This is a genomic window from Desulfofundulus thermosubterraneus DSM 16057, from assembly GCF_900142025.1.
GTDB lineage: Bacteria > Bacillota > Desulfotomaculia > Desulfotomaculales > Desulfovirgulaceae > Desulfofundulus > Desulfofundulus thermosubterraneus.
In genome coordinates this window covers 1-48,665 of sequence record NZ_FQZM01000026.1, presented here as the reverse complement: position 1 = coordinate 48,665, position 48,665 = coordinate 1, and the positions used below count along the sequence as shown (strand labels likewise).

Sequence of the window (48,665 nt, the reverse complement as noted above, 5' to 3'; positions counted from 1 at the left end):
TGCCTGGCTTATCCGGCAGGCCTCCCCGGGTAAGAGCGTTAACCTTCACCCCGTGCCCGCCCCATATACTCCGCCGTCCCTTGGCAGCCTGGGATTTCGCTGTGTCACGCCAGCTCATCCGAACGGCTTAGCCTCTTATGGGGTTCTTGTTCATCGGGCCGTGGTTTTGCCTCCGGCTTCCTTCGGATTCCACCTCGCGATGGACACCCTTGCCTTTGGCTAGCAGACTCGTGCTGCCTCGCCTGCAGTGGACTTTCACCACCAAGTTAACGCCCATGCCGGGCGCACGTGAACCTCCCCCGGGACAAGCCCGGGGGCTTCGTCCCCCCAGCACTCAACACCCAAATTAAGTTCTCACTTAGAAGTCAAGTGTTGCGATGGGTGTTGAGTGCTGGGTCATGTCATCGGAATGCTGCCTGCTAAAGCGCAGGTCTTACGCTTTCCTCGTGAGCTACATCCCGGCATTTGCCGGGAAGGCCCGGTCCATGGGCGTCTACTACTCATCGTAGATACGTCAGGCTGCTTTTTGCGGCGCCAGCACTTGCGGCCGCAGGTATTCCACTTTCCCGGGCAGCCTGCGGCCCCTGGTGAAACTCCCGTCCAAAGCTTTGTCAAGGATGCCGCTGGCTCCCAGCACGTCCCGGTGAATCCCGGTAAACCCGCAGGAAGCATTGCCGCACCGGTATACGCGCCCGGTCTGTCTGGTGTACTCCCCGCATACCGGGCAGGTACCGGAGGTGCCACGCTCATCCACCGGAATCAGCTCTATGCCGTGACGCTTGAGCTTGTATGCCAGCAAATCGCGCAGCTTGCCGAAGGCCCATTGGCCCATGCGCTGGTTGTGGTGTCTGCCGCAGTCCTTTTCGCGCACACCTTCCGGGTTGCCGATGTAAACCGTTTTAACGCTCCTTTCCAGGCACCAGCGGACAGCCCGGGCGGAAACGGTATGCAGAATATGTTCTATCCGCCGCTCGATCCAGTTGAGAAACCGGTATTTTTTAGCTAGGAGTTTCCTGCGCTTCCTGGAGCCTTTCTTCGTTTTGGAAATGGCCCGTTGCAACTGCCGCAGCACCTTGTTTCTCAAACGGTTGAGCGAACGGAGCAGCCTGCCGCTGATCACCAACGCTTCTTCGCCGTCGGTGATGGTCAGGGCATGCACTTCGCCCGGGTCGATGGCCGCACAAACGTTGCCCTGAACTTTTAACAGAACCGGTTTCTCCACCGTTACGTGCAGCCAGTATTGATTACGGTGCCAGACCAGTTGCGCTTGCAGGATTGCGGTATTGGCAAGCCTTTGCGGGAGTTTAACAATCAACGGTTCTCTGCCCCAACCGTTGGAAAGTTTCAATATACGCCCTTTATGCGTAATAGCTGCTTCCTTCCAGGTAACAGTGAAAAACCTTTTCCGGCGGTAGGGGTACCTCCAGCCGGTATTGCCTCGCTCGTGCAATTCCCTGGTACGCTCGCAGCACTCGAAATAGGTTTCCACCACGGCCTGCACCGATTGGGAGTGAAGGCAGTATTTGCCTTTGAGCAGCGCTTTAATTGCACCTTCGCTCAGCCAGTAACCATACCTGCCGTATATGGTGCGGTGGATGTTACAGGCGGCGTTCCAGACTTTGGCCGCTTCCATTTGCAGGCTGCGGGCTAAAGCAGTTTGCTCCGGGTTAAGGTGCAGGGGAAACTTTTCCACCAGGATGTCTACGGCTTGCTCCGGGGAATGAGCTTTCAGTTTCTTGACCGCATTGTTTTTACAGCGGCTCACCTGGTTTCACCTCCTTCCGGAATGATTTTTGAGCTTCGATGTATTTGCGGATAGTTTCGGCGCTTACATTACCGGCTGTACCGATGTAGTAGCCTCTGCTCCACATCCCGCTGCCCCAGAAGTATTTTTTCTTAAGGCCGGGAAAGGCAGAGAATATTTTGTTGGCGGTAATGTTTTTGAGTTTCCGGACAATACCGGTAGGGGCCACCGTAAGCGGAGCCGATAGGGAAATGTGCAGGTGATCCGGCATGGTTTCCATAATCCTTATTTTGGACGAAGTTGCGGCGGTAGACCGCCAAACCAGGCCCGCGTCCACGTTTCCCGTTTCTACGTATGTTTTTACCTGCTGCACGTCTTTAGCCAGAACCAGTTTCGCGTTCACCTTATCCCACAACCCCAGGTTAACCAGCGTTTCCTTCGCCCACTCTCCTGCCGGTACGATGTCCGGATCACCAATGCTTACCTTGCCGACGCCAGGAGAAGCGAGGTCGGCAAAATCTTTCACCTTTCCACTTTCTTTCGGCGTAATGATCACCAGTTTATCGGCCAGGATCTTTCTGCGGGTGGCTTTGTCGATTAAACTTTCCTTTTCCAGGGTATCCATCTGCTTTTTGCCGGGGAAAATAACGATGTCGGCCGGCGCCCCCTGTTCAATTTGCTTCTGTAACGTCCCGGACCCGGCAAAGTTAAAGGAGATTTTGATTCCTGGGTGGCTCTGAAGGTAGAGGTTCGCCACCTCCGGAAGGGCATCCTTTAGACCCGCGCCGGCAAAAACCATGAGTTCCGGGGCAGGTGAAGTCTTTTGCTCAGCCCCGGGGGTACCACACCCGGAAACCACGCCGATCAACAAACCAGCCACTAACAGCAATATGCCACCTGGCTTCTTCACTTTCTCCGCCCTCCATTCATTTTTTAACCACAGGATACGGTAAACCAAAAAGGCGCTTTTTCGAAAAGACCGCTCTTTTCGAAAAGCGCCTTTGCCTGCTTTCCACCTTTGGATGACCTGTTGTGCATGACAAAACGGCTTTTAACGGGATCCCGTCAAAAGCGCCCCTGCCCGGTAGATACCCCCTGTACCCTTAGTTGATCACAGTATATTCGGGACGGAACCGGGCGTCAATACCCTTTTAAAGAAACCCGGGAAGAATATCACTTTTGTACAGCCGCCCTGCTCACCACTTCCGGAGCACAGGTGGTGTCGGGTGTAAACTCATCTACCCCCACTTCACCCAGGGAACCGGCCACCAGACCGGCATAAGCGGGAATACCGTGTTCGTTAATATCCAGCCCCTCCAATTCCTCGCTGGCCGATACCCGGATGCCCACGGTCTTTCTCAGAAGATAAAACACCAGCCCGGTAGCCGTAAAGGCCCACAGGGAAACTGCCAGCACTCCCAGAGCCTGCACGCCTAAAAGATGCAATCCTCCACCGTAAAAAAGGCCGCCTTTTTCCGCAAACAGGCCCACCGCCAGCGCACCCCAGGTACCGTTCACACCGTGTACGGCAATGGCCCCCACCGGATCGTCCGCCCGCACCCGGTCAAAGAAGCCCACCGCCAGTACAACCAGCACACCGGCCACACTGCCGATAATCACCGCGCTTGCCGGCGTCACGTAAGCCGTCCCAGCGGTAATGGCGGCCAAACCGGCCAGGGCACCGTTCATGGCCATACTGGGATCGGCCTTGCCGTATTTCCACATGGTAAATAACATGCCCGTCGTCCCGCCGGCTGCTGCGGCCAGGTTGGTGGTGACAGCAATACGGGCAATGTTCAAATCCAGACCGGACAGGGAACTGCCCGGGTTAAAACCAAACCAGCCAAACCAGAGGATAAAGGTGCCCAGAAAGGCCAGGTGCATGTTATGGGCCGGCAACACATTCACCGTCCCGTCGGGGTTATATTTCCCTTCGCGGGGCCCCAGGAGCAAAACCGCCGCCAGGGCACTCCAGCCACCCAGGGCATGCACCACGGCCGACCCGGCAAAATCCAGCATACCCAGCTCGCTCAACCAGCCGCCGCCCCACACCCAGTGCCCGGCCACCGGGTAAATCAACCCCGCAGCCAGGGCGGTAAAAATCAGGTAAGGACCAAACTTCATCCGTTCGGCCACCGCCCCCGAAACAATGGAGGCCATGGCTACGGCAAAGGCCGCCTGGAATAGCCAGTAGGCATACAGGGGTATACGTAACTGCAGGTGTTCAAATCCTCCACTCAACAAAAATCCGCTGCCACCGAAAAGGCCGCCTTTATCCAGTCCGTACATGACTGCAAAGCCCAGAACCCAGTAACTGAGCATGCCGATGGTGCAGTCGGTGAAAACCTTCATCACAATGTTCATGGAGTTTTTCGCCCGGATGAAGCCGGCCTCCAAAAAAGCAAATCCTGCCTCCATGAAAAAAACCAGCGCAGCGCACAAAAGTACCCAAACCGTATCCAGGCCTGTAGCCAGGATGGAAAGATTGACCTCCATAAAAACCCTCCCCCGGAACGGGCACCCTCGCTCCGGCCCGTTCCCTTTTAAAACAAAAGTGCCCCGGGGGATGACCCATCCCCACAGAGCACCATCGCTCATAAAATGTCCTTCTGCGGACATATGCAATTTTTGTTTGACCCAAATAAACGCATCAATAAAACAGGAGTGGAAAGCCCTGCTGTTTTTAACGACGGGCTTATAATGCTTCTTCCCCCTCCTCGCCGGTCCTTATGCGCAGGGCATTTTCCAGCGGGTAGATAAAAATCTTGCCGTCTCCTATTTCGCCCGTCCGGGCGGCATCAGAAATAATCCGGACCACCTCATCCACCCACCGGTCGGGAACGGCAATTTCTATTTTTACCTTGGGCAACAAGTTAATGCTATACTCATGGCCCCGGTAAATGCTCACCCGCCCCCGCTGCAGCCCGCAACCCAGCACCTGGCTGACCGTCATACCGTGAATACCAAAACGCCCCAGGGCTTCCTTGACCGCTTCCAGTTTGGCCGGTCGAATGATGGCTTCAATTTTTTTCACCAGCACAATCCCCCTCGATTGGCGCTGCATCACGGAAAAAAGAAAGCCCCAAGACGTAAAAATATACTGTCCTGGGACTTCATCGGCCCGGTTGATACAGCATTGTACCATAATTCCACCATATATTTTAAACCATTAAGGGACATATTACAAGGTGGGACAGCACGATATACAAATACTGCGCACGGACAACACCCCGCACCGTCCAACCCGGATCGGCATGTCGAATAATACCTGTGGAAAAGTCTCCTGTGGACGAAAAAGCTGTGGATAATGTGGATAAGCCTGTTAATAACCCACCGGACAACCCCTTCGGATTTGGATAACCTGTTGGTAAGCGAAAATTTTGTCGCATTGGGTTGTATTTATGCATCCTCCGGTAGACCCGCTGTCGAATTCCGCGAACAAAAAGGGGCGGCCACTGTGACCACGTAGACCGCTGCCGCACCTGATGCAAGAAGAGCTCTGGTGCATTCCCGGGCGGTTGAGCCGGTGGTGAATACGTCATCCACCAGGAGAACCACCCGCCCCGGCGGCAGAACATCAGGAACAACAGCAAAGGTACCGGATAAATTGCTCAAGCGGTCCGCGCGGGACAGGCCGGTCTGGGGAGGAGTTTCCCGCACCTTACGCAGCACCGGCACCAGAGGCCAGCCCAGTGTCAGCGAGAGCTCCCGGGCCAGGCATTCGGCCTGATTGAACCCCCGGGCGGCAAGGCGCTTCCTGGAAAGGGGCACCGGGACCACCAGGGGAAGCGTTCCAGGGGGGACCAGTTCCCGAGCTACCGCGGCCAGAAAAAGCCCCAGGGGACGGGCCAGTCCCCGCTCCCGGCGAAACTTCAGGCGCAGGATAGCTTCCTTCAACACGCCTTCGTAGGGACCGGCGGCCCGGGCTGCGTTAAAGGGAGGGCGCCCGGACTCACACCGGGGGCAAAGCAGGTGCGGGGAAGGAGCACCGCCCCGGCCGTTGGCCCGGGAAGTTGTAACAAGATCCCCACCGCGAGACCCCCCGGGCTCCTCACCAGGGGTGCCGGTTCTTTTTCCCGACGGTCTTTGAAAGCAGCCGCAAATAGTACAGCCAACCGGCATTCTATTGTCTAAAAACATCTTCCGGCACCTGGAGCAAAGCTCTCCATCTTCCGCCGCGGCACCACAGAGGGGACACCCCCGGGACGGGGGAAATAACAGGTCCAGAAAATCGCTCCACAGTTCCCGCAAGGGGATTAAAAGACGGTGCACCCCGATCAGCTCCCACTTCTCACTTCTCACTTCTCACTTCCCACTTCTCACCTCCCACTTCTCACTACCGCGGCAGTTCGGCCAACTGCTCGTACAACACCACACGATCTTTGCCTGCTTTTTTGGCCCCGTAAAGGGCCTGGTCGGCCCGCTGTACCAGAGTGCCTACATCCACCGCGTCCCGGGGACAAACGGCCACCCCCAGGCTGATCCGTACCTGCCGTGGCATGCCCTCCACCGGAAAATGGTGTTCCCGCACCAGCCGCCTCAGTTCTTCGGCCAGGGTGCCAGCCTGGGCGGGATCAAAGCCAGGCAGGAGGACGGCAAATTCTTCGCCACCGTACCGGCAAACCACCCCCGCCTCACCCACGGCATCCCGCAGGAGCCCGGCCAGTTCCACCAGCACCGCATCCCCGGCCACGTGCCCGAAGCGGTCGTTGATCAGCTTAAAATTATCCACATCCAGCATGATCAGCGCCAGGGGCAGCCCGGCATCCCGGGTGCGCCGGTACTCGACATCGGCCCGGTAAGTGAAGTAACGGTGATTGTAAATGCCCGTCAGACCGTCGGTATTGGCACTTTCCTCCAGGCGCTTCATTAAAATGGTGTTGGCAATGGCCACCGCCGCCTGGCCGCAAATGACGGAGATGGTGTGCAGGTGGTTTTCATTAAAGGCAAAGGGGCGTTTATCCCCGATAACCAGAACACCCACCCTCCTTGTGTCGGCTGAAATGGGAACAACCATTAAGGAGCGCAGTACCTGGAACAATCCCGGTTCGTGCCGGACCCGGGGATCTTCCCGCACATCGCAAATAATTTCCGGCTCACCGTTTTCTACGACCCAGCCGGTAAAACCCTCCCCGGAAAAAACCACGCTCTTGTGTAATTTATCCCTGAAAGGACCGACAGCCGCCCGGGCCTCTAAATACCGCTTTTCCTCAGACCACAAGTAAATCACCCCGCTGTGATAAGATACCACCCGGCGGGTTTCCTTAAGCACCAGATCCAATATTTCCTGCACATCAAGCCTCTGGTTCAATCCCCGGGCCACGTAGTAGAGGGCTAGCAATTCCCTGTTGGCCAGCTCCATATGCACGTACAACCGCAGAACAAACTGTATCACCAGAACGGGCAGGAATAGGAGAATCACGCCGGACAACCCTGCTTCGCGGTACATAAAGGCCATGAGCAGCCCGGTGGGAATGCTGAACAGGCAGGTAAAACCGTCCCAGCGCAGGGCATCCCACCAAGAATGCAGGGGGTGAAGGGATCTCCTGGGGGCAACATACAAAGAGACCAGCAGGTGATTCACCAGAAAGTAGGCCCCCGAAAAGGCAAGGAGGCCGGCAGCCAATTCCACCGTAAACCGGTCGCCGGCCGGGCCGGCCAACCGGTGAAAAACGTAATTTCCGGCCATCACCGCCAGCACATGCTGGGCGGCATTGAAAAAAACGGTCCGCAGGGGGTTGCCCCGGGGCAAAATGCCCTGGCTGATCAAGGTGGCCAGGGCCCCGGTCCAGGCAGCCGCCGGCGCGTCAAAAAGGATAAAGGTAGCCAGAACCAGAGCAAAACCCCCCGACATCTGGCCGTGGGGAAAGTTCACTGCCAACCACTCGGCAGCTACCCCCAGGACGATGAAAACAAGGAAATGCCTGCCGTAATCCAGGTCCAGAAAAGAAAAAAGGCGCGCCAGGACCCACGCACCCAGGCCGATGACCAGCCAGGTGTAGGCAACGTGGGTAATGCGACGCATCCCCTTCAAACTCCTCACCTCAAGAGTCTATTTCGACAAAAAGAAACGATTACCTCCTTATCGTTCTTCAGGCCGCCAGGCCCACCTGCCGCAGAACGGACGTGCGCAAAAGGCTCCGGCCCTGTAATCCCCGAGCGTCATAATACCAGAGCGGCCTTTTCCCACCAACCAGGCCGTTCCGGGGTTCCCCCGGCAGGCGAGCAAGCATGGCCGAAAGGCTGGCTTTTTCCTCACCGGCGGCCTCATCAGACCGCAGGGTACGGAAGCCCAGGTTGCGGCCAAGGATGCGGGCAATACCCAGGGTGTCGTCGCAACTGTGTTCATCCACCACCACGGCCATTTCCACCCGGGGCAACAAAAGTGCGCACCCAAAGGCCAGCCGGCGCAAAAACCCCTCGCACGCCCGCTCCTGGTTGCTCAAGAACAACACCAGCTTTCCCCGGCTCTGCCCGGCATAACGGCGGTTAACCAGAACCAGGCGGCACACCTTCACCACTACCAGCACAAGCCACAGCAGCCAGAGCGCCAGGAGAAACTGCACCAGCATGTCAATCACCCCACGTATTCGCTCCTGCTCCACCATATGCAGGACCGCGAACGGGGGTGAAAGGGGGTGAAAGGGGAAACACAATGTTCAGATACTTGCCTGCCGTTTGCACGCGCTCGCTCCGTGCAAACGGCAGGCTATTTTGAAGCATATTGCTACGCTCCCGCTTCTTTGCGCAGGATCTCGGCCTTGTCGGTGCGCTCCCAGGGGAGGTCGATGTCAGTGCGGCCGAAATGGCCGTAAGCGGCGGTGCGGCGGTAGATGGGCCGGCGCAAATCCAGGGCTTTGATGATTCCGGCCGGGCGCAGGTCAAAATGTTCCCGGATCAGCTTGACCAGAAGCTCATCACTGACCCTGCCGGTACCGAAGGTATCCACCATTATGGACACCGGACGGGCCACGCCGATGGCGTAGGCCAGCTGCACCTCGCACTTATCGGCCAGCCCGGCGGCCACGATGTTCTTGGCCACGTAGCGGGCGGCATAGCTGGCGGAACGGTCCACCTTGGTGGGGTCCTTTCCGGAAAAGCATCCGCCGCCGTGCCGGGCCATACCGCCGTAGGTATCCACAATAATTTTGCGCCCGGTCAGACCCGTATCCCCCTGGGGACCGCCGATGACAAAACGGCCGGTGGGGTTAATGAAGTAACGGGTGGTGGAATTGAGCAGTTCCGGCGGTATAATGGGCCGGACAACCTTTTCGATCAGGTCTTCCCGGATCTGGTCCAGGGGAACACGAGGGTGATGCTGGGCCGAAATGACCACCGTATCAATGCGCACCGGCCGGTCGCCTTCATATTCCACTGTCACCTGCACCTTGCCATCGGGGCGCAGGTAGGGCAGTTCCCGGGTCTTCCTGACCGTGGCCAGCCGGCGGGCCAGCCGGTGGGCCAGGGCAATGGGAAGGGGCATGAACTCTTTCGTTTCATTGGTGGCAAAACCAAACATCATGCCCTGGTCCCCGGCACCAATGGCTTCAATTTCCGAATCGCTCATCTCCCCGGAGCGGGCCTCCAGGGCCTTGTTCACACCCATGGCAATATCCGGCGATTGCTCGTCAATGGAAGTGACCACCGCACAGGTGTCGCAGTCAAAGCCGTATTTGGCCCGGGTATAGCCAATCTCCCGCACCGTTTCCCGGGCCACCCTGGGGATGTCCACATAGCATTTGGTGGTAATCTCTCCCGCGACTAGAATCAAGCCGGTGGTGACCAGCGTTTCACAGGCCACCCGGGCGTCCGGGTCCCGGGCAATAATTTCATCAAGAATGGCATCGGAAATCTGATCGGCCACCTTATCCGGGTGGCCTTCGGTAACTGATTCTGAAGTAAACAGCCTCCTGGCCATGACAACCCACCTCCATGTCCTGAGGGCAAAAACTGCCACGACTATTCTAGCAAATAGCCCTAATAGTGTCAAATTAAATCGATATTTAATCTTGAAAAACCGGCAACAGAGCAGCCCAACCATATTCTGGCATACAGGAAATGCCCCGAATAAAACTGCTCCAAAATTAGACACATGTTGACAATTTCTGGCCTTGACGGTACCCCCTGCCCGGGATATAATAAAGCCAACGCTCGAACACGTGTTCGATTAAAGCTTAAGGAGGTGTTTTACTATATGGCAGTGAGCAAGGTTCCCGGCACCACGGTCCTGCGGCTGGTGCTGCAAACCGGGGTTGACGGGGAGGGCAACCCGGTCTACCGCAACAAAAACCTGAACAACGTGCGCCCCGATGCCGCCGACCAGGATCTCTTTGATGTGGCCCAGGCCCTGGCCGGGCTCCAGGAATACCCCCTGGCCGGCGTGAACCGAATTGACAGCGCCCGCCTGGTACAGGTGTAACCGTTAGCGCATAGGGAGGCGGGGCCGGTTTGGATACAGGCCCCGCCCGTTGATCCCCCTGTCGATTTCAGAAGGCAGGTTCCCCTGGTACGGCTAAAAGCCGGCCAGAACAACAAGGAGGTGCATTTTCGTGGCCGTCACCACCACCCAGACCCTGCGCATGGTCTTTAAAAACGAAAGCGGCTCCAACTTCACCATCAGCCTGGACAACCCCCGGGACAACGTTACCGCCGCTGAAATCGAAGCCGTAATGGACCTGATCATCAGCAGGAACGTCTTTCTCACCGGCGGCGGTGCCCTGGTATCCAAGCAGGATGTGCAGATCATCGACCGCACCACCAACGACCTGTACGACCCGGCCTAAACCATCCCCTTCAACATCCCGGCCCCCGGCAACACTGCCGGGGGCCGGCCTCCCCGAGCCACAAACTTTGGAAGACGTAAGAAGGGATTCTAAGGTTGGTATTCGGCTTTAGCCGAATACCTTCTTAATCCCACTTCTCACCTCTCACTTCTCACTTTTCATATCCGGAGGTGCTGCCTTGTGGAAACCATTTTGCAGGCAGTAGGCAACCTGGGTTTTCCCATTGTGGTCACCGCCTACCTGCTGGTGCGCATTGAAACCAAGCTGGAGAACCTGGCCGCCAGCATCGCCGGGCTTGCCCAGGCGGTGAACGCCCTGCGGAAGTAGCAAGCCCGGCCAGAAAATACAGAGCCACTCACTTTTACCGTCAGCACTTCGCCATTAAGATTCCATCCCGTACAGATCAAAGCCAAACTGAATGAAATGGCGATCAAAAGCAAAAGCATTGCTTATTACCAGGCGTTCCATGACTGCAAAGGTGGTAGCGTCGGTTCGTGCCGGAATTGAGCAAAGCCGGGCTAAAGATTGCCCGGTTTGCCTTCCATAATGCTTATATTAGCAGCCCTCCTACAGCCCCAGCATGCTCCGCGCGGCCTGCTGGAGCCGGCGCAGCTCCTCTTCAGTGCTGGCCTCCACGTAAATACGGAAAAGGGGCTCGGTGCCCGAAGCCCGCACCAGCACCCAGGCGCCGTTTTCCAGCACCAGTTTGGTCCCATCCACGGCAATGCGCCGCTCCACCTTCAAACCGCCAATTTCCGGAGGATAGAAATCCTCCAACAACCCCAGGACCCTTTCCTTTTCTTCCGCTGAAGTATGTACGTCCAGACGCTCGCTGTACAGGCGGCCAAAGCGGGACCAAACCTCGGAAGCCAGGTCGCCCAGGCTTTTGCCGTGGGCGGCCACCATTTCCGCAGCCAGAAGCCCGGCCAGGATGCCGTCCTTTTCGGGAATGTGCCCGCGAATGGACAAACCTCCGCTTTCTTCGCCCCCTAAAAGGCAGTTCTTCTCCAGCAGGTGCTGGCCGATGTACTTAAAGCCTACGGGCGTCTCGTAAACTTCTTGATTAAAAGCACGGGCCAGGCGGTCCAGCAAATGAGTGGTGGCTACGGTGCGCGCTACCGGCCCCCGTTCACCCCGGGTCTGGAGCAAGTGATAGTACAGCAGGGGCAGGAACAGGTTGGGTGCGATATAGGTGCCGTCCCGGTCAATAATGCCGAAACGGTCGGCATCACCGTCCAGAGCCAGGCCCAGATGGGCATTACGCTCCAGGACCAGGGAGCGCAGCTCCCCCAGGGATTTTCCGGTTGGCTCGGGGAGGCTGCCGCCGAAAAGGGGATCCCGCCGGTTATGGATTGCTTCAACCTGGACGCTCTCATCAGCCAGAAAATCTTCTAGGTAACCGATCCCCGCCCCGTACATGGGATCCACGATAACCCTTAATCGGGCCTTTCTGATGGCGTCAAGATCAATGAGCTTTATGATATGCTGGAAGTAAGCAGGCCGGGGGTCGATCTTTTGAGCAGCGTCCCTGGAAGGTTCAGCCTGCCCGCCTTCGTGTTCCCCGGTTGCCTGCAGGCGGTGAATATTATCTTCTATCTCCCGGGTAATATGGGGAAGGGCCGGCCCGGCATATTCGGGGATAAACTTAAAACCGTTATATTCGGGCGGGTTATGGCTGGCCGTCAGCATTACGGCCCCCCCGGCCCGGTGCTCCTTAATGGCAAAGGCGGTAACCGGGGTGGGAGTGGCCCTTCCGGTAAGATAGACGGGAATACCCCGCCCGGTGAAAACACCGGCCACGGTGGCGGCCAGTTGTTCCGACAGGAAACGGTTGTCGTAACCAACCACCACACCTTGTCCGGCCAGATGGTGGGCTTCAAGGTAATCGGCCACCGCCCGGGTCACCAGGGCCACATTATCAAAGGTGAAATCCCGGGCCAAAATACCCCGCCAGCCGTCGGTACCGAAGGAAATTTTGGTTGCCAAGTTAAGTCCCCCCTCTAATTCGGACGTCGGAAGTCAGATGTCAGAGGCCGGAACTGCTGTAGGAATTCGCTGCGCGAATTCCTACCTCTTTTCCGACTTCCGACTTCCGACCTCTAACCTCCATTCCCGGCATCCATGCCCTCAGCTCCGCCTCCGCCCTCGGTCTCGCTAAGTTTGCCCAGCACTCAGCAGATTTCAAATGACGAGCGGCTAAACATAATGTCTTTCAGGTCTGTTGATTGCTGGGTTGAGTGCTGGCTCGATGTCGCTCGCTCCGTACAAAACGGCGGCCATTTTCACCCTCAGTTTGTGGCGCTGAATGCGTCATGGGTGTCTACTGGGGCATTTTGCCGGGAAGCTTGTCGGTAATATCGGTTACATGCTGCATGGTGTCCTCTTTTCTGTCCACATACAATTTGCCTTCCGAGTCCAGGCTGGCATACATGACATCCTTGACCGATTTGACGCCCTGCTTTTCCAGTTCCCGGTAGAGCCAGTCCTCGGTCAGATTGTTTTGCTTCAGGTTTTGCTGGATTACTACACCGTCCACAATCAACTCCGAGGGAATGCCCTGATACTTAGTGGGGATCTGCATATCTCCGGGGGTAAGGGGCTGCTTCTGAGTCTTCAACAGCACGCTTAGCCCTCCGTTTGGCTCGGCCACGGCAAACTCCACATCGGCAATATTGAATACATTTTTTTCCCTCAGCTGCATCATGAGGTCATCCACATTGTAAATTAACTTTTTCATGTTATTTTCCAGGATCTTGCCGTTATGGATGACTACAGTAGGTTCGCCTTCAATCAACTTGCGCAGGGGGCGGTATTTTAAAGAGGCATACTCCGAAATAACCGTTAAAAGGCCAAAAAGCAGCAGGCCGAAGGCATAATACCAGCCGTTTTCCTTTAAATCCGTAACCATGGCCGCAGCAATGGAGCCGATCACAATAGCATTGACAAAGTCTGCTACCGTAAGCTGGCCCACCTGGGTTTTACCCACCACCCGGGTGATCACCAGCACCCCCAGAAAGGCCCCGATACCCCGGATGAGAATTTGTAAATAAGGATTCATCTTCCCTTCCCTCCGTCTGTATTAATTTACAGGCCTTAGTTTACCGGGGGTCAGGGAATTTATACCTCTGTTCTAACTTCCGACTTCCGACCTCCAACTTCCATTTGAAGGCCGGGACATCCGGGAACACTTTGCAAACGGGGTATAATTCAACCATATTATGGTAACAATACCCCCTGGGAGGGTGTAATGCATGAACAGCCAAAAACTGCTTAAACAGCTTGAAAAGAGACAAAAGATGTTTGAAGAATATCTCCGGCAGGTTAGACAAAGCCGGAAAAGCAAGGCCCCGCTCAGCCACAGGAGCTCAAGAACCGCTCATAAATAGGCGCCTTTCTTTTTTATGCCACTCCACGGTTAAGTTCAAACCGGCAGCCAGGTCCGTGAGGGCCTGCCAGCCCAGGGTTTTCCGCGCCAGGTCGCAGGATAAATAGCTGTGGCGGATGTCCCCCGGGCGGGGCGGGCAGTAGCGGGCTTTTATTTTGCTCCCGGTAATTTGTTGCAGCAGCTGGAATAGATCGTTCACCGACGTGGCCCGGCCGGTGCTCACATTAAGCACCCGGCCGCTGCCTTTTTTGACGGCGGCCAGGTTGGCCGCGGCCACATCCCCCACGTAAACGAAATCCCGGGTCTGCTCGCCGTCCCCAAAGATGCAGGGAGCTTCACCCCGCAGCAGGCGGTGGACAAAAACGGCCACCACACCCCCCTCACCGGTGGCGTCCTGCCGGGGGCCGTAAACGTTGGCGTAGCGCAGCACGGTGTAATCCAGCCCATAAAGCCCCCGGTAAACTTCCAGGTAGTGTTCCACCGTATGCTTGGAAATGCCATACCCTGCCAGGGGGCGAACGGGATGTTCCTCGTCCACAGGCAGGTAGAGGGGATCCCCGTAAACAGCCGCCGAGGAGGCATAGATCACCTTTTCCACCCCGGTGCGCCGGCACGCCTCCAGCAGGTGGATGGTGCCGCCAATGTTTACTGCGGCGTCCCGGGCGGGATCGTCCAGGGAGGCCTGAACGTCCACCTGGGCCGCCTGGTGAATGACCACCCGGGGCCGGAACTGCTCCAGGGTTTCCCGCACAAACTCTTCGTCCCGGATATCTCCATGATAGAGGCTGGCCGCAGGGTGCAGGTTGGAAAGGCTCCCCCGGGAGAGATCATCCAGCACCGCAACGTCTGCTCCGCAAGCCGCCAGCTGTTCCACCACATGAGAACCAATAAAACCGGCACCGCCGGTAACCAGAACCCGCATGATTAACTCCTTTCGTCTTCAGTGAACCAAACAGGAGCCGGCCTTTGCAACTGGCTCCCGTACCTGCCGGGCCCTTAGAGGGTCCGGGCAATCTCCTTGAGATAGGCCGCAAACTCTTCACCGAGATCCGAGCGTTCCAGGGCAAATTCCACCATGGCTTTCAGGTAGCCCAGCTTATCTCCCACATCGAAGCGCCGCCCTTTGAAGGCCAGGCCGTACACAGGCTGCTCCCGGCAGAGCACCCTTAAGGCGTCGGTAAGCTGGATTTCCCCGCCCGCCCCGGGGGGTGTTTCGGCCAGTATATCAAAGATACGCGGGTCAATTATGTAACGGCCCATGATGGCCAGGCGGGAGGGGGCCTCTTCGGGGGCCGGTTTTTCCACCAGATCCCGCACCCGGTAAACGCCTTCCCTGATGGGCTCGGCGTCCAGGATCCCGTACTTGCCGACATCTTCCGGGGGCACCTCCTGCACCGCCAGGATCATGCCGGGCATTTCTTCGTAGAGGTTTAAAAGCTGTTTCAAGCACGGCGTCCTGCTGCGCACGATATCGTCGCCCAGAAGTACGGCAAAAGGCTCGTTGCCGATGAACTTCCGGGCGCAGTATACGGCATGGCCCAGGCCCCTGGGTTCCTTTTGCCGCACGTAATATATATCAACCATTTCGCTGATATCCTGAACCAGTTCTAGCAGCCCCAGCTTCTCCCTGGCCCTTAACTGCTCCTCCAGGTCTGGAGACTTGTCGAAATGATCCTCTATGGCCCGCTTATGGCGGCCGGTAATGATCAGAATATCTTCAATGCCTGAATGCACTGCCTCTTCAATGATGTACTGGATGGTGGGCTTGTCGACTATGGGCAGCATCTCCTTGGGCTGGGCCTTGGTGGCCGGCAAAAAACGTACACCCAAACCGGCCGCCGGAATGATAGCCTTGCGGATACGCATAGAGCAACACCCCCATCTGTGTAAAATAAGCGGTCCTCCAACCCGGCAGGACCGCTACTATGACACAAACTATAACCTGCTCGACATCTGTCGATCCTTCTCAGGAGCTCTACCAATCACGCCCACTTTGTTTGCCGCGGCAATGATCACAACGGCCAGGATGACCAGCAGGGCCAGGGCCTGGTCGGTAGCCACCAGGTTCAATATCACCGCGCTGGCCCCTAGCAGGGCGCTGATGCCGTAAATCACCAGGACGGCCTGCCGGTGGGAAAGTCCCAGGGCCAGCAGTTGATGATGCAGGTGCTCCTTATCCGGCTGGAAAATGGGCCGGTGCCTGTGGTAGCGGCGCAATACGGCAAAGAAGGTATCCAACAGGGGGATGCCCAGAATAACCAGGGGCACCAGCACCGAAACGGCAGTTACACTCTTGGTCAAGCCCATGATGGCCATTACGGCCAGGGTATAACCCAAAAGCATGGAGCCGGAGTCACCAAGGAAGATTTTAGCCGGATGAAAATTGTAGCGCAGGAAACCCAGCAATGCCGCAGCAAGCAGTAAGGCCAGCATGATTATTTCCCGCTGCCCCGCGGCACCAAAAACCTGCCACTGTGTCCAGCCCACCACCGCCATAGTTAAAGCGGCAATGCAGGAAACGCCGCCGGCCAAACCATCCAACCCGTCAACTAAATTGACCGCGTTGGTAACGGCCACCACCCAGAAAACGGTAACAGGAATGCTCAGCCACCCAAGGTCGATAATATGGCCGTTGAATGGGTTGGTGACAAAATATACCTGCACGCCCAGGGGCAGGAGAACCAAGGCCGCAGCCACCTGCCCGGCCAGCTTCACCCGGGGGGACAGCCCCCGGATATCATCCAGGGCACCGAGGAGCAAGGTCAACGTCATCCCCAGCAGCAGCCCGTAAAGGCTGGGGGTGGGCTGCATGGTGACCAGAACGGCCGTAACGAAACCGGCGTATACCGCCAGACCACCTAAACGTGGCATGATCCCCCTGTGCACCTTGCGGGCATTGGGCCGGTCCACCGCTCCCCAGCGAAAGGCCTGCCGCCGCACCCAGGGAGTTGTCACCAGGGTGATCCCGCCCGCCAGCAACAGGCCCAGCCACACTTTAACCAACTTCTATCCCTCCGCAACCGACAATAACCCGTAGTACCAGAGGTATTGTACCATTATGAACTATATAACTACAAACTGCGCTATATGATGCCGGAGGGTGATAAATAGGGAACGGAGGAATTTGGACAAGCTTTTTTAACTTATTGCCTGCTCAAGGAAAATTTGATTATCTTCCCTATTCTACGGCAAAAATGAGTTCCGCCTCTGCGGCCAGCTGGTCTCCCACCATGACCCGCCCCGCGGCCTTACCGATGCCCCCCCGCATTTTGAGAATCTGAACTTCAATGTACAGCTGATCGCCGGGCACAACCTGCCGGCGAAACCGGGCCTTGTCGATACCGGCAAAAAGAGCCAGCTTTCCGGCAAACTCCGGCATTTTCAGGAGAGCCACCGCCCCAACCTGGGCCATGGCTTCAATAATCAACACCCCGGGCATCACCGGGTGACCGGGGAAGTGCCCGGCAAAAAAGGGCTCGTTGATGGTTACATTTTTAATACCCACGGCCCGCTTTCCCTCTTCCACCTCCAGAATCCTGTCCACCAGCAGGAAGGGGTAGCGGTGGGGGAGAATTTTTTGTATCGACCGTACGTCTAGCATGCGCTTTCCCGGCTGTAGCCGGTGTGACACTCCTTTCCGTAAATATTTCAGTAAAATCGCTTTGACACGGATGCGGCCCAGCACTCACCAGAATACGACTCAGCTCTTGGTATTTCAGGCTTAATTGATACACGAGGTTTTTGAAGACCTGATATGCTAGTGAGTGCTGGGTCCGGAGCGAACGACTGCAAGCGGACTACGCTAAAGCTTCGAGCTTAAAACAGGAATATTATACCATAGGAGTCTTTCTCCCGACCAACCCTTTTGCCGGAAAAAATTTACGACAAGGTGGCAATGGTATGAACAACAAAACCTGGCTCTTGCATGAAAACGGTTACCGGCTGTGGCATTTTGCCGGCGACCGCTTTTTTGCATTCCTTTTGCCAATCCTTTTTCTCCTATCCCTCTTCTTGCTTGCCGCCCGGCATGACACAGGCGTAACCGGCAGGGTAGAACAATACGACATCGTGATCTACGGCGGCAGTTTTGCCGGCTGCGCCGCAGCCCGCATCGCCGCTCTGGCCGCCCCGCACAAGTCCATCCTGCTGGTGGTGCCGGACCCCGTACCGGCCCTGGGCAGTACCGGCACCACGGGCGGGCAGAACTTTTTTGACATCTGGCACTGCCGGGGGCAACTGGTGGCTGAAGGTTCTTTTGCCCGCTGGTACGGCCAGAGCGGGCAGTTTTACCACCCGGGAACCATGGCTACCCTCCTGCGGGCGGACCTGGCGGCACACGATAATATCTCTATTCTCTGGTGCCACGATATAGAAGCGGTAGATTATACCGGATACCCCCGGCGCATTGCCCGGCTAGTTCTGCGGGAAGTTTTCCCGGACCGGAACGGGGTAACCCGCTGGGGCAGCGGTGTGCGCCGGGTAAGGGGGCGGGTGTTTGTGGACGCCTCGGACGACGGCCGTCTGACGCGCCTGGCAGGGGTAACCGTCACCAGCGGGCGCTTCGACTGGCCGGCAGAATACCTCGACGAGTCGGAACGGGGCTTGCCGGGCACCGCCACCGCAGGACCGGCCCGCCAGCAGGCGGCCACCCTGATGTTCAAGGTCAGGGGCGTGAAAGTACCCCCCCCGGAAGCAGGAAGGGTGCTCAGGGTGGGGGACCTGACCTTTATCCGCGACCCCCGGGGCGGCCTGGGTATTGCCGGCGGAAGCCGCACCTTCAGGGAAAACCCGGTGGTAAGGGCCTTTAATGAACGCCACGCCCCCCGAGGCTTTGCCCTGAAGCCGTTAAATGCCGCCTCTGACGGCCGGGACAGCTCCCAGTGGTGGGTGAACGCCCTGGTGGTTTTCAACGTGGACGGCCGGGCCTGCCTGCGGGACCGGGGCACGGCGCGCTATCCCGCCGTGCGTGAAGATTACCTGGATGTGGACACCGCCCGGCTAAAAGCAAGGGAGATGCTGAAAAGCCCGGACTTTATGGAAGCGCTGCGGCAGTTTTCCGCAGTCAACCCTATCACGGGGCAACGTTATGGTTTTGCCGGAGCGGAACTGGTGCGGGACAGCCGGGGAGAGCCAGTGGTGGGGGATATTCTCTACCTGCGGGAAACCATCCACCTGCCCCTGGATGCGGAAAGGGTGGGCCATGGGACGGAGAACACAAACTATGCCCTGACGGCCAGGGCCTGCCAGGGGGCGGGGAACGGGTCCGGCCGGGCGGACACCCGGAATCGGACCGGTAAAACCGGTGCTGGAAAAATATCCACAAACCATTCCCGGATGCCCTCGCCAGCAGCAGATGCGGCCAACTACCCCACCCGCATCGGCCTGGGTTATTACGCCATGGATATCAACGCCTACACCTACCGCGATTTAAAACAAAACGGCGCGTACACCTGGCCGGTTACGGGAACCGTACGCCCCGACTGGAAGCAGCAGGGCGGAGAGCCGCAGAACCCCGTTTACCTCCCCTACCGCATGCTGGTCACCCCCCAGGTTGAGAACCTGCTGGTGCCGGGGTATGCCACCGGGGCTTCCTCCCTGGCCTGGGCGGAAATCCGGGTTATTCCCAATTTATGCGTGCTCGGGGATGCGGCGGGGGCGGCAGCGGCCCGGGCCGTCCTGTACGGCGAGGCGCCGGCCCGCTTCGGCCCCGCCCAGATTAGTTGGGTACAGCAAACTCTGCGCCGTCTGGGAGCAAGGCTGGAGAAGTGACCACCAGCACGCGGGATTTGGAGCTGGTCAGCGTCAGGGGTACGATCACCCTGGATTGGTCCACGGGAGTGACCAGCCACTGGTTCATCACGGGCAGGCCGGCCAGCGCACCCCTCCAGGACCAGGAGTTGACAACCCGGCGGTCCGGAGCCACTTCCAGCAGAGTGGAAGTGCCGGCATCGGCAATGAGCGTGTTCCCGTTGGCAAGACGCAGCACACCCGTGGGGCGCTTGAGCCTGACTGCCCGGGGAACGGTATCGACCGCCGGGGTAGTACCGGCACCTGACCCGGCCAAACCCGGAACTTCCGGTTGGCTGCTTTGCTCTTCATTACTCCCCGCTGTTCCCTGCACGGTTCCTTGTGAGGCGGGCGACGGGTTGTACGTGCCGTCCCCCACCTGCCAGATCACTTGTTTCCTGGCGTCGATTTCCAGCACCCGCCCCCCCGTAAAGCCCTGGTCCACAATCAGGGTGTGCCCGTTGGGCAGCCGGACGGCCTGCACCGGGTTGGCCAGATGACCCGGCGTGCCGGGCGGCACCGGCCTGCCCCAGCCGTAGGACCAGACCACCCTTTTATCCGGGGTCACTTCGATGATCCGGTAGGAGAGGGTGATCAGGGTGTTGCCGCCGGGCAGGCGCTGAGCATAGCGGGGTGCGGCGGCCAGTGAAGGCAACCGGTACTCCCAGACTACCTTGCCGGCAGGAGTCACTTCCACCACGCGGGGCACAAAGGGGTAGCCCGGAGCACCGGAATCGGCAATGAGGGTATTGCCGCTGGTCAGGCGCCGGGCCACAGCGGCCTGTACGCCTTGATAAGACCAGACCTCCTGCCCGGCCGGGGTGATTTCCACCACCGCCGGGGACTGGTGTCCCACCCGGGTCATGAGCAGGTTTCCGCCGGGCAGTTGCTCCACGTAGTAGGGGTGGTTAACGGTGATATCGTCCCGGTAATCCACCTCCACCGCCACTTCCTGGGCCAGGGCCGGCAGGGGAAGGAGGGTAGCGGCGGCCAGACATATGGCAATAGCGGCCGCAAGGAACTTATTTGCCCTTATGGTCATGGTGATCCTCACCTTTCATTTAATCAACAGATTTTGCCTCAATCATTACCGCTGGTGGAGCGTTTTGCCAGGTAACTACAGACCCCAGGGCCTCGCCCACAAAACGCAGGGGAACCATGGTACGTCCCTCCACCGCCCGGGCTGGAGCGTCCAGGGGCAACGTTTTGCCGTTAACAAGAGCTTCTCCCTTTCCCAGGGTCAGGCTGATCATGCGCCCTCCACGGGTGGCGGTGACGGTTTTGGTTTTTTCATCCCAGTGCACCGTGGCCCCCAGGGCCTCGAAAATCCCCCGCATGGGTACCAGGGTGCGCCCCTTATCCACTACGGGAGGCACGTCAAAGAAGAGGCGCTTGCCGTTCAGGTAAACCGGCACCTGGCGGAGCACCAGGATGGCGTTGGCCAGTCCCCGCTCCCCGCCCTCCGAAGGCCGGCTGACCAGCTGGCCCTTAACCCACAGGCCGCTGGAACCGCCCCCGTCCAGGGCCGCGGCGCGCACTGCTCCCAGCTCGGTCATCAGGTAGGCCAATTCCTCCAGGGTGACACCGGCGCTCCAACCTTTTAGCCGGCCGTCCACCTCCACCAGCAGGAGTTGACCCTTGTTGTTTATACCGATGGCCGTGCGGGGAGCCGGCTCCAGAACGCTGCCCCGGAACCCTTCCATGACGGCCTGCAGCACGGGCTGCCCTTCCTCCACCAGAAGAGGCCCGGCCGTAACCAGGTGCTTCAGTCCCTCCCAACCGGAACCCCAGTCAAACTGCAGTTCTACCGGGGTGCTCGTGGCCAGGGCGGCAGCTTCGCCAACCGCTTCACCCCGGAAAGTGAGTACATACCCGTCCCGCGGGATGGGACTGCCCCCATAACCAATTTCCGAAACTATGTACCGGTTGCTTTTTTTTGTCTCCGGGCGCACCACCACATCCAGACCGTCACCGGCGGAACCGGCGCGCTCACCCCAGGCCGGGGTATAAAGGGTAATGCTGTCTGGTGCGGGAGAAGTATTAACCCGCGCCACCGCAAGGGGCTCGGCCCCTCCGAAATGTACCGTCACCCGCGGTGCAAAGTAACCAAAATGGACCTGGTTGCGCCCGGTGATACCGATGGAGGTCCGCAAAATTTCGGAGGTGGCCAGGAGCTGGCCGTCCTGGACCAGGCTGCCGATGGGGTGTCCCCGGGAGGGATCAAAGAATCCACCGTTTACGGCGGCCACCGCCCCATGGCGGGCAGCCAGCTGGCTAAGAGTTTCCTTTTTGCCCAGGGCGTCGCCGCCCACTGCCACCCGCACCTCCAGCAGGGCCTGGCCGGGGTCTACTTCCACCACATGCCCCTTCAGGGGTTCACCCTGCCAGGTGCGGCCGGAAATGGGGTAATAGCGGACGCCCGGGGCCAGGATCTGGATCTGGCCGGCAGGCGGCCTGGCAACCAGGGGTTGCGGTGCCGGCCCGCCCACGACCGTGGCCTGTACGGCCTGGGAACCGGCGGCGGCACTATCCGCCACGACCGGTTGAATTGCAAAGGCGGCCATGCTGCCCCAGAGAAAGGCCCCCCCGAGCAGGATGGCGATTAATTTTTTCACACCAATCAACAGAATTACCTCCCAGATAAACAATGCCTCGCCTTCGTAATTTTTCCAGGGCGAAGGGGCAAAAAATTTTTCGCCCGGGGCGAATTTAACTAATCAATTGTTCTAACTTCCGAGTTCCGACCTCCAACTTCCATTAATGCGCCGGCCAGCCGGGCGGTGGCCCGGGCACGCTCCCTCAAAGGGCCCACCACCCGGGCGAGCCTGGCCCGGAACCCGGCAGGATCGGCCAGAACCTCATCCACTGCTCGCCTCAAGGCGGTGTACTCAAGGCCGGTGGCCTCTCCGGCGGGCTTGAGCCCCAGCCGGGCCAGGAAACGGTCAATCTTCGGGTCGTAGCTTATTCCCACCAGCGGCGCACCCATCACCGCCGCCAGGATCAGGGCGTGCAGCCGCATGCCGATGAGCAGCTCCAGGCAGGCAACCAGGGAAACTGCCTCACCAACGGTCAGCCCCCGGTCCAGAACGGCTGCCCGTTCCCGCATCATGGCGGCCACCTGCCGGCTCACGGTCAGATCTTCGGGGTATTGCAGGGGGATGAAAAGCACCCGGTAGCCCCGGCGGCAGAAGTCGTCGCACACCCGGGCCAGGTCCCGTTGCTGTTTCTCCCCAAAACCGGGCCATTCCCGCACCGATACTCCCACCACAGGTGCGGGTGTCCCGTAAACAGCTCCTCCTTCACCGGGAACCGTTCCTCCCTTATCCAAAGGGCGGGAGTTATCCCCCTGATCGGGAAGTTTGTCTCCCTGATCACTGCTAACCGGTGGTTCGAGAATACCCATCCTTTCCAGGATCTCCATCCCTTTCTCCCTATCCGCCCGGGCCGGGTCCAGACCCAGCACCGGGTCAGCGGTAACCTCCACCGGGGGCCGGGTTACCCCCATTTCCGCCAGGTCCCGGGCGGAATTTTCGTCCCGCACGGTGATGAGCTGGACATCGTTGGCCACCAGGCGCATCAACAGCCGGCCGGTTTTGCTTTTTACGGGGCCGATGCCCTGGGCGTAGAAAACCACAGGCTTGCCCAGGCGCCGGGCCAGCCAGACCACCCCCAAGTAGTAAACCAGGCTTTTGAGGCCGGTGACATCCTGCAACAGGCTGCCCCCGCCGCTGAGCAGCAAATCGGCTCTGGTGAGGGCGCGGTAGACTTCCCCTACCCGCCAGCGGTTTACCGCCTCTACGCCATAAAGAACACTGGTTCTTTCAGGGGCATGGGAAAGGACCACCGGGCGGACGGTGGGGTACGCCTCCCGCAGAGCCTCCAGCAGGCTGTAGAGGACCGCCTCATCCCCCAGGTTGTCGAAACCGTAGTAACCGGAGATGGCTACCACCGGCCCTTCACCAGCCGCCATAACTACACCCCCGTTTTCACCCGAGTTATTCTGCTGGAAGTATATGAAAAACCGTTATGACAAGGATGCGGTGCTGTCGGCGCGAAGCATCGGAGTGAACGAGGACCCAGCACTCACTGGGATTACTGGCTTTTCCCGAAACCTGATGTGTCAATTAAACCTGTAACGCCGGGAACAGAATCATATTTGGGTGAGTGCTGGGCCGCATCCAACCGGGGTCACTGACTATCCCCCGGGGAGAACCTGCGCCACCAGTGCTGGGCCAGGTTTACCACCAGGATGGCCGCCAGGCCCACCAGGATCCCCAGCCACAGGCCGTTGACCAGCCGCATTAGAGAAACCAGAAGCGGCGTGTGGATGTGAGCAAAGGTGTTCACCAGGGAGACCTGGCCGATGGCCCCCAGCAGCAGCAGGGGCAGGAAGCGGTTGTCACGGTAGCCGGTGTAAAACAACAGCATTAAAGCGGGGTGGCCGAGCAAAAATTCCTTGGTTCTCGGGCGCACTCCCAGGACGGCATCCAGGAATCCCCGGAACTTCAGCTCCAGGGCGGAGGTGGCCATTTGCCCTTCGTTGCCCGTACGCACGAGATAAACGGCCAGCACCGCCAGGAGCAATGCGGCCAGGGCGGCCCACTTGACCAGCACCGGCTGGTTCAACGTCCTCTCCAGGCGCTTTCCAAAGGGTTCTGCAGGGCCGGACAGGAAGAAAAACACCCCTGCCACCAGCAACAGCGGCGCCAGGTGGGCCAGCTTAACCCCGCTGAACTGGTCCAGCTTGAGCATGAACCCGGCATCCGTCAAAAGGCCCACGGTAAAAAGTGCACCCAACAGTGAAGCCAGGGTGGTACGCAAAAGCATGCCCGCACTTTCCAGGGCGGGAGCACCCCGGGCGCGCACATTGGTAATTATAGCCAGGCTGGGGAAAATAATGACCGCCGCCAAGGCCATCAGCTTGCGCGCCGGAGATGGAGCCGCCGCTAAAAGACCGGCCCAGGCCGCCACCGCCAGGAGCAAAAGCCATATTTCCCCCCGGCGCAAACCCAGGCGCCCGGCGAGCAAAAGGCCACCGGCAATAACCCCCAGGCCCATGACGAAGAGATTGGCGCGGGAGACGGGCAGGGCCGGCAGGGTGGAAGCCTGCCCCACCACCAGGCCTTCCTGCTGCAAACTCTCTTTCAGGCTGCTTATATAATCGAGGTTTTCCTGGAGCACGTCCCGGGCTCCCGCCCCTGGAAAGGGCCGCACCAGCAGTACCCGCATGTTGCGTTCGGCAGCGGCCAGCCTGTAGCGTTCCAGTGCTTCGGCAGGGGTGTAGCGGCCCATATCCCTGGGGGGAATGCTGTGCAGGCGCACCACATCCTTGTCCAGCAACAGCCCCAGTTGCTCAAGACCTTTCTGGGGGAAGAATTCAATCTGGGCCACCGGCACGCCCAGCTGATCCACCACCTGGGCCAGCGCCCGCAGTTTCTGCGGGTAGCCGGGCAGGGTGTCGTCATTAAAAGCTAGAACCGAGAGGTTGGGAATCTCTTTCAATGGCGCCAGGGCCTGCTCAATCCCCCGGGCGGTGGCCCCGGGCCAGCTGCGCACCTGAACCATGGCCAGCAACCCGGCCCGGGCGGTATCCTGCAGGGGGCCGTCCGGAAAACCGAGGCCCAGCTGTGACAACAGGCCGGGATCGGCCGGGGTGCGTACCACGTAAATCCCCGGCGCCGGCCGGTAGCCTTGAGCCCCGGATGTCTTTGCCCGGAGCTGGGCGAGCAGGTGCCGGAAGGTTTCCTCCCGGGAGGTGACCAGGTAGGTATCCTGGGTGGCTATTCCGCCCCCCCGCCGCAGCTGCCCCAGCCAGGGGGGCGACATTAATTGCAGCTCCTGGCCGGTCATCACCGCTATTTCTCCCGCACGGCGCAGCTCGTCCGCCGTGGGCTCTTTAAAGAGCACGGTGGTCAGCCCCCGTTCCCGGAAAAGGCGCATCACTTCCAGGGTATCCCGTCCCGACAGGCGGGCCAGGGTGTTGAGATCCTCGTAGGGCATGGCCACTTCCACGGTGCGAAAACCGGCCTCCACCCGGTAGCGCTGCCAGGCGGCCGCGCCGGCCGCGATCACACCCGCCAGCAACAGAAACACCAGCAACAGGGGGTACCAGCGTTGTCTCATAATATAACAGACCTCCAGCACAGGCAAATTGTTCCCCGGAGGGGGCCCTTAAGTTACGAGCCTCCTGCGTGCACTGCTGGGAGCTGCAGGAGGTGGAAAACAGCTTCTTTATCTTCTGATAATTACCTAAAACAGGTATTGCCAACCAATATTGCATGATATAAACTAATATCAGGTGATGTTCACCTTTCATTCTCCCGGGATGTTCCCGGGAAAGGGCAGGGGCTGGCCCGGTAGGAGAAAGCTCCGATGGAACGTGCGTTGGCTGGCAGTGGCGTACGCGAAGTGGGCTTTAACGATGAGGTTTCCTTTGGGGGACTGAGCACTGCCGGGTAGCCTGCACTGGGATGTACGGGAAACGGCATTCCGGTCGGCCAAACCGTTCCTGTCCTTCAGGTGGGAGCCTTCGGGCGATAAAACCACCCCGCCGTTTGGAAGCTGTCTGGCTGGATAAAGACGGTGGGCCTCTGGGTCTGCCGGATGACGTACCGGTTTGGCGGTGACTGTTTCGGGCGGGACTCCAGAAGCCCCGTGGTCCGCCTGCCCCGTCAGCCGGGCAGGTGGGGGTACCCGGCCTCTCGGAGAGCGTAAACTGCTTTTGCTATCACTTTTATCGCTGCTTGATAGAAGTTGATAGCAAAAATGAAACAGGCGTACGGAAACCTTCACGGGTAAATATTCAGTGAACCAGGTTATTAAATTTTTACCACTAACTGGTATTTCCGTTGGGTATGGGGATAATTTCTATGACCGCGCCGCTATCACCGCTCTGTTTTCCGTTATTTGGGGCAGGCGCCTTTTGTTTTTCCGCAGGTGGAGAAGAGCTGCCGCCACCGGTCTCTCCACCGTTGCCTGTACGGCCGGCGGAAGGCGTGACGTTATTCTGCCCCGGCATGCTGCCCCCGGGCGTATCGCCGATAGAACCATCCCCGGGCTGCGGCTCGCCACCCGGAGTATTCGCCTCCGGTGCAGGAGGAACCGGTGGCACAGCCGGCGCAGGCGATGCGGACCGGGTGACTGCCGGCTCACCGGCAGCAAGCTGCCCCGTCTCCGTCCTGCGCGCGGGCGGCCTGGAGGAAGGCCCCCCTTCGCTGACCGTGGACCCCTGTACCACCTGGGTCACCCGCCCCTCTTCAAAGAGGGCCAGGGCCACCTCATGAGCCTGCGCCGGGTCCACATACCAGTAGCTGACGCCCCTTAAATCCAGAAACCGCCCGGGCAGGGTCTGGGTGACGATCTCGGCCTGGTCGAAATACCGGGCCGCCTGGGCCAGGGCCAGCATCTGCTTGAAGCCCATGTTTGTTTCCACGCTCTTGTTTATTTCCGGCACCAGGCGGGGCAGTTTCACCAGGGTGGATGGTTTCATCACTTCCGCAGCCAGGGCCTTTAAGAATTTCAGCTGCCTTTCCGTGCGGCCGATGTCCCCCAGGGCGTCCCCCCGGAAACGGACATACTGCAGGGCCTTGTCGCCGTCCAGGCGCTGTACCCCCTTGCGCAGGTTGATGGCGTACTCACGCCCGTCGGAACTATCGTAGTGATACATGTTCCTTTCCACGTCGATGGTCACGCCGCCCAGAACGTCCACGATGTTCTTGAACCCTTCCCAGCGGGCCAGGGCGTAGTATTGCACAGGCATCCCGATGAGGTTGGAGACGGTCTCGCAGGTTAGCGCCGGCCCACCGTAAACGGCGGCGGCATTGATTTTATCCGTCCCGTGGCCGGGGATGTCCACCCGGGTGTCCCGGGGTATGGATAACAGGGCAATGCGCTTTTTCTCGCCATCGACGTTGGCCACAATAATACTGTCGGTCCGGCCCACCTTTTCCCCGGGCCGGGCATCGGTGCCCAGGAGCAGCACGGTAAAGGATTCCGGGGGCTGACCGGCCTGCGCCTCATTGTTCTCGGGAACTGCAGGCAACCCCGGCCAGCTCAAGCCAAGGTGGCCTGCGAGCAAATAGCCTCCCCCCGCCAGACAAAGCAATAATAAAAGCAGGAACAGGGGTTTTGGTCTCCACCTCCGCCTGCGTCTAACCATGCCAACACCCCGCTTTTTCCAGTCGGGTAATAAAGGCCGGCCTAGTTACCGGCCGCACCCCGGTACATGATGATTACGCTGGTCTGCGCACGCAAACCCCGGCCATCGGCCCTGGGAATGATATACAGGTGGTTGGGAGCCACCGCCTTCCCGGCGGTCAGATTGGTACCGGAGGTAACATCCGGTATCCCGCTGCCCGTGGGATCCACGGCCACCGCCTTACCGGAACGCAGGATAAATTCCACTCCCGCACCGCCGGTAAACTCCTGCCCGGCAGGTACGGTAGCCACCCGCCACTGGAAATCCCCGCCGCCCTGCCTTTCGCCCAGGGCTTCGCGCACGTATTTGGCCACATATTCCTCCACAAAGCTCTTGCTTACCAGGGGATCAGCCTCGGAACCGGGCTCCCCGCCCACCGCCGCCCCCGCCAGCCGGGCATACCCCCCGACCGCGAGCAGCCCGCACAATAACACGGCTGCCACCACGGCAGGCCATTTTTTTCCCATTTCAACCCCTCCAACAAGTTCATATAATTTAAGGTTCGACAAAAGCTTTCTCTTTCCTGCCTGAATCATCCCCACTTTCCAACCACCCTGTTTGGTCCCCGCTCGCTCCGGTAAACCTTAATCATTTCCCCAACCGCGCTTTTCGCCAGGCCAGCCAGGCAAAGCGGGGCAACACCAGCATACGGCGCCAGCGGCGCGGTTCCCGGAGCAGCCGGCCCAGCCATTCCAGGTGGAGGCGCTGCATCCACACCGGGGCTCTGGCCACCCGGCCGGCAATTACATCAAAGCTACCGCCCACGCCCATGGCCACAGGCACGCCCAGGGCCTGCTTGTACCGGGCGATAAATTTTTCCTGCCTAGGGGCACCCAGGGCTACAAAAAGGAGATCGGGTTTTGCGCCCCGGATTTGTTGCACCACGTCCCATTCGGTTGGGTCCTTTGGGTTTTCCGGCGGTCCACCGGCACTTTCGTTCGGAGATTTACCCGGCATATGAGCGGGCGACGTACCCACCGCTTCCCCCGAAGGTCCCTCTTCAGCCGGCCTGAAATAGCCGTGCTGCGTGCCGGCCACCACAAGCCCCGGGTGTTTTTCCTGCAGCCGGCGGGCGGCCTCCTCCGCCACCCCCGGCGCCGCCCCCAGTAAAAAGACGCGCCAGCCTTCCCGGGCGGCCCTGGCCACCAGCGCCAGCATGAGGTCGATGCCCGTCACCCGCCCGGGCACGGGGGTGCCGGCCACCTTTGCCGCCCAGACGATGCCGATGCCGTCGGCGGTGACCAGGTCGGCCCGGTTGATTAAGGCCAGCAGTTCCGGCTCCTGCTGGGCACGGTACAAAATTTCTGGGTTTAAAGTAATTACCTGGTGAGGGCGCCCCGTGGCCACAAAAGCAGCCACTTTCTCCACCGCTCCGGACAGATCCACCACATCCACCCGGGCACCCAGGAGGTTTATGTGCATGGACTCCGAACCCCTCCCACGCTAATAGACGAATTACAGCCCGTTTGGTTCCATTCAGCGACCGGCAAGCATTGTGTTAATTTCCAACACCTCGAAGCCGTCAACAAATGAAAAATGGCGCCGGTTGGTCGTTAAAACCGGTACTTTTGCTGCTAACGCCGCTGCGGCAATAATAATATCGGCCAGTTCAATGGTAAAACCCTTTTCCCGCAAGGACCGGGCCAGTTCACCCGCTTTTTCTGCCAATTCGGCATCTAGAGGGATTACTGATACCCCTTCAAAAAAGCGGCGGGTTTTGCCTTCTTCCCCCGCCTTTACTCCTTGCCAGACTTCGACCAGAGTAACCGTTGAAACGGCAAGCTGCCCCCGGGCATCGAGCAGTTCGAGCAAAAGTTCTTTCATCCCGGGAAAGTTGCGCAGGTGTAAAATCACCGCACTGGTATCCAGCAGGCAGCCTAATGTTCTGCACGCCGCCATGTTGATCTAACCTCACGTACATATTTTTCTACATCTACAACAGTTTGCAGTTCAGGGTGGTTTTCATCGGACCAGGCACCGGCGCTTTCTTTAATCGCCCGCCGGCTTTGTTCCCGGGAAACATATTCCCTCATTCCAGCAGCTATAAAGGAACTTATATTCGTCGTGAGGTTTTTCATCTGGTCAACAAGATCCTTGGGCAGGGTAATCGATAACTTTACAGTTTTCATACCCTTCACCTCCCACCCCATAATACTACCCCGCAACCCTACCGTCAAGCATCCCTATCCTCCCCCGCAACCTTCACTTTCTTGCCCAGAAACAGGGACAGCGGTATGGCCAGGGCTACCATAACGGCACTGACAATGAAGGTATCGGCAATGGCGCTGGCCATGGCCTGCCGCTGGGCGGCCAGGCTGATGACGGCCAGGGCGCTGTCCCCGGGCAGGGCCAGGGCCTGCTTGACCTGCTGGAGGGCTCCATAAGCGACGGGGGAGGACCAGGAAAAACCGTCGGCCAGCCAGCTGAAGTGGTTGGCCTGGCGCCTGGTCATGACGTAAGTGAGAAAGGCGATGCCCAGGGAAGCCGAAACCTGGCGCACCAGGTTGTTAAAAGCCGACGCCCGCCCGGAAAGCCTGGCCGGAACGGCCTCCATACCTGCAGTACCGATGGGCATCATGGCCAGACCCATACCGAGAGACCGGTACACCATCATCATTTGCAGCCAGTGCGTGGAAATGTCCAGATTTATTTTATGAAGCTCCCATGTCGTAAAGGCAACCACCGACAGCCCCACCAGAGCCAGCGGCTTCGCCCCAATTTTATCGTACAACCGGCCGCTGATGGGCATCATCAGGCCGCTGGCCAGTGCGGCCGGCATCAGGAGCAGGCCCGTCTGCGTCGGTGTTAAACCCAGCAGGTTTTGGGTAAAAATAGGAACCAGGAAAAGCCCGCCGAAAAGGCCGATGGTCACCACGGCGGTGGTTAAAAGGCTGGCCGCAAACACGGGGTTGGCCAGCAGCCGCACATCCAGCATGGGTTGTTCTTCCTGCAGCTCCCAGAGCACGAACAGGAGCAGGAAAAAGAAGGCCGCCGCCAACAGGGTGACAATGTACTGGGAAGTCCACCCCTTGTCCTGCCCTTCGCTCAAAGCCAGCAGAACGGCAAAGCAGCCGGCCCCGCACAGGATACAACCCACCAGGTCGAACCTGGCCTTTAAAAGCGGGGTTTCCCGCAGGAATAAAGCGGCAAAGAACATACCCAGCAAACCAACCGGCAGGTTGATTAAAAAGATCATGTGCCAGGAAAGTTCATCCACCAGGTAGCCGCCCAGGGTGGGGCCGATGGTGGGTGCCATCATGGCCGATATACCCCAGATACCCATGGCCATACCCATCTTTCCGCGGGGAACGACTTTAAAAAGCATGCCCATGCTGATGGGGACGAGCATCCCACCCCCCACGGCCTGGAACACCCTGGCCACCACCAGGGAAGTGTTGCTCCACGACAGGCCGCAGAAAAGGGAACCGAGGGTGAAAGCCGCCAGGGATAGGATGTACATGCGCCTGTACCCTAGAACGTCCCCCAGATACCCGCTGACCGGAATGACAACCCCGGAAGTAAGCAGGTAGGCGGTTAAAACCCATTGCACTTTGTCCGTGCCGACGCCAAAAACGGCCATCAGCTTGGGTACGGCCACATTGACGATGCTCCCGTCCAGTATGGCCATAAAGGGACCGATGACCAGGATGAACAATTCCCGCCAGGGAAAACCGTTTTCTTCAGAAACGGCCGGTTTAGCCTTGGACATGATCATACAACCCCCCGCCCGGTTAGCGGATATGAATCTTGACCCGGGCATTGGTGCCTACTTCCACATAATTTTCGGGATACTCGTCGAACACGATCTTCACTGGCACCCGCTGCACCACCTTGGTAAAGCTTCCCCCGGTGTTGGCGGGCAACAAGGAGAAGGTGGAAAGGGAAGCCCGCCCTATGCGGGCTACATGGCCCGTGAATTTGTGCCCCGGCAGGACATCCAGGGTGATGTCCACCTTTTGACCCGGACGCACCTTTTTCAGATCGGTCTCCTCGATATTGGCGGTGATGTAGAGGCCAGAGGGATCGACAACCATCACTACAGGCTGCCCCGGGGCGGCAATTTCACCCACATGAGCCACCTTTTTAACCACCACGCCGCTTACGGGTGACCGCACCACCGCAAGGTCAATGTTAGCCGCCGGGGAGAGGGTGGTGTCGTCCAGGCGGGCAACAATATCCCCGGCCCTGACCGCCTGCCCTTCTTCCACATTTATCTCCAGCAATTTACCCGACACCTGGGGACTCACCCGGTAAATATCCCCGTCGATTCGGGCATCTTCGGTGGTGACGTAGTAGCGGTTCATATGCCAGTAGTAAAAGGATATGGCGGCAAGGACGGCCACCATTACCGCAGCCACGGCCAGCATGGCCTTTTTGTTTTTCATCCCGCACTCTCCTCCTCTCTTTCGCAGGCAAGACGCTTTCCCGGGCCACCAACTTGCTTTTCCTAACAGGAACTGTCCTGAAAATAGTAATTGCCTGCCGTTTGCACGCGCTCGCTCCGTTCCCCAGCACTCACCCAACACTCACCGGTTCCAGCTACCTGCGCAGGGACATAAGCCGTATATAGTTCGCACTTACATTAGAGAATCCGGTTGCTGTGAGTGCTGGGCAAACTAACGCTCAACCCCGGGCTACAGCGGGGTTTCCGGCCAATTTGGAAGTCCAGAAGTCAGATGTCAGAGGTTGGAACTGCCGATGGTATCCACTATGCGAATTCCCTCCCCTTTTTTCCGACTTCCGACCTCTAACCTCTAACCTCTATTTACGGCCTCCAGGGGTACGGTCCGTCTCCCGGACCACCGGGCCTGCCAGCGCTCCCTCCAGTCGTCCAGGATGGTGTAAATCACGGGTACCAGCACCAGGGTGATCAGGGTGGAAAAGGCCAACCCGCCAGCCACCACCGTGGCCATGGGCGCCTGCCCCTCGGAGCCCTCCCCGATACCCAGGGCCATAGGCAGCATGGCCAGGATGGCCGTGAGCGCTGTCATCAGGATGGGGCGCAAGCGGGTAGGACCGGCCTTCAAAATGGCCTCCCGGCGCTCCAGACCCCTGCGGCGCAGGATGTTGACGTAATCCACAAAAACTATGGCGTTCTTCACCACTATACCCACCAGCATGATCAGGCCGATGAAGGCGGGCACGGAAAAGGCACGACCGGTAACCAGCAGGCTGAAGGTAACCCCCACCATGGTCACGGGCACGGAAAACATGATGATGAAGGGGTACAACGCCGACTCAAACTGGGCCACCATCACCAGGTAGACCAGGACTACCGCCAGCACCAGGGCCAGGCTCAGGTCGCCGAAGGTTTCGGCCATCTGCTCCTGTTCACCGCTGAATTCCACGGTGTATCCGGGAGGCAGGGAAAGGCCTTTCAACCCGGCCTGAATATCCTTAATCACGCTGCCCAGGTCCCGCCCCGCCAGCTGGGCGGTAACGGTTACCAGCCGCGTCTGGTCCTGCCGGTCAATGGCGTGGGGCCCCCGGGTTTCCACTATTTCCGCCACCTGACTTAAAGGTACGGACGCACCGGTAGGGGATAAAATGGTCAGGGTTGATAAATCGGGCAGGCGGGTCACCGCATCATCGCGAAGCTGCACCCGGATATCCACCTCTTCCCCGCCGGTGCGGTAGCGGGTGGCTACGGTGCCATCAACGGCCGTGCGCACGGTGGAGGCCACCTCCGCCGGGGACAGCCCGTAAGCCGCCGCCCGGTCCCGGTGAACCAGCACCTGCACCTCGGGGCGGCCCTCCTGGAGGCTGCTGGCCACCTCCCGGGTACCCGGCACCCGGCGCACCAGTTCCGCCACCCGGTCGCCCAGCCGGGTGAGGGTGGCCATATCATCGCCCCGCACCTGGATTTGCACCGGGGCGCCGCCGCCCATCATGCCCCCGCCTTCTTCCACGGTGCTTACCTTGATCTTGGCCCCGGGGATCTCCTTCAACCTCTGGCGTAAAATTTCCGCCACCTCGTCGGCGGTAACGCTGCGCCGGGATTTATCCACCAGCTGCAGGGTGATCTGGGCAACGTCGGTGGAGCTTTCCCCCCACATACCCTGGGTGCCGGTGAAGCCCACCCCGGTAAAAATGCTCTCCACCCAGGGATCTTGCACCATTTTTTCGATGCGGGTGGCCACCCGGTTGGTTTCCTCCAGGGAGGTGCCCCGGGGCATTTCCACGGTAATGCTCACCTGCCCCTGGTCCATGGAGGGCATGAACTCGAAGCCCACCAGGGGGAAGGCCGCCAGGCTCAGGACAAAGAGCACCGACACGATGATGATTACTCGCCGCCGGTGATTCAACGCCCACTCCAGTAACCGGCGGTAGGCGTTATTTAAATTGTTGAACCAGCGCTCCGACAGTTTGTAGAGCTTCCGCCAGCCCCGCAGGCCGGAGGCGGCACTGCCCGGTGAAGCACTCTCTTCCGATACCGGCACCGCTGACTCCTCCTCAAGGTGGAGCCAGCGGCTGGCCATCAGGGGCACCAGGGTGAGGGCCACCACCAGGGAGGTGAAAATAGCAAAGGATACCGTCAAAGCCAGGGGAGTGAACAGCTGGGCCGCCAGGCCCTTCACAAAAACCACGGGCAGGAAGACGGCCATGGTGGTCAGGGTGGAAGCAATGACCGCCCCGCCCACCTCGTCGGTGGCCACCCGGGCGGCCTCCACCAGACCGTAGCCCAGCTGGCGGTGGCGGTAGATATTCTCCAGCACCACGATGGCGTCGTCCACGATCAGGCCGACCCCCAGGGCCAGGCCGCCCATGGTGATCAGGTTAAGGGTCATATCATTAAAGTAAATGAGCACAAAGGTGCCGATGATGGAAATGGGAATGGACGTGGAAATGATCAGGGTGCTGCGCAGGTTGCGCAGGAAAATCCACATCACCAGCATGGCCAGGAAGCCGCCCACCAGGATTTCCTTCACCACGTGGTTGATGCTTCGCTCAATGAATTCCGACTGGTCCATGACCACGTCAAAGCGGACCCCGGGCAGCTCCTTCTTCAATTCATCCAGGGTCTTGTGGACAGCCCGGGCCACCTGGACCGTATTGGCGCCGCTCTGTTTCTGGATATATACCGACAGGCCGGGCTTGCCGTCCACCCGGCTGAACTGGGTGATCTTTTTGTGCCCGTCCTCCACCCGAGCCACATCCCCCAGGTGCACCGGGTGCCCTCCCGGAGCACCCACCACCGCCCGGCGCACCTGGTCCAGTTCCCGGAACTCACCGGTCACCCGCACCAGCAGATCTTTCGTGCCTTCCTGTACGGTGCCCCCGGAAACATTCAGGTTTTCCGCCGAAAGGGCCTGAGTCAGGCCGTTTAAGGTCAGGCCGTATCCGGCCAGCCGCTCCGGGTCCACCAGCACCCGGATCTCACGCTCCACCCCGCCGGCCGACCAGACGCTGGCCACGCCGCCGACCCGTTCCAGCCGGGGCTGAATTACATCATCGGTAAGCTGTTTCAACCGCCGGGGATCTTCGGAGGACAGGGCCAGCTGCATGATGGGCATCATGTTGGGGTCCATCTTGAAAGTCATGGGTGTCTTGACCCCCGACGGCAGGTACTGCCGGATGATATCCACCTTTTCCCGGATCTGCAGGGCGGCGTAGTTCATGTCCGTGCCCCAGTCAAACATGAGGATAATGGTGGAAGTACCCATGCTGCTGGTGGACCGGATGGTATCCAGGTTGCTCACCGTGGCCAGGATGGACTCCAGGGGCCGGGTGACCTGCTGCTCCACTTCCTCCGGCCCCGCCCCGGGATATTCGGTGACTACCGCGGCCACAGGCAGGTTCATTTCGGGCCACAGGTCAATGGCCAGGCGGCTTAAAGAGACGCCGCCCAGGATCAGCAGTACGGTCACCAGCACGGCCACCAGCATGGGGCGCTGGATGGATGTATCAGTTATTTTCATTCACTGAAAAACCTCCTGCGCAAGCACGGCGATAATTAAAACAGGCTTAAACATTCTTTGGATGCCATGGTCACGAAGATGGAGTTTATTCCTTGCCTTCTATATGGCACTTTGATAACATAAAATAAAGTACATCCATGGCATTTTCAAGTAACCGGTTCGGGAAAGCAGATGGTGCCCATTGCAAATAAAATGGATACGTCATGCCAAAAATCGATTGCGCTTATTTAGAGCCTACGAAGGTTTGACAGAAAATGATGTACTCAATGCCATCAAGTCCCCCCTCGCCATTACACCAAGCATTCACGGGCGAAAAAATCTCTGGCAGCCATACCGCAACAAATGGCTACGAATAACCGTAATCATGGAAGAATCGACTATAACTATCATAACGGTTACCGTACGCCGCAAAGGCCCGGACAAATAAAAGGAGGTGCTACCAATGAAAATCACCTATGATTTTGAAGGCGATGTCCTTTATATTCTCCTTCGCGAAGCCAGACCAGATGACTCTTTCGATATCAACCCCGGCATAACTGTAGAGGTAGATGAAAATGGGGAGTTAATTGCAATTGAAATCGTCGCCGCCAGGGAAAGGGGTATTTCCCTTAACGATCTTCACCTGGAAAATCTACCCTACCTTCCCGCCTCCCGAGCTATTTAATATTTCAGCACGGGGATGACCGGCGCCTTTGGAACCGTATATTTCCGGGTGGCCCCCCGTTTGTTTCGCCGGGGCACGGGCGTCGCCGGTGACGGGGGCCGCGCCCATGAGGCGGGGCCGGCCCACGTCAGTTCTTGACCGTCACCCTGGCTTCATCCTGCAGGCTCTCCTGGCCGGCGGTGACCACCTCTTCCCCCGCCTCCAGGCCGGAAATAACGGCAATGTACCTGCCGTCCGATTCTCCCGCCTTTATCTCGCGGCGCTGGACTTTGCCCTGTTTGACCACCCACACGTAATCCCGCTCCCCGTCTTTTACCACCGCTTCCCGGGGGACCAATAGCTGCTTCTGCCCCGAAGAGGGCAGCTGCACCTCCGCAAACATACCCGGCTTCAAGAGGTGTTTGGGGTTGTCAATTTCAACTTTGATGGGGAATGCTTTGGTCGTGGGGTCGGCGGCCGGAGCAATGCTGGTAATCACGCCGGTAAAGGGTTGGGCCGATACAGCCCCGATCTTCACCTGTACTTTTTCCCCCTGCTTCAACTGATTGATGTGATCCTCGCCCACGGTAGCCTTGACCACCACCCGGTCGATATTGGCCATGGAAATGACGGGCATGGTGGCCGCCATCTCCCCCGGATTCACGTTCCGGGCGGTAACCACGCCGGAAAAGGGCGCCCTGATGAAACTGTCCTCATAACTCGACCGGGCCAGGGCCAGCTGCGCCCGGGCGCTGGACAATGCCGCCTGCTGCACTTTAACCATTGCCTGGGCCTGTTCCACCTGCGCAGGGACAGTGCCCTCCAGAGCCTGTTTGGCCTGCTTGTAGGGCAGTTCGTACTGGCTTTCAAAGACGGCCTGGGGAATGGCTCCCATGGCCAGCAGTTCCCGGGCCCGCTTGTAATTGGCTTCGGCCACGGCAAAGTTGTCCCGGGCGTTCTCCAGGGCTGATCGAGCCGACTTTAACCCCGCTTCCGCCTGGGCCAGCCCCGCTTCGGCCTGAGCTACGGCAGCCTGTGCCTGGGTCACCCGGTCCGCCAGGTCTTTGTTCTCCAGGGTAACCAGGACCTGCCCGGCGCTAACCCGGTCCCCAACATCCACGTGCACTTTGGCCACCTTGCCGGGTACTTTCGAAACGATGCTGGCAGTTTGAACGGCCTCCAGTTTACCGCTTACCACCGCCCGGTTGTCAAGCAATCCCGTGGCTGCTTTGGCCGTACTGACCACCGCGGGGCCGGCACCGGCCGGGGCGGTTGCCTGCTTTTTCCCGCATCCGGCGGCCAGCACCAGGGCCACCAGGGCAATTACCAGAGCGATTTTTCCTCTAGGCATTCCTCTTCACTCTCCCCAGGTAAATACTCTCAACCATAGCCGGTAGTCGGGAGGCCTCCCTCTCATACGGGCATCCCCCCAACTTTCCGGGGTTGACCGTCCGTTTCTATTGCCTCAATTATTCCGCTTGAGGAGCATTCCTGCCGCCTTCGGAAGACGCTTCCGGCCCACCCCTGCTGTGACCGGACCTTCCCCCGGCGTCCCCCGCCCCCTCACGTATCAAAATGGACAGTAATTTCTCGTAGATTCGTACCAGTTGCTCCACGTCTTCTTCCGGAAGCTGGCCCAAATATTTTTCCATCACCCGCCTTCTGGTGGCCAGGCAGGAACGCACGACCTCCTCCCCTTTGGGCGTCAGTTCAAGCCACACCACTCGCCGGTCGTCCTCATCCCGACGGCGCTCCACAAAACCCGCCCGGTGCAGTCTGTCCACCAGCGCGGTGATGGCACTCAGTGATACCCTCATATCCCCGGCCACCTCGGACACACTCATGCGCCCACGCCGGAAGATGCGCATGAGCACAATAAACTGGCTCCCGGTCAGGCCCTCCATTAGGTGGTGATCCAGCTCGGCATGAAGCCGCCTGGCCACCTGGTTGAACACCTCTTCCAGCCTGTCCAGCCAGGCGGACAATTTTTGGTTGCTCACCTCCGTCACCCTTCCCGTCGAAAAAATTAACGTCGCAAAAAGTTCACCAAGTTAAGTATATGGACACAAGGAAGACCTTGTCAACAAAAAAATGATGCGGTTCATAGCCTCCAAATACTATGGAGCCCGTGATGTTTGTCATCACCCCCCCCCCCCCCCGGGAGAAAAATTATGTGAAATTGTACAGGAAAGTAGACCTAATTGACGAAAGCCAGCTATAACATTATAATGTTGATGGAGGCGATGTATCATGCAGCGGACTCAAATTTATCTTCACCCCGACCAGCACCGCGCGCTCTTGAACGAAGCAAGAAGAAAGGGCATCTCGCTCGCCGAACTGATCCGGCAAATCGTTTCTGAACACCTGGAAAGGCGGGGGGGAAGGAAAGCTCCTAAAGAAGCATTCCTGCGGATTATAGGCATGGGGGCAAGCGGCAGGAATGACGTTTCTGAGCGACACGACTATTACCTGGCGGAGGCGTTGGACCGTGACCATAATGGTTGATACAGGCGCCTGGTACGCGGTCTGCGACATCTCAGATCGAAACCATGAACGGGCGAGAAACTTTTACGAAAAGGTGGCCGGCAAAGTCCCGCTTCTAACGACCGTTGCCATCCTGGTGGAAACATGGGCTTTACTGGCCGCCCGCCTGGGCCGTCATGCCGCCCAGACCTTCTGGCAAATGCTGCGCGAAACCGGCACTCCTGTAATCGCACTCGAACAGCCGGACTTGGAGGCAGCGTGGCAGATAATGCATGCATTCCCCGACCAGGATTTCAGTTTTACAGATTGCACCACTTTTGCCGTCATGGAGAGGCTGCGCATTGAACGGGTCTTTACCTTCGACCGTCACTTCCTGGTCTACCGCTACGGGCCCGGCCGCAAGTCAGCCTTCATCTGCGAGCCGTGAATCCCAGAACAAAAAGGGCGGGCAGATTATATTGCCACCCATTGCCGTATCTGTTAAAATCAAATTGGTGATATTATGACCGAAAACCTGCCCCGGGACAGATACGATACGACCATAAAGGAACTGTTTGGTGACGGCGAGGAAGAACTGATCAGCTTTTTTGGCCACCTGAAAACGAAAGTGATCCAGCATCTAAACATCGAGTTTGCCCGGGTGGAGAAAAAAAGGAGCGACCTCATCCTGGAGTGCCGGACAGAATTGGGCCCCGCCGCCGTGCACCTGGAATTTCAAAGCACCAACGACAGCGACATCCCTTTCCGCATGTTAAGATACGCAACAGAACTGCAGCATAAATACAGATTGCCCGTTTACCAGATCCTCATTTATTTCGGTGAGAGGGAAATGACCATGGCTGACGGCCTGGTATACAGCTTCGGTCCGCAAAACCACCTGGATTACCGCTACAGGGCCGTCGATCTGGGCAGCATAACCCGGGAGGAAATCAAAAAAACGAACAACTATACACTTTATGCACTGCTGCCACTGGCCGACAGACCGAGAAGAAGGCAGCACCCGGAGGCCTTTTTACGGGAATGCGTGCTGGATATCTTGCAGGCTCCCGTTACCACGGAGGAAAAAAGAAAGACCCTTCTGCGAGCGGAGATATTTGCCGGCCTGTATCTTGAAGAGAAAATTATCGAACAAATCTTCCAGGAGGTGGAAACCATGCTGAATATCGAAGAATCGGCCGGTTATCAGCGGATTTTCAAAAAGGGTGTCGAAAAGGGAATACAGCAGGGCATTGAAATAGGTATTGAAAAAGGTATTGAAAAAGGCATGAAAAAAGGCCGGCAGGAAACCCTCAGGGAGAGTGTTTTGAAGCTTTTGCACAAAAAGTTTAAGAAAATACCCCGCCCTTATGTGGATAAAATAAAAACCCTCGATGAATACGCCCTGGGGCTGATCCTTGACAATATCTTTGAAATAAACACCCTGGCTGATCTGGAGGATTACTTACCTTAGAAGATAGGCATTATTTGTGTTTCAATTCCGCGTATACGGTCAATATCAATCTGGGACTTTATAATATTTGTCAAGAGCTGCCATTTAGGATCTCCTCTGAGCACCTCACATATTTTTTCCGGAAGGTGAGAATCGATTATCGTCAGGGAGCAATGTATCTCAGTTGGCCCCAAAATAATTTCCTGGGTCCAATTCTCATGTTTTTTACCAGGCAGCACACCTTCCAGCACATGAGACAACGGGCCGTGACCAATATCATGAAATAGAGCGGTGCATCCACCCAGCACCTTTTCCTCATCAGAAAACTTATGACCTTTGTATTCCAGCTCAGCCACCAATTTTTCAAACAAATGGAATACGCCCAACGAGTGACCAAAACGAGTGTGTTCAGAACCATGATAAGTAACTGATGAAAGACCCAGGTGGCGGATACGTTTGAGTCGCTGAAACTCCCGGGTATCAACCAATGGCTTCAGTACCTCGGGCAGGCGAATATACCCCATACCCGTGTACAGGGTCACGAAAAAGTTTATCCGGAAATTTTATAGTTCCACCCCCTCACCATCTTTAACCATATTACATCCAGCTGTATTAATGGTATTCGCGAAAGCATGTTCGATTTCCTGCTTACTAGAAAATTTTACTTCAAACATGTTAATAAGCCCTGGTAAGGCGCTTCTTAATACCCCTTGCTCTTCAGGCAAAAGCAAAACCTGCATTCAACAGCCATCATCATGCGGGGCCTGTCAAGGTTCCAATCTACCGCTACGGGCCCGGCTGGAGGAAGGCCCTCAACTCCTGAAACAATAGCCCCCTGCCCTTTTAAAGGACAGGGGTTTTTTCATCACTGCCGGGTTAACTCCGGGTATTTCCTGAAGCACCGCTGCCGCCCGCACCGCCACCGGCGGCGGCCAGACTGATGTAGGCCCAGGGCTTTTCAAAGGCCAGCTTGAGGTAGGCATGCTGGCAGGCTATCTCCAGCGCCTTTTGTTTCGCCTCCGCCAGGGCTGCCTCGGCGGCCGCCACCTCGGCCCGGGTGGCCATACCCACGTCGTATTTCACCTTCGTCACCCGCAGGTTTTCTTCGGCGGTTTTTACCCCCTCCTGCAGGGCCTGGTAGGATTCTTCCAGGCTTTTGGCGCTGTAGTAGAGGGACCGGGTTATCTCCTCCATCATTTTCCTGGCGGTGGCGGCATCCAGCTCGGCCTGCTCGACTTCTATTTTTCTTACCTGGTAGGGCCGGTACTCGCCGGTATAGAACATCATGTCTTCATAGTATTTCTGCAACGTCACCTTTTCGCTGGCCAGCCAGACGGTGGGGCTTTCGTCCACTATCCGGCCCACCTCGGTTTCCACGTCGGACACCTGCAGCGGGTTAAAGTTCACCCCGTCCACCAGCACCGGCCGGTCCTGGGGCCACAGGCCCACCAGCCGGTTGAAAGCGGCATAGGCGTTGTCAAGATCGTTTTTCGCCACTTCCAGAGCGGCCCTGGCCTGGGCCAGCCCGGCTTCCGCCGCCACCAGGGCGGCCTGCGGGATCATCCCCACCTGAAAATTGGCCCGCGCCTTGCGCAGCTCCCAGTCGGCTTTTTTCAACCCTTCTTCCGCCGCCCGCACTTTTTCCCGGGCCTTCAACACATCCCAGTATTTTTTGCACGCGTCCAGGGCCACCTTGTCCTGCTCGGCGGTCAAACTTTTCTTGGACATGCGCCAGGTCAGGTCGGCAGCCAGGAGGTTGCTCCAGGCTATTTCCACCATCGGGTTGCCCGGGGGCGTCGTGGGTACGTAGTCGAGCTGGTCAGCCCTTTCCTCACGCCACTCATAGGTACGATCGATTTCCTTTTCCGCCTTTTTCACCGATTCGCTGTGCGCCAGGGCCAGGGCTATCGCCTGGTTCAGGGTCAGCTCGGGCGTGGCCGGCTCTTTGGCCCAGGCAAAGGGTGGTACGAGCAAAGAAGCTATGAGGATAAACACTGTGAGAATGCGGCCCAAGTTTCAGCCCTCCTTTTTCCTGTCCGGTTTCAACTTGTTAAATTATTGTTAAACCGTTTAACTAATTTTCACCCCCAGTATACCCCTGGCAAACAGGTGCAGTCAAGGTTTTTTCGTCCTCGGGGACCATGATTTTCACATCATTCCGGGAGACGATGCCCGGATGGTTTTTGTACACTTTTTAATGAATTTCGTGCGAGCAGGTCCTTACAATCTCTGCTCCGGGAGACTTTTCAAACACTTTTCCCGATACTGTCGCAAAACCAGAAACTAGGTAGGCGGCGGTCGTCCCATAAGGAGCGACCCAGCACTCACTGGAACACCTCTCTCTTTAAAATAGCCATTGCTCATGTGCCTGCAACGCTACTTCGAAGAAGTGCTTTACCAGTGAGTGCTGGGCTGGAGGGCCGGATACGAAACACGGCGCAGCCGAGGTTAGCGAACCGGCAGCGCGAATCGCGCTGGTAACAGTGTCGATATAATGGTTGGGCTGCTTAGGCTGTAACTATCCATGAGAAAAAAAGACTTCCGGCGCATATGCAGCGCTGCCAGGTTCGCTCCGAGGCAAGCCGATGTTTCGTCCGGCCCGCAGCACGGAGCGACGGGGGACGACCACCGGCAAGATAGTTATGCAACAGTATCTTCCCAGATCGTCAAACAGGGAACAGGCCACCGGGGTAACCATACCGCCACAATGGTGGCCGTACCGGCCACCGCGGGCAGCATGATTTCGTTTTTACCGCCAGCACATCTATATGTTGCCATCCCGCACCGGCTCTGTTAAGATCAAGGTGGTGATGGTAATGGTAGATGCCTTTCCCGGAAATAAATACGACATAACCGTAAAAGAACTTTTCGCCGACAGCGAAGAAGAACTGGTCGGTTTTTTTGCCAGCCTGAGAGCGGAAATCATCAGGCATTTGAACATCGAGTTCCCCAGGGTGGAGATTAAGAGAAGCGACCTCATCCTGGAGTGCCGGACTGAATTCGGACCCGCCGCCGTGCACCTGGAATTTCAAAGCACCAACGACAGCGACATCCCTTTCCGCATGCTGAGATACGCAACGGAACTGCAGCAGAAATACAGGTTGCCCGTTTATCAGATCCTCGTTTATTTCGGTGAGCGGGAAATGGCTATGGCTGACGGCCTGGAATACAGTTTCGGTCCGCAAAACCACCTGGATTACCGGTACAGGGCCGTCGACCTGGGCAGCATATCCCGGGAGGAAATCAAAAAGACAAATAACTATACACTTTATGCACTGCTGCCACTGGCCGACAGAACGAGAAGAAAGCAACACCCGGAGGCCTTTTTACGGGAATGCGTGCTGGATATCTTGCAGGCTTCCGTCACCACGGAGGAAAAAAGAAAGACCCTTCTGCGAGCGGAGATATTTGCCGGTCTGTATCTTGAAGAGAAAATTATCGAACAAATCTTCCGGGAGGTGGAAACCATGCTGAACATCGAAGAATCGGCCGGTTATCAGCGGATTTTCAAAAAGGGTGTCGAAAAGGGAATACAGCAAGGCATGGAGAAGGGCATTGAGAAGGGCATGGAAAAAGGCCGGCAGGAAACCCTCAGGGAGAGTGTTTTGAAGCTTTTGCACAAAAAGTTCAAGAAAGTGCCCCGCCCTTATGTGGATAAAATCAAGTCCCTCGATGAATACGCCCTGGGGCTGATCCTTGATAATATCTTTGAAATAAACACCCTGGCTGATCTGGAGGATTACTTACCTTAGAAGATAGGCATTATTTGTGTTCAATTCCGCGTATAAAGAAAAACCATCCCCTTTTTCGGGATGGTTTTCAAGAACCAGTTGGGCTTGCATGCTCATATTGACGGTACTGCCGGGCGAAGAAAAATATGGACAGGGGCAGGAAAACGATGGACAAACCGGCCAGGACGGCCAGATCACGGGCCAGTACCGGCAGGCTCGCTCCCATCAGGGCAATATCCCGCAGGTTGCCGGCAAAGTAGGTCAGCGGGAGCACCGCTGAGACGGCGCGGGCCACGGGCGGCATGGCTTCCACCGGCCAGGTGTAGCCGGAAAACAGAAACGACGGCACGGCCACCAGCATGGCCAGCTGGGTGGCTTCCAGCTCGCTGCGGCAGACCACTGAAAGGAAAATGCCCAGGGCGTGTATGCCGGCAAAGAAAAGCAGCTCCAGCAGCCCCAGCAACAGCAGGTTCCCCCGGAAGGGGATCTGGAACAGGGTGAAAACCATCAGCAATACACCGTTTAAAGTGGCCAGGTTTACCGCCAGGTAGGGGATAACCTTGCCCAGCACCACCGCCGGGGCGGAAATGCCGGCCCGTTTTAACTCGCCAAGGGTACCCGTTTCCTTCTCCCGGCTGACGGCCACAGCCACGTAAAGCAGGGCAATTTGCTGCAAAGCAGTGGCCACCAGGCCCAGAAGTAAAAAATTGGTGTAGTTAAAGGTAGGGTTGTACCAGACCCGCAAACGTAAACTCAAAGGAAGGGCGGTATCCAGTGCCCTTGACGGCAGCATGCCCTGCCCTTCCATTCTGGCCACGCTCACCCCGGCTGAGAGGGTGCCGGTAATCTCGGAAGCGGCGGCCAGCACCGCGTTGCTGAACAGCATATTCGTGCCGTTAACAACGACCAGCAGGGGCGATGCCCGCCCGCTCTTCACCTGCTGCTGGAAGTCGGGCGGGATGACCAGTGCCGCTATCGCCCTGCGGGTCTCCAGCACCTGCCTCAGCTCTGCTTCACTGTACACCCGGCCAACCAGGCGGAATTTCTGTGAGTCCCCAAAGGCCTGTATTACCTCACGGCTCATTCCCGTATCGTTCTGGTCATAAACCACGGTGGGTATCTCCGTGATTACATGACGGCTGTACAAAATTCCGAAAAGAGTTATGTACAGGAAGGGCACACCCACCAGAATAATCATCAACCGGCGGTTGCCCCGCATGTAGCACCACTCCCGCCGGGATACATAAGCGATTTGGCTCAAGATGCCCCTTTTCACTCAAAATTCACCTCAACCATCATCCCGGGCCAGAAAGAGGGGTTGTTTAAGGTTACCTTCACGTTAAAGGCCATGATGTCCCTGTCTCCCCGCTCGTTGGTGGCCCGGTAAGTGGCAAAGTCCGCTTTTTTATTGATGGCTGTTACTTTACCCTTGAATTTTTTCCCCGGAAAGGCCGCACTGGTCACCGTCACCTCTTTGTTCAAGGATATCTTGCCGAGCACTGTTTCCGGTACTTTTACATCCACCCAGTTCCTGTCCCGGCCGGTAATGGTTAAAATGGGCATCCCGGTGGAAACCATCTCTCCCTGCTCCACGTTACGGGAAGTAACCGTACCCGCCATCGGCGCCCTGAGCTGCGTTTCCAAAAGGTTGGCCCGGACCTCCTGCAATTCCGCCCGGGCCCGGTCGTAGGCAGCACGGGCCGAGTTCAGGTCGGCCTCCGCAGCCGCCCGGGCCGCCATGGCTGCTGCCAGTTCCGCCCGGTAGACATTCACCTGGTCCTTCTGTGCCTCAGCCGCCGCCAGATCGGCCCGGGCCGCCTCCAGGGCTGCGTTGGCCGCAGCCAGCTTATTTTTGGCCTCATCCAGCTGCTGGGCAGTGGCAGCACCATTCTGGTACAAAACTTCAATGCGCTTATAGGTCTGACCGGCCAGGGAAGCGTCCTCCCGGGCCTTTTCCAGACCGGCCTGCGCCTTAGCCAGGGCGGCATCTGCACTTTCACTGACGGCACCCAGGGCCGCCCGGGCCTTGGCAGCCGTCGCTTCCGCCGCTTCCATGCCGGCCTTCGCCTTCTGCATGGCCGCACTGGCTGCTTCCACCGCCGCCAGCGCCGCTTTTTCCTTTGCCCTGAGATCCGTACTGTCAATTTCGGCCACCAATTGGCCCTGGGCCACGCTATCCCCTTCCCGAACCAGCAGTTTGACCACCCGGCCAGGTATCTTGGTGGTTACATCCACCTCCGGGGCATTGACCATTCCGCTGAACGTCTTCTGCTCCGGAGCCGGTGTTTTATCACTGGCGCACCCGTTTAAAAACAGGGCCGCACAAAACAAAACAAGAAGTACCAGGTAAACCGGAAAACCAGGCTTTTGTTTTTCACTTCGGGCCATCATAATTAATCCTCCATTTGATCCACTCCGGTGTGTTTTACCTCAAAGGATACCCCGGGTGACAGAATGCCGCAAAAAACCAGGTCCAGCACGTGATCCAGGTGCTCCTGCAACATTTCGGGGTGCAGTATATCCCGGGGCCAGAGGAAATGAAGCATCTCACGGCGGGAAAAATAGTTCAGGCAAAGACCGCTGACGCTGATCACCAGCCGGCGGATGTCCACGTCTTTGCGGAAAATCCCTTCCTGAACCCCCTGCCGTAAAACATTTTCCAGGTCTTCCAGGCCGGCACTGAATATGTCCGGCAAAACCCGGCGGGCATGCTGGCCGCCCTGGAGGGTTTCCCATCCCATTAACCTGACCACATCCGGGTTTGCAGCGAGAAAATAAAAATACTGGGTTATAACCGCCCTCGCCCGGGATAGAACATCCCCCTTCCCCGCCAGCACCTCCCGGTTTAAAGAGAAAATGCGGCTGAAACTGTCCCCTAAAACCGCCAGATAAAGGCCTTCCTTGCTGCCGTAGTAATGATATACCATGCGCTTGTTTACCCGGGCCAGCGCCACAATTTCATCCACCCGGGCGGCATTGTAACCTTTAGCCGCAAAAACGCTCCGGGCGGCTTCCAGGATCCGGGCTTTTGTGGCCCCTGCGTCCCTGGTGCGATTAACACGCGACTCCATGATCACCACCCTGGTAACTAATTGGTTACTTGCCACTTTTGTTTTACCAGAACTCAAGCAGCCTGTCAAGCGGAGAAGGCGGTTAGTTCGTATTAAGATCCAGCAGGTAACTCTGTACTCGCCCGCCGTTTTATCCGCTGTTAATGGCGCCTAATGCGTCGTGGACACCTGCTTAAATTTTACACGGCCCCGGTACATCTATATGTTGCCATCCCGCACCGGCTCTGTTAAGATCAAAGTGGTGATGGTAATGGCAGATGCCTTTCCCGGAAATAAATACGACATAACCGTAAAAGAACTTTTCGCCGACAGCGAAGAAGAACTGGTCGGTTTTTTCGCCAGCCTGAGTGCGGAAGTCGTCAGGCATTTGAACATCGAGTTCCCCAGGGTGGAGATTAAGAGAAGCGACCTCATCCTGGAGTGCCGGACCGAATTCGGACCCGCCGCCGTGCATCTGGAATTCCAAAGCACCAACGACAGTGACATCCCTTTCCGCATGCTGAGATACGCAACGGAACTGCAGCAGAAATACAGGCTGCCCGTTTACCAGATCCTCATTTATTTCGGTGAGCGGGAAATGACCATGGCCGACGGCCTGGAATACAGTTTCGGTCCGCAAAACCACCTGGATTACCGGTACAGGGCCGTTGACCTGGGAAGCATTGCCCTGGAAGAGATCAAAAATTCAGGTAACACCTGCCTGTATGCACTTTTACCGCTCACCGACCGGAAAAAAAGAAAACAAAAAAAAGAGGAGTTTTTGAGGGAGTGCGTTGAGACCATTGTCCACGCCCCGTTAAACATCGAGGAGAAGCGCCAATCCCTGCTCAGGGCGGAAATTTTCGCTGGACTAGTCTTTGATAAACCGGTCATTGAACAAATCTTCCGGGAGGTGGAAAAGATGCTGAACATCGAAGAGTCGGCCGGCTACAGGAGAATTTTTGAAAAAGGCATGGAGAAGGGTATGGAAAAAGGCCGGCAGGAAACCCTCAGGGAGAGTGTTTTGAAGCTTTTGCATAAAAAGTTCAAGAAAATACCGCGCCCCTATGTGGATAAAATCAAGTCCCTGGATGAATACGCCCTGGGGCTCATCCTGGAAAACATCTTTGAAATAAACACCCTCTCCGACCTGGAGGAGTACCTCTAACCGTCACTTTCATCCCGTAATTATCCCGTACCCTCCCTGGCCGGCGCCCTTTACACGTACCCGGTCCATCCCCTACACCCGCTTTTCGCCGTGCCCGCTGCATCTTACCGCCGCGGGTGTCCCTTAACGTGTTCAAGCCGAACACCGCCATCCTTGCCGTTTTGTAAGCGTCAAATACAACCCACCTTGGCATAATACCCAAGTTTAAGGGATAATCTTCCTCAGATAAAAGCTCGATGAGGAGGATTTTTTCTTATGACCAAAGCCGAACGGGAAGCGCTATGGGAAACCCGAATAGCCGAATACAAGATGAGTGGGCAAAGCGTCAGAGAATGGTGCGCCGCC

General features: G+C 57.9%; 45 protein-coding genes. 10 read left to right on the top strand and 35 right to left on the bottom strand.

The window, feature by feature from the left end; translation table 11 throughout:
* Positions 1 to 514: 514 nt before the first annotated feature.
* The 8 genes from BUA65_RS10795 to metK all read right to left on the bottom strand — a co-directional run bounded on the left by BUA65_RS10795 (position 515) and on the right by metK (position 9,662).
* Positions 515 to 1,765: an RNA-guided endonuclease InsQ/TnpB family protein gene (locus BUA65_RS10795; RefSeq protein WP_072869610.1), complete on the bottom strand. Its 1,251-nt coding sequence runs from the start codon at positions 1,763 to 1,765 to the stop codon at positions 515 to 517.
* Positions 1,752 to 2,654 carry a molybdate ABC transporter substrate-binding protein gene (modA, locus tag BUA65_RS10790; protein ID WP_072869609.1) on the bottom strand — a complete coding sequence of 301 codons (903 nt, stop codon included), beginning with the start codon at positions 2,652 to 2,654 and terminating at the stop codon, positions 1,752 to 1,754. The genes BUA65_RS10795 and modA overlap by 14 nt, the downstream gene beginning before the upstream one ends.
* Positions 2,655 to 2,917: 263 nt before the next feature.
* The gene (locus tag BUA65_RS10785; RefSeq protein ID WP_242656307.1) at positions 2,918 to 4,342 is read right to left on the bottom strand and encodes an ammonium transporter; all 1,425 of its coding nucleotides are present in this window, start codon (positions 4,340 to 4,342) and stop codon (positions 2,918 to 2,920) included.
* Between the two features lie 97 nt (positions 4,343 to 4,439).
* The gene (locus tag BUA65_RS10780) at positions 4,440 to 4,778 is read right to left on the bottom strand and encodes a P-II family nitrogen regulator (RefSeq protein ID WP_072869616.1); all 339 of its coding nucleotides are present in this window, start codon (positions 4,776 to 4,778) and stop codon (positions 4,440 to 4,442) included.
* A gap of 365 nt (positions 4,779 to 5,143) precedes the next feature.
* A complete protein-coding gene (locus BUA65_RS10775) occupies positions 5,144 to 6,046 on the bottom strand; it encodes a ComFC family protein (protein ID WP_072869608.1) in 903 nt (300 codons plus the stop codon).
* A 34-nt stretch (positions 6,047 to 6,080) separates the two neighbouring features.
* Positions 6,081 to 7,769, bottom strand: a complete 1,689-nt coding sequence (locus tag BUA65_RS10770; RefSeq protein WP_072869607.1) for a sensor domain-containing diguanylate cyclase — start codon at positions 7,767 to 7,769, stop codon at positions 6,081 to 6,083.
* Between the two features lie 67 nt (positions 7,770 to 7,836).
* On the bottom strand, positions 7,837 to 8,325 hold the full coding sequence (locus tag BUA65_RS10765; protein WP_072869606.1) for a hypothetical protein: 489 nt from the start codon (positions 8,323 to 8,325) through the stop codon (positions 7,837 to 7,839).
* A gap of 146 nt (positions 8,326 to 8,471) precedes the next feature.
* A complete protein-coding gene (metK, locus tag BUA65_RS10760) occupies positions 8,472 to 9,662 on the bottom strand; it encodes a methionine adenosyltransferase (RefSeq protein WP_072869605.1) in 1,191 nt (396 codons plus the stop codon).
* A 276-nt stretch (positions 9,663 to 9,938) separates the two neighbouring features.
* Here metK and BUA65_RS10755 point away from each other — a divergent pair, with 276 nt between their 5' ends.
* The 3 genes from BUA65_RS10755 (at position 9,939) to BUA65_RS10745 (ending at position 10,854) form a co-directional block, all read left to right on the top strand.
* A complete protein-coding gene (locus BUA65_RS10755) occupies positions 9,939 to 10,163 on the top strand; it encodes a DUF1659 domain-containing protein (RefSeq protein WP_072869604.1) in 225 nt (74 codons plus the stop codon).
* A gap of 130 nt (positions 10,164 to 10,293) precedes the next feature.
* Positions 10,294 to 10,527, top strand: a complete 234-nt coding sequence (locus BUA65_RS10750; RefSeq protein WP_072869603.1) for a DUF2922 domain-containing protein — start codon at positions 10,294 to 10,296, stop codon at positions 10,525 to 10,527.
* 180 nt (positions 10,528 to 10,707) lie between these two features.
* Positions 10,708 to 10,854: a YvrJ family protein gene (locus BUA65_RS10745; RefSeq protein ID WP_013824351.1), complete on the top strand. Its 147-nt coding sequence runs from the start codon at positions 10,708 to 10,710 to the stop codon at positions 10,852 to 10,854.
* Between the two features lie 240 nt (positions 10,855 to 11,094).
* On the opposite strand, the gene BUA65_RS10735 is transcribed toward BUA65_RS10745, so the two are convergent.
* From BUA65_RS10735 to fabZ, 6 genes are all read right to left on the bottom strand, one after another.
* Positions 11,095 to 12,513, bottom strand: a complete 1,419-nt coding sequence (locus BUA65_RS10735) for a phosphoglucomutase/phosphomannomutase family protein (RefSeq protein WP_072869601.1) — start codon at positions 12,511 to 12,513, stop codon at positions 11,095 to 11,097.
* Between the two features lie 334 nt (positions 12,514 to 12,847).
* On the bottom strand, positions 12,848 to 13,585 hold the full coding sequence (locus tag BUA65_RS10730) for a YetF domain-containing protein (RefSeq protein ID WP_072869600.1): 738 nt from the start codon (positions 13,583 to 13,585) through the stop codon (positions 12,848 to 12,850).
* 307 nt (positions 13,586 to 13,892) lie between these two features.
* Positions 13,893 to 14,834 carry an SDR family oxidoreductase gene (locus tag BUA65_RS10725; protein ID WP_072869598.1) on the bottom strand — a complete coding sequence of 314 codons (942 nt, stop codon included), beginning with the start codon at positions 14,832 to 14,834 and terminating at the stop codon, positions 13,893 to 13,895.
* Between the two features lie 74 nt (positions 14,835 to 14,908).
* The gene (gene galU / locus BUA65_RS10720; protein WP_072869597.1) at positions 14,909 to 15,778 is read right to left on the bottom strand and encodes a UTP--glucose-1-phosphate uridylyltransferase GalU; all 870 of its coding nucleotides are present in this window, start codon (positions 15,776 to 15,778) and stop codon (positions 14,909 to 14,911) included.
* 69 nt (positions 15,779 to 15,847) lie between these two features.
* Positions 15,848 to 16,915, bottom strand: a complete 1,068-nt coding sequence (locus tag BUA65_RS10715) for a glycosyltransferase family 4 protein (protein ID WP_072869595.1) — start codon at positions 16,913 to 16,915, stop codon at positions 15,848 to 15,850.
* 175 nt (positions 16,916 to 17,090) lie between these two features.
* The gene (gene fabZ / locus BUA65_RS10710; protein ID WP_072869593.1) at positions 17,091 to 17,513 is read right to left on the bottom strand and encodes a 3-hydroxyacyl-ACP dehydratase FabZ; all 423 of its coding nucleotides are present in this window, start codon (positions 17,511 to 17,513) and stop codon (positions 17,091 to 17,093) included.
* Positions 17,514 to 17,812: 299 nt separating this feature from the next.
* Between fabZ and BUA65_RS10705 the strand changes: the two genes are divergently transcribed.
* Positions 17,813 to 19,681: an FAD-dependent oxidoreductase gene (locus tag BUA65_RS10705; RefSeq protein ID WP_084062305.1), complete on the top strand. Its 1,869-nt coding sequence runs from the start codon at positions 17,813 to 17,815 to the stop codon at positions 19,679 to 19,681.
* On the opposite strand, the gene BUA65_RS10700 is transcribed toward BUA65_RS10705, so the two are convergent.
* From BUA65_RS10700 to BUA65_RS10645, 12 genes are all read right to left on the bottom strand, one after another.
* On the bottom strand, positions 19,629 to 20,741 hold the full coding sequence (locus BUA65_RS10700; RefSeq protein WP_072869591.1) for a PQQ-binding-like beta-propeller repeat protein: 1,113 nt from the start codon (positions 20,739 to 20,741) through the stop codon (positions 19,629 to 19,631). The genes BUA65_RS10705 and BUA65_RS10700 overlap by 53 nt on opposite strands.
* Positions 20,742 to 20,760: 19 nt before the next feature.
* Positions 20,761 to 22,314: a phosphodiester glycosidase family protein gene (locus BUA65_RS10695; protein ID WP_242656308.1), complete on the bottom strand. Its 1,554-nt coding sequence runs from the start codon at positions 22,312 to 22,314 to the stop codon at positions 20,761 to 20,763.
* 98 nt (positions 22,315 to 22,412) lie between these two features.
* On the bottom strand, positions 22,413 to 23,669 hold the full coding sequence (gene csaB, locus BUA65_RS10690; RefSeq protein ID WP_072869590.1) for a polysaccharide pyruvyl transferase CsaB: 1,257 nt from the start codon (positions 23,667 to 23,669) through the stop codon (positions 22,413 to 22,415).
* Positions 23,670 to 23,887: 218 nt separating this feature from the next.
* The gene (locus BUA65_RS10685; RefSeq protein WP_072869613.1) at positions 23,888 to 25,822 is read right to left on the bottom strand and encodes a DUF5693 family protein; all 1,935 of its coding nucleotides are present in this window, start codon (positions 25,820 to 25,822) and stop codon (positions 23,888 to 23,890) included.
* 709 nt (positions 25,823 to 26,531) lie between these two features.
* Positions 26,532 to 27,776, bottom strand: a complete 1,245-nt coding sequence (locus BUA65_RS10680) for an LCP family protein (protein WP_242656306.1) — start codon at positions 27,774 to 27,776, stop codon at positions 26,532 to 26,534.
* A gap of 122 nt (positions 27,777 to 27,898) precedes the next feature.
* The gene (locus BUA65_RS10675; RefSeq protein WP_072869586.1) at positions 27,899 to 28,363 is read right to left on the bottom strand and encodes a hypothetical protein; all 465 of its coding nucleotides are present in this window, start codon (positions 28,361 to 28,363) and stop codon (positions 27,899 to 27,901) included.
* A 121-nt stretch (positions 28,364 to 28,484) separates the two neighbouring features.
* On the bottom strand, positions 28,485 to 29,318 hold the full coding sequence (locus BUA65_RS10670; RefSeq protein ID WP_072869584.1) for a WecB/TagA/CpsF family glycosyltransferase: 834 nt from the start codon (positions 29,316 to 29,318) through the stop codon (positions 28,485 to 28,487).
* 54 nt (positions 29,319 to 29,372) lie between these two features.
* Positions 29,373 to 29,795: a PIN domain-containing protein gene (locus BUA65_RS10665; RefSeq protein ID WP_072869583.1), complete on the bottom strand. Its 423-nt coding sequence runs from the start codon at positions 29,793 to 29,795 to the stop codon at positions 29,373 to 29,375.
* Entirely contained in the window at positions 29,774 to 30,025 is a 252-nt protein-coding gene (locus tag BUA65_RS10660) for a type II toxin-antitoxin system CcdA family antitoxin (RefSeq protein ID WP_013824370.1), read from the bottom strand. Before BUA65_RS10660 ends, BUA65_RS10665 begins: the two co-directional genes overlap by 22 nt.
* Before the next feature lie 44 nt (positions 30,026 to 30,069).
* A complete protein-coding gene (locus BUA65_RS10655; RefSeq protein ID WP_072869579.1) occupies positions 30,070 to 31,605 on the bottom strand; it encodes a DHA2 family efflux MFS transporter permease subunit in 1,536 nt (511 codons plus the stop codon).
* 22 nt (positions 31,606 to 31,627) lie between these two features.
* Positions 31,628 to 32,281, bottom strand: a complete 654-nt coding sequence (locus BUA65_RS10650; RefSeq protein ID WP_072869577.1) for an HlyD family secretion protein — start codon at positions 32,279 to 32,281, stop codon at positions 31,628 to 31,630.
* Between the two features lie 369 nt (positions 32,282 to 32,650).
* A complete protein-coding gene (locus BUA65_RS10645; RefSeq protein WP_072869576.1) occupies positions 32,651 to 35,815 on the bottom strand; it encodes an efflux RND transporter permease subunit in 3,165 nt (1,054 codons plus the stop codon).
* 442 nt (positions 35,816 to 36,257) lie between these two features.
* On the opposite strand from BUA65_RS10645, the gene BUA65_RS10640 reads away from it, so the two are divergent.
* Positions 36,258 to 36,479: a DUF2283 domain-containing protein gene (locus BUA65_RS10640; protein WP_072869574.1), complete on the top strand. Its 222-nt coding sequence runs from the start codon at positions 36,258 to 36,260 to the stop codon at positions 36,477 to 36,479.
* 127 nt (positions 36,480 to 36,606) lie between these two features.
* Here BUA65_RS10640 and BUA65_RS10635 read toward each other — a convergent pair whose 3' ends face one another.
* Positions 36,607 to 37,809 carry an efflux RND transporter periplasmic adaptor subunit gene (locus BUA65_RS10635; protein ID WP_072869566.1) on the bottom strand — a complete coding sequence of 401 codons (1,203 nt, stop codon included), beginning with the start codon at positions 37,807 to 37,809 and terminating at the stop codon, positions 36,607 to 36,609.
* A 118-nt stretch (positions 37,810 to 37,927) separates the two neighbouring features.
* On the bottom strand, positions 37,928 to 38,458 hold the full coding sequence (locus BUA65_RS10630) for a MarR family winged helix-turn-helix transcriptional regulator (protein WP_072869565.1): 531 nt from the start codon (positions 38,456 to 38,458) through the stop codon (positions 37,928 to 37,930).
* Positions 38,459 to 38,708: 250 nt separating this feature from the next.
* On the opposite strand from BUA65_RS10630, the gene BUA65_RS17915 reads away from it, so the two are divergent.
* From BUA65_RS17915 to BUA65_RS10615, 3 genes are all read left to right on the top strand, one after another.
* Positions 38,709 to 38,963 carry a ribbon-helix-helix domain-containing protein gene (locus BUA65_RS17915; protein ID WP_072869563.1) on the top strand — a complete coding sequence of 85 codons (255 nt, stop codon included), beginning with the start codon at positions 38,709 to 38,711 and terminating at the stop codon, positions 38,961 to 38,963.
* A complete protein-coding gene (locus BUA65_RS10620; RefSeq protein WP_072869612.1) occupies positions 38,956 to 39,369 on the top strand; it encodes a type II toxin-antitoxin system VapC family toxin in 414 nt (137 codons plus the stop codon). Before BUA65_RS17915 ends, BUA65_RS10620 begins: the two co-directional genes overlap by 8 nt.
* Before the next feature lie 75 nt (positions 39,370 to 39,444).
* Entirely contained in the window at positions 39,445 to 40,392 is a 948-nt protein-coding gene (locus BUA65_RS10615; protein ID WP_072869562.1) for a DUF4351 domain-containing protein, read from the top strand.
* Here BUA65_RS10615 and BUA65_RS10610 read toward each other — a convergent pair.
* The 4 genes from BUA65_RS10610 to BUA65_RS18270 all read right to left on the bottom strand — a co-directional run bounded on the left by BUA65_RS10610 (position 40,389) and on the right by BUA65_RS18270 (position 43,149).
* Entirely contained in the window at positions 40,389 to 40,913 is a 525-nt protein-coding gene (locus BUA65_RS10610) for an HD domain-containing protein (RefSeq protein ID WP_072869560.1), read from the bottom strand. The genes BUA65_RS10615 and BUA65_RS10610 overlap by 4 nt on opposite strands.
* Before the next feature lie 21 nt (positions 40,914 to 40,934).
* Positions 40,935 to 41,111, bottom strand: coding sequence for a hypothetical protein (locus BUA65_RS18275; RefSeq protein ID WP_165613239.1), 177 nt, complete (start codon positions 41,109 to 41,111; stop codon positions 40,935 to 40,937).
* Between the two features lie 136 nt (positions 41,112 to 41,247).
* Entirely contained in the window at positions 41,248 to 42,384 is a 1,137-nt protein-coding gene (locus tag BUA65_RS10605; protein ID WP_072869558.1) for a TolC family protein, read from the bottom strand.
* A gap of 627 nt (positions 42,385 to 43,011) precedes the next feature.
* Positions 43,012 to 43,149 (bottom strand): hypothetical protein, encoded by a 138-nt coding sequence (locus BUA65_RS18270; protein ID WP_165613238.1) that lies wholly within the window; start codon positions 43,147 to 43,149, stop codon positions 43,012 to 43,014.
* A 38-nt stretch (positions 43,150 to 43,187) separates the two neighbouring features.
* On the opposite strand from BUA65_RS18270, the gene BUA65_RS10600 reads away from it, so the two are divergent.
* A complete protein-coding gene (locus BUA65_RS10600; RefSeq protein WP_072869557.1) occupies positions 43,188 to 44,123 on the top strand; it encodes a DUF4351 domain-containing protein in 936 nt (311 codons plus the stop codon).
* A 67-nt stretch (positions 44,124 to 44,190) separates the two neighbouring features.
* Here BUA65_RS10600 and BUA65_RS10595 read toward each other — a convergent pair whose 3' ends face one another.
* Genes BUA65_RS10595 through BUA65_RS10585 form a run of 3 tightly spaced genes read right to left on the bottom strand, consistent with a single transcriptional unit; the run spans position 44,191 to position 47,173 of the window.
* The gene (locus BUA65_RS10595; protein WP_072869555.1) at positions 44,191 to 45,378 is read right to left on the bottom strand and encodes an ABC transporter permease; all 1,188 of its coding nucleotides are present in this window, start codon (positions 45,376 to 45,378) and stop codon (positions 44,191 to 44,193) included.
* Positions 45,375 to 46,493, bottom strand: coding sequence for an HlyD family secretion protein (locus tag BUA65_RS10590; RefSeq protein ID WP_072869553.1), 1,119 nt, complete (start codon positions 46,491 to 46,493; stop codon positions 45,375 to 45,377). The genes BUA65_RS10595 and BUA65_RS10590 overlap by 4 nt, the downstream gene beginning before the upstream one ends.
* Positions 46,494 to 46,495: 2 nt before the next feature.
* Entirely contained in the window at positions 46,496 to 47,173 is a 678-nt protein-coding gene (locus BUA65_RS10585; RefSeq protein ID WP_072869551.1) for a TetR/AcrR family transcriptional regulator, read from the bottom strand.
* 250 nt (positions 47,174 to 47,423) lie between these two features.
* On the opposite strand from BUA65_RS10585, the gene BUA65_RS10580 reads away from it, so the two are divergent.
* Positions 47,424 to 48,320: a DUF4351 domain-containing protein gene (locus tag BUA65_RS10580; RefSeq protein WP_072869611.1), complete on the top strand. Its 897-nt coding sequence runs from the start codon at positions 47,424 to 47,426 to the stop codon at positions 48,318 to 48,320.
* Positions 48,321 to 48,665: the final 345 nt, after the last annotated feature.

Excerpts from the sequence above, each read along its gene's own strand:
- BUA65_RS10785 (WP_242656307.1), bottom strand. The coding sequence starts at position 4,342 with ATGAGCGATGGTGCTCTGTGGGGATGGGTCATCCCCCGGGGCACTTTT.
- BUA65_RS10770 (WP_072869607.1), bottom strand. The coding sequence starts at position 7,769 with ATGCGTCGCATTACCCACGTTGCCTACACCTGGCTGGTCATCGGCCTG.
- metK (WP_072869605.1), bottom strand. The coding sequence starts at position 9,662 with ATGGCCAGGAGGCTGTTTACTTCAGAATCAGTTACCGAAGGCCACCCG.
- BUA65_RS10755 (WP_072869604.1), top strand. The coding sequence starts at position 9,939 with ATGGCAGTGAGCAAGGTTCCCGGCACCACGGTCCTGCGGCTGGTGCTG.
- BUA65_RS10730 (WP_072869600.1), bottom strand. The coding sequence starts at position 13,585 with ATGAATCCTTATTTACAAATTCTCATCCGGGGTATCGGGGCCTTTCTG.
- BUA65_RS10725 (WP_072869598.1), bottom strand. The coding sequence starts at position 14,834 with ATGCGGGTTCTGGTTACCGGCGGTGCCGGTTTTATTGGTTCTCATGTG.
- galU (WP_072869597.1), bottom strand. The coding sequence starts at position 15,778 with ATGCGTATCCGCAAGGCTATCATTCCGGCGGCCGGTTTGGGTGTACGT.
- fabZ (WP_072869593.1), bottom strand. The coding sequence starts at position 17,513 with ATGCTAGACGTACGGTCGATACAAAAAATTCTCCCCCACCGCTACCCC.
- BUA65_RS10705 (WP_084062305.1), top strand. The coding sequence starts at position 17,813 with ATGAACAACAAAACCTGGCTCTTGCATGAAAACGGTTACCGGCTGTGG.
- BUA65_RS10700 (WP_072869591.1), bottom strand. The coding sequence starts at position 20,741 with ATGACCATAAGGGCAAATAAGTTCCTTGCGGCCGCTATTGCCATATGT.
- csaB (WP_072869590.1), bottom strand. The coding sequence starts at position 23,669 with ATGGCGGCTGGTGAAGGGCCGGTGGTAGCCATCTCCGGTTACTACGGT.
- BUA65_RS10685 (WP_072869613.1), bottom strand. The coding sequence starts at position 25,822 with ATGAGACAACGCTGGTACCCCCTGTTGCTGGTGTTTCTGTTGCTGGCG.
- BUA65_RS10675 (WP_072869586.1), bottom strand. The coding sequence starts at position 28,363 with ATGGGAAAAAAATGGCCTGCCGTGGTGGCAGCCGTGTTATTGTGCGGG.
- BUA65_RS10670 (WP_072869584.1), bottom strand. The coding sequence starts at position 29,318 with ATGCACATAAACCTCCTGGGTGCCCGGGTGGATGTGGTGGATCTGTCC.
- BUA65_RS10665 (WP_072869583.1), bottom strand. The coding sequence starts at position 29,795 with ATGGCGGCGTGCAGAACATTAGGCTGCCTGCTGGATACCAGTGCGGTG.
- BUA65_RS10660 (WP_013824370.1), bottom strand. The coding sequence starts at position 30,025 with ATGAAAACTGTAAAGTTATCGATTACCCTGCCCAAGGATCTTGTTGAC.
- BUA65_RS10655 (WP_072869579.1), bottom strand. The coding sequence starts at position 31,605 with ATGTCCAAGGCTAAACCGGCCGTTTCTGAAGAAAACGGTTTTCCCTGG.
- BUA65_RS10650 (WP_072869577.1), bottom strand. The coding sequence starts at position 32,281 with ATGAAAAACAAAAAGGCCATGCTGGCCGTGGCTGCGGTAATGGTGGCC.
- BUA65_RS10645 (WP_072869576.1), bottom strand. The coding sequence starts at position 35,815 with ATGAAAATAACTGATACATCCATCCAGCGCCCCATGCTGGTGGCCGTG.
- BUA65_RS10640 (WP_072869574.1), top strand. The coding sequence starts at position 36,258 with ATGAAAATCACCTATGATTTTGAAGGCGATGTCCTTTATATTCTCCTT.
- BUA65_RS10635 (WP_072869566.1), bottom strand. The coding sequence starts at position 37,809 with ATGCCTAGAGGAAAAATCGCTCTGGTAATTGCCCTGGTGGCCCTGGTG.
- BUA65_RS17915 (WP_072869563.1), top strand. The coding sequence starts at position 38,709 with ATGCAGCGGACTCAAATTTATCTTCACCCCGACCAGCACCGCGCGCTC.
- BUA65_RS10620 (WP_072869612.1), top strand. The coding sequence starts at position 38,956 with ATGGTTGATACAGGCGCCTGGTACGCGGTCTGCGACATCTCAGATCGA.
- BUA65_RS10615 (WP_072869562.1), top strand. The coding sequence starts at position 39,445 with ATGACCGAAAACCTGCCCCGGGACAGATACGATACGACCATAAAGGAA.
- BUA65_RS18275 (WP_165613239.1), bottom strand. The coding sequence starts at position 41,111 with ATGCAGGTTTTGCTTTTGCCTGAAGAGCAAGGGGTATTAAGAAGCGCC.
- BUA65_RS18270 (WP_165613238.1), bottom strand. The coding sequence starts at position 43,149 with ATGGCAACATATAGATGTGCTGGCGGTAAAAACGAAATCATGCTGCCC.
- BUA65_RS10600 (WP_072869557.1), top strand. The coding sequence starts at position 43,188 with ATGGTAGATGCCTTTCCCGGAAATAAATACGACATAACCGTAAAAGAA.
- BUA65_RS10590 (WP_072869553.1), bottom strand. The coding sequence starts at position 46,493 with ATGATGGCCCGAAGTGAAAAACAAAAGCCTGGTTTTCCGGTTTACCTG.
- BUA65_RS10585 (WP_072869551.1), bottom strand. The coding sequence starts at position 47,173 with ATGGAGTCGCGTGTTAATCGCACCAGGGACGCAGGGGCCACAAAAGCC.
- BUA65_RS10580 (WP_072869611.1), top strand. The coding sequence starts at position 47,424 with ATGGCAGATGCCTTTCCCGGAAATAAATACGACATAACCGTAAAAGAA.